General features: G+C 70.0%; 47 protein-coding genes (2 of these 47 running past the window's edge). 20 read left to right on the top strand and 27 right to left on the bottom strand.

Features of this window, described 5'->3' with window-relative positions; genetic code table 11:
* From ACTIF1_RS04495 to ACTIF1_RS04475, 5 genes are all read right to left on the bottom strand, one after another.
* A protein-coding gene (locus ACTIF1_RS04495) for a calcium-binding protein (RefSeq protein ID WP_439595180.1) crosses the window boundary here: on the bottom strand, positions 1-400 show its 5' end (the start). It extends 2,192 nt beyond the left edge of the window; only the first 400 of its 2,592 coding nucleotides appear in the window; its start codon is at positions 398-400; its stop codon lies beyond the left edge, outside the window.
* A 64-nt stretch (positions 401-464) separates the two neighbouring features.
* The gene (gene serA / locus ACTIF1_RS04490; RefSeq protein WP_439595179.1) at positions 465-1,712 is read right to left on the bottom strand and encodes a phosphoglycerate dehydrogenase; all 1,248 of its coding nucleotides are present in this window, start codon (positions 1,710-1,712) and stop codon (positions 465-467) included.
* A gap of 97 nt (positions 1,713-1,809) precedes the next feature.
* The gene (locus ACTIF1_RS04485) at positions 1,810-3,273 is read right to left on the bottom strand and encodes a sensor histidine kinase (RefSeq protein WP_439595178.1); all 1,464 of its coding nucleotides are present in this window, start codon (positions 3,271-3,273) and stop codon (positions 1,810-1,812) included.
* 205 nt (positions 3,274-3,478) lie between these two features.
* A complete protein-coding gene (locus ACTIF1_RS04480) occupies positions 3,479-4,705 on the bottom strand; it encodes a Zn-dependent hydrolase (protein ID WP_439595177.1) in 1,227 nt (408 codons plus the stop codon).
* Positions 4,706-4,719: 14 nt separating this feature from the next.
* On the bottom strand, positions 4,720-5,298 hold the full coding sequence (locus tag ACTIF1_RS04475) for a GNAT family N-acetyltransferase (RefSeq protein WP_439595176.1): 579 nt from the start codon (positions 5,296-5,298) through the stop codon (positions 4,720-4,722).
* Positions 5,299-5,451: 153 nt separating this feature from the next.
* Between ACTIF1_RS04475 and ACTIF1_RS04470 the strand changes: the two genes are divergently transcribed.
* A complete protein-coding gene (locus tag ACTIF1_RS04470) occupies positions 5,452-6,423 on the top strand; it encodes a Bug family tripartite tricarboxylate transporter substrate binding protein (protein ID WP_439595175.1) in 972 nt (323 codons plus the stop codon).
* Between the two features lie 18 nt (positions 6,424-6,441).
* Here ACTIF1_RS04470 and ACTIF1_RS04465 read toward each other — a convergent pair whose 3' ends face one another.
* From ACTIF1_RS04465 to ACTIF1_RS04450, 4 genes are all read right to left on the bottom strand, one after another.
* Positions 6,442-8,154 carry a hypothetical protein gene (locus ACTIF1_RS04465; RefSeq protein WP_439595174.1) on the bottom strand — a complete coding sequence of 571 codons (1,713 nt, stop codon included), beginning with the start codon at positions 8,152-8,154 and terminating at the stop codon, positions 6,442-6,444.
* Positions 8,155-8,242: 88 nt separating this feature from the next.
* Complete coding sequence (locus ACTIF1_RS04460) at positions 8,243-9,430, bottom strand: FAD-dependent oxidoreductase (RefSeq protein WP_439595173.1); 1,188 nt, start codon at positions 9,428-9,430, stop codon at positions 8,243-8,245.
* Positions 9,431-9,434: 4 nt separating this feature from the next.
* On the bottom strand, positions 9,435-10,178 hold the full coding sequence (locus ACTIF1_RS04455) for a maleate cis-trans isomerase family protein (protein ID WP_439595172.1): 744 nt from the start codon (positions 10,176-10,178) through the stop codon (positions 9,435-9,437).
* A 61-nt stretch (positions 10,179-10,239) separates the two neighbouring features.
* Positions 10,240-11,529 carry an HlyC/CorC family transporter gene (locus tag ACTIF1_RS04450; RefSeq protein ID WP_439595171.1) on the bottom strand — a complete coding sequence of 430 codons (1,290 nt, stop codon included), beginning with the start codon at positions 11,527-11,529 and terminating at the stop codon, positions 10,240-10,242.
* A 228-nt stretch (positions 11,530-11,757) separates the two neighbouring features.
* Between ACTIF1_RS04450 and ACTIF1_RS04445 the strand changes: the two genes are divergently transcribed.
* The 7 genes from ACTIF1_RS04445 to ACTIF1_RS04415 all read left to right on the top strand — a co-directional run bounded on the left by ACTIF1_RS04445 (position 11,758) and on the right by ACTIF1_RS04415 (position 17,158).
* Positions 11,758-12,939: a urate hydroxylase PuuD gene (locus ACTIF1_RS04445; RefSeq protein ID WP_439595170.1), complete on the top strand. Its 1,182-nt coding sequence runs from the start codon at positions 11,758-11,760 to the stop codon at positions 12,937-12,939.
* Positions 12,936-13,274 (top strand): hydroxyisourate hydrolase, encoded by a 339-nt coding sequence (uraH, locus tag ACTIF1_RS04440; protein WP_439595169.1) that lies wholly within the window; start codon positions 12,936-12,938, stop codon positions 13,272-13,274. The genes ACTIF1_RS04445 and uraH overlap by 4 nt, the downstream gene beginning before the upstream one ends.
* 66 nt (positions 13,275-13,340) lie before the next feature.
* Positions 13,341-14,303, top strand: coding sequence for a 3-hydroxyacyl-CoA dehydrogenase family protein (locus ACTIF1_RS04435; protein WP_439595168.1), 963 nt, complete (start codon positions 13,341-13,343; stop codon positions 14,301-14,303).
* Positions 14,300-15,064 carry an SDR family NAD(P)-dependent oxidoreductase gene (locus ACTIF1_RS04430; RefSeq protein ID WP_439595167.1) on the top strand — a complete coding sequence of 255 codons (765 nt, stop codon included), beginning with the start codon at positions 14,300-14,302 and terminating at the stop codon, positions 15,062-15,064. Before ACTIF1_RS04435 ends, ACTIF1_RS04430 begins: the two co-directional genes overlap by 4 nt.
* 78 nt (positions 15,065-15,142) lie before the next feature.
* Entirely contained in the window at positions 15,143-15,574 is a 432-nt protein-coding gene (locus tag ACTIF1_RS04425; RefSeq protein ID WP_439595166.1) for a VOC family protein, read from the top strand.
* Positions 15,571-16,041 (top strand): VOC family protein, encoded by a 471-nt coding sequence (locus ACTIF1_RS04420; RefSeq protein ID WP_439595165.1) that lies wholly within the window; start codon positions 15,571-15,573, stop codon positions 16,039-16,041. Before ACTIF1_RS04425 ends, ACTIF1_RS04420 begins: the two co-directional genes overlap by 4 nt.
* Before the next feature lie 124 nt (positions 16,042-16,165).
* Positions 16,166-17,158: an ABC transporter substrate-binding protein gene (locus ACTIF1_RS04415; RefSeq protein WP_439595164.1), complete on the top strand. Its 993-nt coding sequence runs from the start codon at positions 16,166-16,168 to the stop codon at positions 17,156-17,158.
* A 13-nt stretch (positions 17,159-17,171) separates the two neighbouring features.
* Here the strand turns inward: ACTIF1_RS04415 and ACTIF1_RS04410 are convergent, their stop codons facing one another.
* Positions 17,172-18,239 (bottom strand): LLM class flavin-dependent oxidoreductase, encoded by a 1,068-nt coding sequence (locus ACTIF1_RS04410; protein ID WP_439595163.1) that lies wholly within the window; start codon positions 18,237-18,239, stop codon positions 17,172-17,174.
* A gap of 123 nt (positions 18,240-18,362) precedes the next feature.
* On the opposite strand from ACTIF1_RS04410, the gene ACTIF1_RS04405 reads away from it, so the two are divergent.
* Complete coding sequence (locus ACTIF1_RS04405) at positions 18,363-19,316, top strand: tripartite tricarboxylate transporter substrate binding protein (RefSeq protein ID WP_439595162.1); 954 nt, start codon at positions 18,363-18,365, stop codon at positions 19,314-19,316.
* Here ACTIF1_RS04405 and ACTIF1_RS04400 read toward each other — a convergent pair.
* Positions 19,313-19,699: a RidA family protein gene (locus tag ACTIF1_RS04400; RefSeq protein WP_439595161.1), complete on the bottom strand. Its 387-nt coding sequence runs from the start codon at positions 19,697-19,699 to the stop codon at positions 19,313-19,315. The genes ACTIF1_RS04405 and ACTIF1_RS04400 overlap by 4 nt on opposite strands.
* A gap of 73 nt (positions 19,700-19,772) precedes the next feature.
* Between ACTIF1_RS04400 and ACTIF1_RS04395 the strand changes: the two genes are divergently transcribed.
* Positions 19,773-20,984, top strand: a complete 1,212-nt coding sequence (locus ACTIF1_RS04395; protein ID WP_439595160.1) for a Zn-dependent hydrolase — start codon at positions 19,773-19,775, stop codon at positions 20,982-20,984.
* Positions 20,985-21,065: 81 nt separating this feature from the next.
* Here ACTIF1_RS04395 and ACTIF1_RS04390 read toward each other — a convergent pair whose 3' ends face one another.
* From ACTIF1_RS04390 to ACTIF1_RS04360, 7 genes are all read right to left on the bottom strand, one after another.
* Entirely contained in the window at positions 21,066-21,896 is an 831-nt protein-coding gene (locus tag ACTIF1_RS04390; protein ID WP_439595159.1) for an alpha/beta hydrolase, read from the bottom strand.
* The gene (locus tag ACTIF1_RS04385) at positions 21,893-22,870 is read right to left on the bottom strand and encodes a D-2-hydroxyacid dehydrogenase family protein (RefSeq protein WP_439595158.1); all 978 of its coding nucleotides are present in this window, start codon (positions 22,868-22,870) and stop codon (positions 21,893-21,895) included. Before ACTIF1_RS04385 ends, ACTIF1_RS04390 begins: the two co-directional genes overlap by 4 nt.
* Before the next feature lie 81 nt (positions 22,871-22,951).
* On the bottom strand, positions 22,952-23,782 hold the full coding sequence (locus ACTIF1_RS04380; RefSeq protein ID WP_439595157.1) for a hypothetical protein: 831 nt from the start codon (positions 23,780-23,782) through the stop codon (positions 22,952-22,954).
* A 129-nt stretch (positions 23,783-23,911) separates the two neighbouring features.
* On the bottom strand, positions 23,912-24,226 hold the full coding sequence (locus tag ACTIF1_RS04375; protein WP_439595156.1) for an acyl-CoA thioesterase: 315 nt from the start codon (positions 24,224-24,226) through the stop codon (positions 23,912-23,914).
* Between the two features lie 24 nt (positions 24,227-24,250).
* Positions 24,251-24,685 carry an acyl-CoA thioesterase gene (locus ACTIF1_RS04370; protein WP_439595155.1) on the bottom strand — a complete coding sequence of 145 codons (435 nt, stop codon included), beginning with the start codon at positions 24,683-24,685 and terminating at the stop codon, positions 24,251-24,253.
* A 20-nt stretch (positions 24,686-24,705) separates the two neighbouring features.
* Positions 24,706-25,380 (bottom strand): hypothetical protein, encoded by a 675-nt coding sequence (locus ACTIF1_RS04365; RefSeq protein ID WP_439595154.1) that lies wholly within the window; start codon positions 25,378-25,380, stop codon positions 24,706-24,708.
* Between the two features lie 268 nt (positions 25,381-25,648).
* A complete protein-coding gene (locus tag ACTIF1_RS04360) occupies positions 25,649-26,536 on the bottom strand; it encodes an ABC transporter substrate-binding protein (protein ID WP_439595153.1) in 888 nt (295 codons plus the stop codon).
* A gap of 77 nt (positions 26,537-26,613) precedes the next feature.
* Here ACTIF1_RS04360 and ACTIF1_RS04355 point away from each other — a divergent pair, with 77 nt between their 5' ends.
* The 7 genes from ACTIF1_RS04355 to ACTIF1_RS04325 all read left to right on the top strand — a co-directional run bounded on the left by ACTIF1_RS04355 (position 26,614) and on the right by ACTIF1_RS04325 (position 43,958).
* A complete protein-coding gene (locus ACTIF1_RS04355) occupies positions 26,614-27,642 on the top strand; it encodes a tripartite tricarboxylate transporter substrate-binding protein (RefSeq protein ID WP_439595152.1) in 1,029 nt (342 codons plus the stop codon).
* A gap of 107 nt (positions 27,643-27,749) precedes the next feature.
* Complete coding sequence (minC, locus tag ACTIF1_RS04350; protein WP_439595151.1) at positions 27,750-28,508, top strand: septum site-determining protein MinC; 759 nt, start codon at positions 27,750-27,752, stop codon at positions 28,506-28,508.
* Between the two features lie 99 nt (positions 28,509-28,607).
* Positions 28,608-29,426: a septum site-determining protein MinD gene (gene minD / locus ACTIF1_RS04345; protein WP_439595150.1), complete on the top strand. Its 819-nt coding sequence runs from the start codon at positions 28,608-28,610 to the stop codon at positions 29,424-29,426.
* On the top strand, positions 29,423-29,716 hold the full coding sequence (gene minE, locus ACTIF1_RS04340; RefSeq protein WP_439595149.1) for a cell division topological specificity factor MinE: 294 nt from the start codon (positions 29,423-29,425) through the stop codon (positions 29,714-29,716). The genes minD and minE overlap by 4 nt, the downstream gene beginning before the upstream one ends.
* A gap of 91 nt (positions 29,717-29,807) precedes the next feature.
* Positions 29,808-30,806: an LLM class flavin-dependent oxidoreductase gene (locus ACTIF1_RS04335; RefSeq protein WP_439595148.1), complete on the top strand. Its 999-nt coding sequence runs from the start codon at positions 29,808-29,810 to the stop codon at positions 30,804-30,806.
* A 490-nt stretch (positions 30,807-31,296) separates the two neighbouring features.
* On the top strand, positions 31,297-38,577 hold the full coding sequence (locus tag ACTIF1_RS04330) for a hypothetical protein (protein ID WP_439595147.1): 7,281 nt from the start codon (positions 31,297-31,299) through the stop codon (positions 38,575-38,577).
* A 170-nt stretch (positions 38,578-38,747) separates the two neighbouring features.
* Positions 38,748-43,958, top strand: coding sequence for a LamG-like jellyroll fold domain-containing protein (locus ACTIF1_RS04325; RefSeq protein ID WP_439595146.1), 5,211 nt, complete (start codon positions 38,748-38,750; stop codon positions 43,956-43,958).
* Between the two features lie 21 nt (positions 43,959-43,979).
* On the opposite strand, the gene ACTIF1_RS04320 is transcribed toward ACTIF1_RS04325, so the two are convergent.
* Together ACTIF1_RS04320 and ACTIF1_RS04315 are read right to left on the bottom strand one after the other, a co-directional pair.
* Positions 43,980-45,596, bottom strand: a complete 1,617-nt coding sequence (locus tag ACTIF1_RS04320; protein ID WP_439595145.1) for a GMC family oxidoreductase — start codon at positions 45,594-45,596, stop codon at positions 43,980-43,982.
* The gene (locus ACTIF1_RS04315) at positions 45,593-46,051 is read right to left on the bottom strand and encodes a RidA family protein (protein ID WP_439595144.1); all 459 of its coding nucleotides are present in this window, start codon (positions 46,049-46,051) and stop codon (positions 45,593-45,595) included. Before ACTIF1_RS04315 ends, ACTIF1_RS04320 begins: the two co-directional genes overlap by 4 nt.
* A gap of 173 nt (positions 46,052-46,224) precedes the next feature.
* Between ACTIF1_RS04315 and ACTIF1_RS04310 the strand changes: the two genes are divergently transcribed.
* Positions 46,225-48,501, top strand: a complete 2,277-nt coding sequence (locus ACTIF1_RS04310) for an HWE histidine kinase domain-containing protein (protein WP_439595143.1) — start codon at positions 46,225-46,227, stop codon at positions 48,499-48,501.
* A 6-nt stretch (positions 48,502-48,507) separates the two neighbouring features.
* Here ACTIF1_RS04310 and ACTIF1_RS04305 read toward each other — a convergent pair whose 3' ends face one another.
* The 3 genes from ACTIF1_RS04305 to ACTIF1_RS04295 form a co-directional block, all read right to left on the bottom strand.
* Positions 48,508-49,344 carry an inositol monophosphatase family protein gene (locus tag ACTIF1_RS04305; RefSeq protein WP_439595142.1) on the bottom strand — a complete coding sequence of 279 codons (837 nt, stop codon included), beginning with the start codon at positions 49,342-49,344 and terminating at the stop codon, positions 48,508-48,510.
* A gap of 1 nt (position 49,345) precedes the next feature.
* The gene (locus ACTIF1_RS04300) at positions 49,346-50,245 is read right to left on the bottom strand and encodes a diacylglycerol/lipid kinase family protein (protein WP_439595141.1); all 900 of its coding nucleotides are present in this window, start codon (positions 50,243-50,245) and stop codon (positions 49,346-49,348) included.
* Positions 50,246-50,374: 129 nt separating this feature from the next.
* A complete protein-coding gene (locus ACTIF1_RS04295; protein ID WP_439595140.1) occupies positions 50,375-51,412 on the bottom strand; it encodes an Atu2307/SP_0267 family LLM class monooxygenase in 1,038 nt (345 codons plus the stop codon).
* Between the two features lie 286 nt (positions 51,413-51,698).
* Between ACTIF1_RS04295 and ACTIF1_RS04290 the strand changes: the two genes are divergently transcribed.
* Positions 51,699-52,667: a magnesium and cobalt transport protein CorA gene (locus tag ACTIF1_RS04290; RefSeq protein ID WP_439595139.1), complete on the top strand. Its 969-nt coding sequence runs from the start codon at positions 51,699-51,701 to the stop codon at positions 52,665-52,667.
* 33 nt (positions 52,668-52,700) lie between these two features.
* Here the strand turns inward: ACTIF1_RS04290 and guaA are convergent, their stop codons facing one another.
* The 4 genes from guaA to ACTIF1_RS04270 form a co-directional block, all read right to left on the bottom strand.
* The gene (gene guaA / locus ACTIF1_RS04285; RefSeq protein WP_439595138.1) at positions 52,701-54,296 is read right to left on the bottom strand and encodes a glutamine-hydrolyzing GMP synthase; all 1,596 of its coding nucleotides are present in this window, start codon (positions 54,294-54,296) and stop codon (positions 52,701-52,703) included.
* A gap of 81 nt (positions 54,297-54,377) precedes the next feature.
* Positions 54,378-54,986 (bottom strand): calcium-binding protein, encoded by a 609-nt coding sequence (locus ACTIF1_RS04280; protein WP_439595137.1) that lies wholly within the window; start codon positions 54,984-54,986, stop codon positions 54,378-54,380.
* A 104-nt stretch (positions 54,987-55,090) separates the two neighbouring features.
* Positions 55,091-55,666 carry a GNAT family N-acetyltransferase gene (locus tag ACTIF1_RS04275; RefSeq protein WP_439595136.1) on the bottom strand — a complete coding sequence of 192 codons (576 nt, stop codon included), beginning with the start codon at positions 55,664-55,666 and terminating at the stop codon, positions 55,091-55,093.
* Positions 55,663-56,976: an RsmB/NOP family class I SAM-dependent RNA methyltransferase gene (locus tag ACTIF1_RS04270; RefSeq protein WP_439595135.1), complete on the bottom strand. Its 1,314-nt coding sequence runs from the start codon at positions 56,974-56,976 to the stop codon at positions 55,663-55,665. Before ACTIF1_RS04270 ends, ACTIF1_RS04275 begins: the two co-directional genes overlap by 4 nt.
* A gap of 347 nt (positions 56,977-57,323) precedes the next feature.
* On the opposite strand from ACTIF1_RS04270, the gene ACTIF1_RS04265 reads away from it, so the two are divergent.
* On the top strand, positions 57,324-57,406 hold the beginning of the coding sequence (locus ACTIF1_RS04265) for a hypothetical protein (protein WP_439595134.1). It continues 421 nt past the right edge of the window; the window shows 83 of its 504 coding nt (coding positions 1-83); it begins with the start codon at positions 57,324-57,326; the stop codon falls past the right edge of the window.

The raw sequence follows: 57,406 nt of genomic DNA, 5'->3' as shown, positions 1-57,406 counted from the left end.
CGGCATCGATTTCCAGACGCGTCGCAAGCTCGCTGCCTTGGGTGAAGGTGGTGACCCGGATCTCCAACCCCGCCCCGCTGAAGGGGGCCGAGCCGAGCAGGCGCCAGCCGCTGGCGAAGGTCAACAGCAGACGGTCGGCCGCCGAGAAATCGCCGATGGTATCCCCAGCCACCTCCGCCGGTCTCTGGAAGCGGAAGGTGTCCGCACCCTCGCCACCCGAGAGCCGGTCGGCACCGCCTCCACCCTCCAGCAAATCATTGCCGGCGCCGCCCGAGAGGATATCGGCGCCCAAACCGCCGATCAGCACATCCTCGCCGCCCATTCCGAAGAGAACATCGGCCTCGGAGCCCGAGAAGGCGTCCAGATAGTCCCCGCTCTCGCCGCCGATCAAGGTTGCCATGCCGCGCGTCTTCCCTTCGCCTTCGGGAACATTGTGTACCCGGGCGAAGCGAAAGGCGACCGCGTCAGCGCCTCTCGTAGATCAACCTTGCGCGCACCGTGCCCGGCAGGCCGCGCAGCTCGGCCAGGATCGCCTCTGCCTCGGCCCGCGCCTCGACGCTTTCCACCACCACGTAGCCGAGCTCGGAATCCGTCTGGTAGTACTGCGCCGCGATGTTCAGCCCGCGCCGGCCGAAGCAGGCATTCATCTGGGACAGGATGCCGGGCGCGTCGCGGTGCAGGTGGGTCCAGCGGGCGCCGGTGGGACGTGCGGGCAGCTGGACGTTGGGCAGGTTCACGCTGCCCATGGTGGCGCCGCTGTCCGAATAGTCCACCAGCTTGCGCGCCACCTCCGCGCCGATGCGGTCCTGCGCCTCCGCCGTGCTGCCGCCGATATGCGGGGTCAGGATGACGTTCGGCAGGCCCTGCAGGGGGGAGACGAAGGCATCGCCGTTGCGCTTCGGCTCCTCGGGAAACACGTCCAGCGCCGCGCCCAGGATGCGCTTCTCCCGCAGCGCCGCGGCCAGGGCCTCCACATCCACCACGGTGCCGCGGGCATTGTTGATGAAGATGGCCGAGGGTTTCATGGCGGCGAATTCGCGCGCGCCCATCATGCCGATGGTGTCCGGCGTCTCCGGCACATGGATGCTCACCACATCCGCCTGCGCCAGCAGGTCGTGCAGGCTGGCGGCGGGGGAGGCATTGCCATGCGGCAGCTTGCCCGTGTGGTCGTGGTAGATCACCCGCATGCCGAAGGCCTCGGCCAGGACCGAAAGCTGGCTGCCGATATTGCCGTAGCCGATGATGCCCAGCGTCTTGCCGCGCATCTCCCAGCTATTGGCGGCGGACTTGTCCCAGCCGCCGGCATGGGCGGCATTGGACTTGTCGACGATGCCGCGCATCAGCATCACGGATTCGGCCAGCGTCAGTTCCGCCACGCTGCGGGTATTGCTGAAGGGGGCATTGAACACCGCGATGCCGCGGCGGGCGGCGGCGCGCAGATCCACCTGGTTGGTGCCGATGCAGAAGCAGCCGATGGCGATCAGCCGGTCGGCCGCGGCCAGCACCTCCTCCGTCACCTCGGTGCGGGACCGGATGCCGAGGATATGCACCCCCTTCACCGCCTCGATCAGCGCCTGGCCTTCCAGTGCCTTCTTCTCGCGCTGGATATTGGCGTAGTCGGCCTGGCCGAAGAGGTCCACCGCGCTATCGGCGATGCCTTCCAGCAGCAGGATCTTGATCCGGTCCTTGGGGAGGGAGATGCGGTCGTTCATTGCGCCTGGCCGTGTGGGAGCGGCCGCCTTCTGCGCCCTGGCCGCCCTCCAGGCAAGGCCCGCCAGGGCATGGCAGGCCCCCTCAGCCTGGCCCCCCTCAGCCTGGTGTGGTCCAGGGCAGCCCGGCCTCCTCCGCCGCCTGGGCGGTCAGCGGCACCTCCAGCAGGCAGGCCAGGCCCGTGGGGCGCCAGTCCATCAGGATCCGCCCGCCGAGCTGTCGCCGCACCGTGCCATCCAGCACCCGCGTGCCAAAGCCGGGCTGCTGCGGCGTGCCGGGCACGGCCGGGCCGCCGGTTTCGGTCCAGGCCAGCCGCAGCCGGTCCGCTTCCACGGTCCAGCGCACCCGCAGCCGCCCGGTCTCCAGCGACAGCGCGCCGTGCTTGATGGCATTGGTCGCCAGCTCATGCACCAGCATGGCCAGCGGCTGGGCGGTGGCGGCGGGCAGCGCCACATCCGGCCCCTCCAGCGTCGCCCGGGCCTGCTGGGCGGGGCTTTCGCCGATGAAGGGCAGCAATTCGCCGGTCAGCATGCCGCGCAGATCCGCCGCCGCCCAGCTCTCGGCGGCCAGCAGGGTCTGCGCCCGGGCCAGCGCGGCCACGCGGCCCTGCAGGGTGCGGGAGAAGGTGGCGACATCCGGCGCGCGGGTCAGCCGGACCGCGGCCTGCACCACCGCCAGCAGGTTCTTGGCGCGATGGTCCACTTCCCGCGCCAGCAGGGTCTGGCGTTCCTCCGCCTCCCGCCGCTCGGTGATATCGAGCACGGAGCCGACATGGCCGAGGTAGGTGCCCGCGGCATCCAGACGCGGCTCCGCCGCGTCGATCGCGAAGCGCCAGCGGCCATCCGCATGGCGCAACCGGTATTCGATGCGCAGCGGCGCCCGGTTGCGCACCGCCTCCTCGAACATCCGGGCGGTCACCGGGCGGTCCTCGGCATGCACCGCCTCGAGCCAGCCCTTGCCCAGGCCGGTGGCCGGGGTCTGGCCGGTGAAGGCGTACCAGCTGCGGTTGAGGTGTGTGCAGTTGCCCTGCCGGTCGGTCACCCACATCATCGCCGGCGCGGCATCCAGCAGGGCGCGGAAGCGGCCCTCATTCTCCCGCAGCGCGCTTTCGGCCAGCACCTGGCCGGTGGTCTCGATGCAGGTGCAGAACAGGCCGGCGATGCGGCCCTGCTCGTCATGCGCCGGGCTGTAGGAGAAGGTGTACCAGGTATCCTCCGGATAGCCGTGCCGGGTCATCACCAGGTGCAGGTTCTCGTGCCAGGAGGAATGGCCCGCCAGGGCGCTTTCGACCAGCGGCAGGATGTCGCTCCAGATGTCGGCCCAGACCTCGCGGAAGGGGCGGCCCATCGCGCCCGGGTGGCGGGCGCCGAGGATGGGCGCATAGGCCTCGTTGTAGAGGAAGGTCAGATCCTCGCCCCAGGCGATGAACATCGGCTGGCGCGAGTGCATCATCAGCCGGTAGACGATCGAGAGCGCCGGCGGCCAGTCCTGCCGGGCGCCCAGCGGGGTCTGCGTCCAGTCGATCCTCGGCTCGGCCGGCCCTGCCGCCGTGCCCTCGCTCAAGCCTTCGGGCATCATCCGCCTCGCAGCATTCGGTGGCCGAAAGACGGCGCGCCGGCCGCCCCTGGGGGCGGCGCAGTGGGTGCCCGGGACCCGGGCCGCCCCGCCGCGCGGGCGCCGGGCGGGGCCGGGCGAGCCTCCTCCATAGCACGGGCAGCCCCGCGGCGCCGCGCCGCGGCCGCTGAACTTTCTGCCATCCGCGCCGGCCTCAGCGCCCCGCGAGGTTCACCAGCACCCGCGCCAGCACCGCCGCACCGCGCGCCACCTGGGCGGGGGAGGAGTATTCCGCCGGATGATGGCTGATGCCGCCGCGGGAGGGAATGAAGATCATCCCCGTCGGGCAGAGCGGCACCAGGAATTGCGCGTCATGGAAGGCGCCGGAGGGCATGCGCTTCGGCTTGAGCCCGAGATCCCGCGTCGCCGCCTCGATCGCCTCCTGCACCATCGGGTCGAAGCGCGCGGGCAGGGCATGGAAGGTCTCGGTCACCGTCGCGCGGCAGGTCGTCATGGCCGCCTGGACGGTCGCCGCCACCGCATCGCCGCGCGCCGTCAGCACCGCCGCATCCGGGTGGCGCAGGTCGATGCTGAAGCGCGCCAGGTCGGCGACCGTATTGGAGGAATTGGGAAAAACCTCCACCCGGCCCACGGTGAAGCGCAGCACGTCCTCCGGGTCCGCCGTCAGCGCATTCAGCGCGGCGATGGCGCGGACCATGTCCTGCACCGCGTCCTGGCGCAGCGAGAGCGGCGCGGTGCCGGCATGGTCGGTCTTGCCGGCGATCTCCACCAGGAACCAGCGGCTGCCCTGGATGCCGGTGACCACGCCGATATCCAGCCCCTCCGCCTCCAGCAGTGGCCCCTGCTCGATATGCGGCTCGACATAGGCGAAGGGGGGGAAGCCGAGCGGGCGGCGCGGGATGTCCGCCTCCGCCGCCAGCAGCCGGGCCAGTTCGTCCCCGAAGCGCAGCCCCTCCTGGTCCTTCACATCGTCCCAGGCATTGGGTGGGCGAAACCCGGAAAAGGCCATGCTGCCCATGCAGCCGGGGGCGAAGCGGCCGCCTTCCTCATTGGTCCAGGCGACGATCTCGATGGCGCGCCTCGTGGCGATGCCGGCCTCGCGGATCGCCTGCACCGCCTCCAGCGCCGCCAGCACGCCCCAGATGCCGTCGAAGCGGCCGCCCTTGGGCTGGCTGTCCATGTGGCTGCCGGTCAGCACCGCGGGCAGGGACGGGTCCGTCCCCTCATGCCGCAGGAACAGATTGCCCAGCGCATCGACGGAAGGCGCGAGGCCAAGTGGCGCCGCCCAGGACAGCAGCAGGCGCCTCGATTGCTGGTCGAGGTCGGTGAGTGCCGCGCGGTTCACGCCATCGCCCGGAATGGCGCCGAGTTGCGCCATCTGCATCAGGCGGTCCCAATGCCGCTGCTCGTCGATCCGCATCGCCCGCTCCTGCCTCACGAGGGCGGAGTATCAGCCGGCAGCGCGATGCGGAAGCGGAGCGCGTCGCCGCCGCCCTGCTCGGGCGGCTTGCGGAAACGCTCCACCAGCACACCGCCGCAGGCCAAAATGACGCGCTGGGAGGCGATATTGGCCGGGTCCGTGGTCAGCTCCACCCAGTCCAGGCCGCGGGCTGCGGCCAGCGGCAGCAGCCGGGCCAGGGCCTGGCGGGCCATGCCCTGGCCCTGCCGGGCGGGGACGATATTGTAGCCGACATGGCCCAGCACATGGGGTGGCAGCTCGGAGGTGCCCGGCTGCCAGCGCAGCCCGATATTCCCGCAAAAACCGTCCTGCCAGATCCAGAAGGTCATGCCGGGCAGCCGCGGCTTCAGCGAGCCATCCGGCATCCGCACCGGCGCGCCCCTCGCCTCCGGGTCGTGCAGGCTGGCCAGGAAGGCGTCCGGATCGGCCTCGATGGCCGCCAGATGTTCGGCCGCCAGCGCCGCGGCCCGCACCGTGGAGGGGGTCCAGCCGCCCTCCAGCGCCGCGACATACTCCATAAGCTCCCGCCGCGAGGGGATGCGCAGTTCCAGCATGGTGCCGCCTCCGATCGCGGCAGCCTGGCGGGGCGATTGACCAAGGCGCCAGCAGCGAAGGCGCATGGCTGGTCTGTCGACGGCGAAAAGGGGGCTGACGCGGCGGCGCGATGCCCTGACACTGCGGCCGACAAAATCCGGGATGCCGCTGCCATGCGACGCCGCCACCTGCTTGCCAGCCTGCCGCTGCTCGCCGCCCCCGCCACCCTGCGCGCCCAGGCCCCCTGGCCGGAGCGGCCGGTGCGCATCCTGGTGCCCTTCGCGCCGGGCGGGAATACGGATGGCCTGGCGCGGCTGACGGCGGAGATGCTGCAGGCCGAGATCCCCGGCGGCAGCTTCGTGGTGGAGAACCGCACCGGCGCCGGCGGGCTGATCGCGGCGGAGGCGATGGTCCGCGCCCCGGCCGATGGCCATACGCTGATGATGGTGGCGGTCGCCGTGCTGGCGGTGGCGCCGGCGGCGATGGCGCAGGCACCACGCTTCGACCCGGTGGCGGATGTGACGCCCATCGTGAACCTCGGCACGAATCCCTTCGTGCTGATGGCGCATCGCAGCGTCGGCGCGGCGGACCTGCCCGCGCTGATCGACTGGATGCGGGCGCGGTCGGGCAGCTTCCCCTATGCCTCCGGCGGCGTCGGCAGTTTCCAGCACCTTTCGATGGCGCTGCTGCTGCAACGCCTCGGCATCCAGGCGGAACACGTGCCCTATCGCGGCGGGGCGCCGGCGCTGGCCGATCTCATCGCCGGCAATGCGCCGGTGATGTTCGCCAATCTGTCGGAGGCGGTGCCGCATGCGCAGAGCACGGCGGTGAAGCTCTATGGCATCTCCAGCCTGACCCGCGCCGCGGCGCTGCCCGATGTGCCGGCGATTGCCGAGGTGGTGCCGGAATTCGAGACCATCACCTGGAACGGGCTCATGGGGCCGAAGGGCATGCCGCCGGCGCTGGTGGCGCGCCTGCACGGCATCGTCGCCGCCGCCCTGCAGCGCCCGGCGGTGCAGGCGCGGATGGCGCAGATCGGCGCCGATCCGCTGGGCGAGGGGCCGGAGCCTTTCGCCCAGCGGCTGCGCGCCGATGTGGCGCGCTGGGGCGATGTGGTGCGCAGCGCCGGGATCCGCCTGCAGTAGCGCGGCCGCGCAGCGCGCTTATCGCGCGACCGCACCCAGCCCCAGCCGCCGCGCGATCTCCGCCGGCCCGGCGCCGGACAGGCCCGACATCTCCTCCAGGCTGATCGGCTGCGGCGGGCGCAGGGTGAATTCCAGTTCCCGCGGCTGCCGGATGAAGCTGGCCACCGCCTGGCGGACCGGCAGGAAGGGATCGGCCTGCGGCGCCGGGGCGGCGGCGTTCGGCGGCGCGCCCTTGCGGGCCGGGGCCGGCGGTGCGCCGGGGCGACCGGCGGGCGCCTCGCCTGGCACCGGCATGGCCAGCGCCATCTGCGCCAGCTGTTCCCGCAGCCGGTCCTCCGGCATGCGCTGGTTGCGCGCCTGCTGGGCGATCAGCCGGCCGACCAGGCCATGGTCGCGCAGCGTCAGGGTCAGGGCATGCAGCCGCGCCTGCATGAACTGCGTCATATAGGCCTCCGGCTCCGCCGGCTCGCCGGGCCGGGGCAGGGGCACGCTGCTGAGATCGGCGCGCAGGCCGAGCGTCGTGGCCTGGTCCCAGGTCAGGGTGAAGGGGTCCACCTCCATCACCCCGCCCTCGCGCCGCGCGGTGGCGCGCAAGGCGGACCCGCCGGTGATCTCGCGATAGCCTAGGCCCTCCAGCCAGCCGGCGCTGCCGCTGGGCGGCACGATGCGCAGGCCCTGCAATTCCATGCTGGTCGCAGCCAGGCCCGCCGCATCCATCGTCGCCTCCAGCGCGGTGCGGCCGAGGGTGAAGACCGGCTGGCCGCCGGCCTGCGCCTCCAGCCCCTCCAGCACGATGCGCTGCGGCGTGCCGGGCACCGGGTCCGGCACCTGGATATCGTCCAGCGCCGCGGCCACGCTGGTGGCCATGTCGATGCCCTGCAGGGCGATGCGGCCGATCCGCACATCGCCCTGGCCCAGGGCCCCGAAGGGGGCGCCGATCTGCACGCCTTCCAGCGCGGCATCGGTCAGCCGCCCCGGCACCCAATCCCGCAGCGCGAAGCGGCCGATGGCGAGATCCACCTGCTTGCCCGGGTCGCGCAGGGTCGCGCCTTCCAGCGTCAGCACCTGGACCGAGAACTGCCGGAAATCCGGCATGCTGCCATCCAGCGGCGGCAGCACCATGGATTGCACGGCGGCGCGGCCGATGCGCAGCGCATTGGGCGCCTTGCCGCCGCCCTGGAAATCCAGCCCATCCACCGTGGCGGCGCCCAGCACGCCAGGGCCATAGCCCTGCGCGGTGGCGCGGCCGAGGGTGAGGGTGCCCTCGCTGCTGGTGCCGCGCAGCGCCTCCAGCTCCAGCGTGCCGAGCTCGAAGGTGGCGGGATCGAGCCGCGCCCCCTCCGCCGGCAGGGTCATGCCGCCGAGCACCAGCCGCGCCGCCTCGAAGCGGTCCTCGGAGGTGCCGATATTCGTCACCAGCAGCACCGTCCGCGCCTCCGCCCGGCCGAGGCGGCTGGCCGTCACATCCTGCAGCAGCAGTTCGGTGACCGAGATGCGTTCGCGCGGCGCGGTGATGGTGAGGTCGCCCAGGCGGGCACGGCCGGTGACCGGATCCACCTGCCGGCTGCCGATCGCAAGCCGCGCCTCCGGCCCGAAGGCGGCGCGCAGGCGTTCCAGCGCCGCATCCAGCTGGCGCTCCGCCTCCGCCTGGGCCAGCGCGCCGGCACCGGCGAGCGCCAGGGCCCCGGTGAAGACGCCGGTCAGGACAATGAGGGCAGGGCGACGACGCATGGCTGGCTCCCGAGTTGTTGGAGCCCAGCCTATGCAGGAAGCGGCCGCCGGGTCCAATGCCGCGTGATGCTCAGGATTGCGTGTTGTTTCAGGGGATGGCCGCCGCCGCCCGGACCCCCTCGATCATGCTGGTCTTCAGCAGATGCGCCCGCGCCTTGGCCGGGTCGGCCGCGATGGCGCGCAATTCCGCCAGCCGTGCGCTGCGGGCGACGGGGTCCTTCTCCTCCAGCGTCTTCTTGTTGGCGATGGTCATGGCCTGGAGGAAGGCCTCCGCCACATGGCGGCGCTGGCGGTCGTAGCGGTCCAGCAGGTCCTCCGACCCGCCGGCCAGCACGGCGGCGATCCGTTCCGCGGCCAGGATCGCGTCGTGCACCCCGAAATTCATGCCCATGCCGCCGAGCGGATTGTTCACATGGGCGGCATCGCCGGCCAGCAGCACGCGCCCCTGCCGGAAGCGGGCGGCGACGCGCTGGTGCACGGCGTAGAGATTGGTGTGCACCACCTCATAGCCCGCCGCGTCCGGAATCAGCCCCTGAAGGCGTTCGGCCGCCGCCTTGCGATCCAGAAGTTCCGCCTCCGGCGCTGCCGGGTCGGTCGGGAAGACGATGCGCCAGAGGCCGGGCGGCGCCTTGCCCGGCACCTTGAACAGCGCGCACCAGGTCACGGGGTCCGAGACATAGCTGGAGATGGCATAGCCCTTCGCCGCCATGTCGCGCGGCGTGGTCACCACCAGGAAGCGCTCGGGATAGGTGAAGCCCTCGAAGCCGATGCCCTGGCTTTTGCGCACCACGCTGCGGCCGCCATCGGCGCCGAGCACATAGTCCGCGCGATGGGTGGTGCCGTCCTCCGTGGTCACGATGACGCCGGTGGCATCCTGCGCCACGGCGGTGACGGTGACGCCCCAACACACCTCGGCATGGCTGTGGCGGGAGAGGTGGTTGAGCAGGATGCGGCACAGCTTGTGCTGTTCGCATTGCAGCCGGAAGGGGAAGGGCGTGATATCCGCCAGCAGGCCGAGATCGAATTCGGCGACCACCCCTTCCTCCCGCCCGCGGAACTGCCACACGGGCGCGCGGATGCCCTGCGCGAGCAGGTCCGCCGTGACGCCAGACTCGAAAAGCATTTCCATGGTCGGCGGGTGGATGGTGGCGGCGCGCGGATCCTCGAAAGGCTCCGTATGCCGTTCCAGCACGCGCACCGGCACGCCGGCCCGCGCCAGCATCAGCGCGGCACTCAGCCCGGCCGGGCCGGCGCCCGCGATGATGACCTGCGCCATGCGATCAATGCTCCGCCAGGATGCGGCCATGGCCCTGGATGCGGTCGGCGATGCCGCTGCGGCGCATCGCATCCCAGGCCAGCACCGCATTGATCGCCAGCACCGGCTTGCCGAGCCAGCGCTCGCCCTCGGCGGCGATATCGACGCCCACCAGGTTGGTGCCCACCTGCACCAGCGCCTCCACATCCGGGCCGTCCAGCTCGTTCAGGCTGGCGCGGATGTCCGAGGGCTGCACCTGGGCGATCTCGCGCGGGGAGGGGCATTTCAGGCCCTTGAGCCGCACCACCTCGAACCCCGCCTCGGCGAACCAGGCCTGCACCATGGCGTCGCCGCGTGGCTGGTGCGGCGTCAGCACGGCGATCCGCTTCGCACCGAAGGCGCGCAGCGCGGCGGCCGTCGCGAAGCTGCCCATGGTGACGCCGACGCCGGCCTTGGCCTCCAGCTCCGCATTCAGCTTTTGCGAGGCTTCGAGCCCGCCCCAGAAGGCTTCCAGCGCCACGCCCATCACCAGGTGTTCCGGCCCGCAGGTCATCACCTGTTCGATCGCCGCCCCCAGCCCGTCGCGCATCGCCTGGACGTGTTCGAGAAAGGCCTGCTCGCTGGTCAGCGGGCGTTCCTTGATGGAGACGCGGGCCAGGTGGAAGGTCACGCCGGGCGGCCGCAGCGCGTCCACTTCCGGCTGCACGATGGTGTTGGTGGAGGGCACCACGAAGCCGATCCGCTTCCGCCAGCCCAATGCATCCGCCATGCCCGAAACTCCCAATTGTCCGGACAGGTTAGGCAGGGTTTTGGCAATTCGGAAGCCGGGGTCAGGCCGGCACTTCGACGGGCAAGGGACGGATCACCAGGCGATCGATCCGCTGGCCGCGGCGTTCCAGGATGCGCAGTGCGTAGCCCTCGATGGCGACCTCCGCCCCCACCTCCGGGATGCCGCGCTGGCGCGCCACCAGCAGGCCGCCGATGGTCGCCGCCTCATCCTCCGGCAGCCCCCAGCCGAGCTCCCGGTTGATGTCGCGCACGCGCAGGTCGCCGCGCACCTCCACCTCCCCATTCTCCGCCAGGTCGCCGAGGATGGCCTCCCCACGCTGCACGATCTGGCCGACCACGACCTCCACGATATCCTCCAGCGTGACGATACCCTTGAGCGATCCGTATTCGTCCAGCACCATCGCCATCTTGATCGGTGCCTTGCGGAAATCCTGCAGCTGCTCGCGCAGGGGCCGCGTCTCGATCACCAGTGACGCCGGATGCGCCACGGCGGCGAGATCCATCCGCGACGCATCGCCGCCGGCCGCCTGCAGCGCGCGCAGCACGTCGCGCGCATGCACCACGCCCAGGATCTCCTCGCCATCCCGGCCGAACAGGGGGAAGCGCGCATGCGGGGAGGCCAGGACCTTCGCCAGCAGCTTCTCCGGCGCCTCGGCCATGTTGAGCGCGACGATGCGGGAGCGATGCGTCATCACGTCGCGCACGGCCATGTCGTCCAGCGCCAGCACGCCGCGCAGCATGCCACGCTCCTGCCGCGCCGCGAGATCCGCCGGGCCCGCATGGCCCATGCCATGCAGGTCGATGGCCCCCAGAAGCTCGTCCTCCGTGATGCCGGGCCGCTCGGCCTCCGGCGCCCGAAAGCCCAGCAGGCGCAGCGTGCCGCGCACCACGATATTCACGAGGTCCGCCACCGGGCCGAGCACCCGCATGGTGCCGGACAGCACGGGCACCACGCGCATCGCCGCCGCATCCGGCGCGCGCAGCGCCAGCGTCTTCGGCAGGACCTCGGAGAAGATGACCAGCAGGGCGGTCATGACGAGGGAGGCATAGGCGACGCCCCCCTCGCCGAACCAGGAGATCAGCAGGGCGGAGGCGAGCGCCGTGGCGGTGGTATTGACCAGGTTGTTGCCCACCAGGATGGCGGCAACCACGCGGTCCTTGCGCTCACTGAGGCGGCCGAGCGTGGCGGCGCGGCGGTCGCCTTCCTTGGCGCGGCGGGTGACGAAGGCGCGGCTGGCGGCGGTGAAGGCGGTCTCGGTGCCGGAAAACATGGCGGAGGCACAGAGCAAGGCCAGGATGATCCCGAGCATTGCCAGACTGGACGCGTCCATCGAGAAGCAGCACCTCATCGCCACGGCGCGCGCCAGGCCGCCGATGGCGGCCGGATCGTCGCCGGAGGCTGCCGCTTACCATGATTCGGTGCCCCGCGGCGGCCGGCGCGGCACACAAGGCCGCAAGCGGGGCATTTCAATCGGCTGGACGGCGGGCGGCGGCGGGGCGATTGTTGCAGCGCAAGATGGCGCTCCGGGCCTCCCCGGCGCCGAAGGATCCTTGGGACGATGGACCTGGCCTACCTCGCCGAATGGGCGAATCTGCTGATCCGCTGGCTGCACCTGATCACCGGCATCGCCTGGATCGGCACCAGCTTCTATTTCATCGGCCTGGACAACCAGCTGGACGCCCCGCGCGACGGCAACCCCCTGGTGAAGGGGGAGCAGTGGTCGATCCATGGCGGCGGCTTCTACCACAAGCAGAAGTACCTGAATGCGCCGGCCAGCCTTCCGGAGAAGCTGCACTGGTTCAAATGGGAGGCCTACTGGACCTGGATCAGCGGGTTCTCGCTGTTCATGCTGATCTATTGGGGCCAGGCCAGCACCTATCTCGTGGACCCGGCGGTGATGGACCTGTCGCCCGGCGTGGCGGTGGCGATCTCGGCCGTGATGCTGGTGGCGGGGTGGGTGGTCTATGACCTCGCCTGCCGGTCGAAATGGGGGGAGAACGAGGCGCTGCTCTCGGCCTTCGGGGTGGGGCTGCTGGTGGTGGCGGCCTTCGTCGCCTGCCATGTGTTTTCGGGCCGCGGTGCCTTCCTGCAGATCGGCGCGATGACCGGCACCATCATGGTGGCCAACGTCGCCATGGTGATCATCCCGGGCCAGCGGAAGATGGTCGCCGCCATGCAGGCGGGGCAGGTGCCGGATGCGAAGTATGGCCGCTGGGGCAAGCAGCGCAGCGTCCACAATACCTACCTGACCCTGCCCGTGCTGTTCCTGATGATCAGCCCGCACTACCCCATGACCTGGGGCGCGCAATGGAACTGGGTGGTGCTGCTGGCCATCACGCTCGCCGGCGCGCTGGTGCGGCAGTTCTTCGTGCAGCGGCAGTTCGGCCGCAACCCGGTGGCCCTGCCCATCGCGGCGGTGGCCGTGATCGGCCTGATGGCCTTCGCCCTGATGCCCGCGCGCCAGCCCCCGGGCGCGGAGGCGCCGGCCTTCGCCGAGGTGCAGTCCATCACCGCCGCCCGCTGCGCCAGCTGCCACGCCGCCCGCCCGACCCAGGAGGGATTCGCGGAGGCGCCGAAGGGCGTGCGGCTGGATGAGCCGGGGCAGATCCGTCGCTGGGCGCAGGCCATGCGCCAGCAGGTGGCGACCGAGGCCATGCCGCCCGGCAACCTGACCGAGATCACGGCCGAGGAACGCGCGAAGCTGATCGCCTGGGTCGCCGCCGGAGCGCCCCGCGAATGAAGGCCTCCGCGCTGACCACGCATATCCTGAACACTGGCAACGGCAAGCCCATGGCCGGCGTGCTGGTGGAGCTGTTTCGCCATCAGGCCGGCGGCCCCGCAAAGGTGACCGAGGCGGTGACGAATGCCGATGGCCGCACGGATGCGCCCCTGCTGACGCCGGACACCTTTGTGGCGGGCACCTATGAGCTGCGCTTCCACGTCGGCGCGCAGTTCGGCGGGGAGGGGTTTCTGGACGTCGTGCCCATCCTCGTCCGGCTCGCGGCAGGGCAGGGGCACTATCACGTGCCGCTGCTCTGCTCGCCCTGGTCCTACGCCACCTATCGCGGCAGCTGAGGCGCCGCTTGCCCGCGGCGCCGGGCCGGGCCAGTTTCGCCGCCTGATCTTCGGGGGTGGAACGCAATGGGCATCAAGGTCGCGGTCATCGGCGCGGGCACCATGGGGCATGCGCTGGCGCTGGTCTTCGCCCTGGGCGGGCATGAGGTGCGGCTGACCGACAGCAGCATGGCCACCCTCGACAAGGCCGGCGGGCTGATGGAGACGGCGCTGGAGACGCTGGTGGTGGCCGGCGAGGCGCCGCGCGAGGCCGATACCGAATGGCTGCACCACGCCGTCACCCGCCTGCCCGTGCTGGCCGAGGCGCTGGAAGACGCCGACCTGGTGCTGGAGGCGATCATCGAGCAGCCGGAGGCCAAGCGCGCCCTGTTTGCCGAGATCGACCGCCTGGCGCCGGCCGCCGCCATCATCGCCAGCAACACCAGCTACCTCAATCCCTTCCCCTTGATTCCCGCGGCGCGCCAGGACCGCGCGCTGATCATGCACTGGTACACGCCGCCCTATCTGGTGGATCTGGTCGATATCGTCGGCGGCCCCTCCTGCGACCCGGCGGTGGTGACCTTCGCCGTGGAATTCTGCCGCGCCATGGGCAAGCGCCCGGTGGTGATGCGCAAGTTCGTGCCCGGCTACATCGCCAACCGCGTGCAATCCGCCATCGCGCTGGAGGTCCAGAAGCTGCTGGATGAGGGCGTGGCCACGGCCTCCGAGATCGACACCGCGATCATCGAGGGCATCGCGCTGCGCCTGCCGATCCTCGGCGTGCTGGCCAAGGCGGATTTCACCGGCCTCGCCTTCACCCAGACCAGCCTCGCCAACCGCATGTACGAGCCGCCGCCGGTGCGCGGGCAATGCGATGCGGTGGATGCGCTGGTGGCGGCGGGCCGCACCGGGGTGATGGCCGGCGCCGGCTTCTACGACTGGCCGGGCGAGACGGCGGATGTGCTGGAGGATCGGGACCGGCGGCTGCTCGCGCTGAAACGCGCGCTGCGGCAGATCGGCACCCTGGCGGGGGAGGGGCGGGAGGCATGATCACCTACGATCTTCGCGGCAAGGCGGCGCTGGTGACGGGCGGCGCGTCGGGCATCGGGCTGGCCACCGCGACGCTGCTGGCGCGCAGCGGCTGCGATGTCGCGATCAATTTTTTGGCCGGCGATGCACGGGGGGCCGAGTCCGTCGCGCGGCTGCAAAGCGAGACCAATGCGCGCATCCTGGCCGCGCCCGGCACTGTGGCCGATGCGGCGGATGCGGCGCGGATGGTGCAGCAGGCCGTCACGGATCTCGGCCGCCTCGACTACCTGGTGAACAATGCCGGCACGCCCGGCACGGCCACGGCCATCGCGCCCCACGAATTCGACCGGCTGACGGAGGAGCTCTGGGATGCGGTGCTGGAGGTGAACCTGCGCGGCGTCTTCCGCTGCGCCAAGGCGGCGGGGCCGGCGCTGCGCGCGGCGCAGGGCGCCATGGTCAACATTGCCTCCATCGCCGGCATCAATTCCGCTGGCTCCTCCATGGCCTATGGCGCGACCAAGGCCGGCGTGATCTCGCTGACGAAGAACCTGGCGCGCGGGCTGGCCCCCGAAGTGCGGGTGAATGCGGTCGCACCTGGCGCCGTCGACAGCACCTGGATGATCGAATGGACCGAGGAACAGCGCCGCTCCTCGATCGAGGGCGCGCTGCTGAAGCGTCGCTGCAAGCCGGAGGACCTGGCGGAGGTCATCGTCTTCCTGCTGGCCGGCGCCGCCATGGTGACGGGTCAGACCGTGGTGGTGGATGGCGGGCTGACCACCTGACGCGGCTGTGAGCGCCGGCCTGTTGCAATACTTAACCGTATTGTTTAGTTACGGCCGGCGCTGAACAGGAGCCTCGCCATGTCACGGCTGATCTTCATCAACCTGCCCGTCACGGACCTGCCGCGCGCGGTGGCCTTCTACGAGGCGATCGGGGCGCGCCGGAACCCGCAATTCAGCGACGACACCGCGGCCTGCATGGTCCTCATCGAGACCATCCATGTGATGCTGCTGACCCATGCCAAGTTCGCGCAATTCACCAGCAAGACCATCGTCGATGCGCACAAGGCCTGCGAGGTGATGATCTGCCTCTCCGCCGAGAGCCGCGACGAGGTGGATGACCTGGTGCGGCGCGCGACGAAGGCGGGCGGCGGGGCGGACCCGACCCCGGTGCAGGATCACGGCTTCATGTTCGGGCGCAGTTTCGCCGATCCGGACGGCCATATCTGGGAGGTGATGTGGATGGACATGGTCGCGGCGACCGAGGCCATGACGCAGGGCGCGCCGGCATGAGCGGCCTGACCCTCTGCCTGTGGTTCGACGGGCAGGCGGAGCAGGCGGCGCGGTTCTACGTCGCCGCCTTCCGCGACGGCGGCAAGCCCGCCGAGCTCGGCCCGACCATGCGCCAGCCGGCGGATGCGCCGGTGCTGACGGCGGAATTCACCCTGGCTGGCCAGCGCTTCCTCGGCCTGAATGGCGGCCCGGCCTTCAAGCCGAGCATGGCGCAGTCGCTCTGTGTCGAATGCGACGACCAGGCGCAGATCGACCATTTCTGGGACCGGATGTCGGATGGCGGCCAGCAGCTCGACTGCGGCTGGGTGACCGATCGCTTCGGCTTCGCCTGGCAGATCATGCCGAGGGCGATCCTGTCGATGATGCGCGACCCGGATCCGGCGCGCAGCGCCCGCGCCTTCGCGGCGATGCAGACGATGAAGAAGCTCGATATCGCCGCGCTGCGCGCCGCGCAGGACGCGGCCTGAGGGGGGCGGCGCCCGACGGCCTTGAACGAAAACCGGCGCATCGCCGGGGACGGCCGTAGGTATTGGCGTGCACCCCCGCGCGGAAACTCGTTAGGCTGGCGTCAAGAAGACCGGAGGACACGCCATGCCCATCGCCCGCCGCGCCCTGCTGGGTGCAGCCCTCGCCGCGCCTTCGCTCGCCCGCGCCCAGACCCTGCGGCCGGTCTCCCTCATCACCTTCCCCGGCGGCTTCAACTGGCCGATCTGGGCCGCCATGGAAAAGGGATTCTTCGCGCGCCACGGCGTGGCGGTGACCCTGACTCCCACGCCCAATTCCACCTTCCAGCTCACCAACCTGATCGGCGGTCGCTTCGACATGGCGGTGACCGCCATCGACAATGTCATCGCCTATAGCGAGGGCCAGGGCGAGGCGGCGGTCTCCGGCACGCCGGACCTGGCCGTGGTGATGGGCGGCGACAACGGCTTCCTGAAGCTGGTGACGGTGCCGGAGGTGCGCAGCTTCTACGACCTGCGCGGCAAGGAGCTTTCGGTCGATGCCCTGACCACCGGCTATGCCTTCGTGCTGCGCAAGCTGGTGGAAGTGGGCGGGCTGAAGCAGGAGGATGTCAGCTATGTCCGCGCCGGCGGCGTGATGCAGCGCTTCCAGGCGCTGCTGGAGAAGAAGCATGCCGGCACCCTGCTGATCTCGCCCTTCGAGGTCCAGGCCGAGGCGCAGGGTTTCCGCACGCTGGCGGATGCCGCGACCATGCTGGGCTGCTACCAGGGCCTGGTCGGCGCCACGCGGCGGGACTGGGCGGCGGCGCATCGGGCGGAGGTGGTGGGCTATATCCGCGGCACCATCGATGCGCTGGCCTGGCTCTACGACCCCGCGAACCGCGCCGAGGCCCTGGCCCTGCTGCGCCGGAACGTGCCCGGCATGGCGGAGGCGACGGCCGAGGCCTCCTACCGCGTCCTGCTGCATCCGAGTTCCGGCTTCGAACCTCGCGCGGCGGTGGATGTGGAGGGCATCCGCACCGTGCTCGCGCTGCGCAGCCAGTTCGGCCCGCCCGGCCCGGCGCTGACGGACCCGCAGAAATACCTTGATATGCGCTATTACCGGGAGGCGCTGCCGGGCTGAGCGGGCGGCGTGGCTATTCCGCCGCCAGGGCCGTGGCATTGACGCGGAAGCGCGGCGCCACCTGCTCCATGAACAGACGCAGCGACTGCGCAGCCAGCGCCGCCGGCATGGGGCCGAGCCGGAAGCTGCCGATGACGCCGCCGATGCCCGTCGCCTCCAGCTCCGCCATCCGCGCCGCGACGGTGGCGGGCGAGCCCGCGATCAGCGCCTTCTCGGGATCCACGCGCGCGGGCGGCACCGTCTCCTTCTTCATGATGATGCCCTGCTCGGCATAGATGCGCTCCCGCAGCGCCTTCCGCTGTTCCTGCATGGCGAGGAAATTCGGCACGGCGATGCGCTGCGCCTCGGCATCCGTCTCCGCCACGAAGATGTTGCGCCAGCACCAGCTCTCGGCGAGGCAGGCTTCCACCTGCTCCGCCCCGAAGCCCGCCTCCAGCATGGTGGCGCGGTATTGCAGCAGCCGGTCGCGCGTGGTCTCGAAGGACTGCACATTCATCAGGAAGGGCAGGCCGCGCCGCGCCAGGTGCAGCGCCCCCGCCTCCGATGATGCCGCGCGGATCACATAGGGATGCGGTTTCGTGAAGGGTGTGGGGCGCAGCCGCGGGATGCTCAGCGTCCAGTGCTTGCCCTCATGGCGCATGCCCTCGGGGCTGGTCCAGGCCTTGAGCATGATGCCCTCGGCCTCCTCGTAGCGTTCCAGCGCTTCCTCCGCGGGAATGCCATAGCCCTGGTATTCGTAGACGTTGTAGGCGGTGCCGCGCCCCAGCCCGACGATGACGCGGCCGCGCGAGAGATTGTCCAGCAGCGACATCTGCTCCGCCAGCCGCGTCGGATGGTGCAGCGAGACCTGCGCTACGGCGAAGCCCACCTTGATGCGCCTGGTGGCCGAGAGGATCGCGGCGGCGAAGGTCACCGGATCGACATAGGCGCAATTGCCGTCGAAGTGATGCTCGGCCAGCCAGATCACCTCGAAGCCCAGCTGCTCGCAGAGCAGCGCCTCCTCCATCGCCTCGCGGATCGCATCGGCGTCCCGATCGGGGTCGCGACTCTCGGGGAAGAGGAAGTTGCTGAAGCGCAGCATGCGGGCCGCTCCCAAACGTTAGGACAAAGCCTAACACCGTCTCCCACGGCCGCAACCTTATCCTTGCATCGCGGTGAGAGGCGAATGTTAGGATGAATCCTGCCCCTTGCGGAGGTTCCAGCCTTGCCCAAGCGCCGCAGTCTCCTCGCCGCCAGCCTCGCCCTGCCTGCCATCGTCTCCCGCGCCCAGGCGCAGGAACGCCCCGTGCAGTTGCTGGTGGGCTTCACGCCCGGCGGCAATATCGACCTTGCCGCGCGCATGGCCGCGCCCTTCTTCGAGAAGTACCTGGGCCAGCAGGTCATCGTGGTGAACCGCCCTGGCGCCGGCGGCATGATTATGCTGAACGAGGTGGCGGCCGCCGTGCCGGATGGCCGCACCGCCGCGCTGGTCTCCTTCCCCGCGCTGGTCACCGCGCTGTACGACAATCGCCCGCGCTACACGGTGGACAGCTTCGCCTATGTCGGCCTGCTGACCGATGAGCCCTATACGATCTTCGTCGGCCCCAACTCGCCCTATCGCAGCCTGGCCGATCTGGTGGCCGCCGCGCGGACGCAGCCGGAGACGATCACCATGGCGGGTGCGGGCGTCGGCAGCGCGCCGCATCTCGCGCTGATGCAGCTGGAACGCGCCGCCGGCGTGCGCTTCACCTGGGTGCCGACGCCGGGCGCCGGCCAGGCCATGCAGCTGGTCCAGGGCGGCCATGTGGCGGGGTCCATCTCCACCGTCAGCCTCACCGTGCGCGCGCATATCCAGGGTACGCTGCGCGTGCTGGCGCTGATGTCCGAAAGCCGCTGGGACCGCGCGCCGGAGCTGCCGACGACGGGGGAGGCGGGCTGGCCGCTGGAAGCGGGCTCCGCCCGCGGCTTCGCCCTGCCGGCCGCCACGCCCGCGCCGGTCGTCCAGCGTTGGGAGGAAGCGGTGCGGCGCACCGCACAGGACCCGGAATTCAAGGCCATGACGGATCGCGACTACCTGATCCTGCGCTACATGGACCGCGCCGCCATGACCGCCTTCGTGCAGCGCGAGAATGCGGCCTATGGCGCGATCTGGCGCAGCACGCCCTGGAAGGCGTCCTAGTAGACGGCGGCGATGCACTCGATCTCGAGCAGGAAGTCCGGCACCGGCAGGGCCGCCACGACGCAGGTGGTGCGCGCGGGCAGCGCATCCGCCGGGAAGGCAGCGCCGTAGAGGCGGTTCATCTCCGCCACGTCGCCGGCGCGCGTCAGCAGCACATTCGCCTTCAGGATGCTGCGCATATTGCTGCCGCCTTCCTCCAGCGCGCGCTTCAGATGGCCGATGACGATCGCGAATTGCGCGGCAAAATCGTCCTTCGGCACGCCGTCCGGCCCCATCGGCCCGATGCCGGAGACATAGAGCGTGGCGCCATGCCGGACGGAGATGGCGAAGGGCGGCCAGGCGCGGCCGGTCTCGGGGGGCATGAAGCGGGCGATCTCGGGCATCATTCTCTCCTGGCTTTACGGCGCCACCAAGCGCGTTCCACCATGGTGGCGCAACCCACCGCCCGGAGAGATCATGCCGCAGGTCGATACCGCCCGCTTCCTGAAGGATCTGCACGAGCTCCGAAAGATCGGCGCCTACAAGACCGGCGTGCATCGCCCGACCTTCTCGCCCGAGGATATGGAAAGCCGGCGCTGGCTGATGGAGCGCATGGCCGAATGCGGGCTGGAGCCCGCCATCGATGGCATCGGCAATGTCATCGGCCGCCATCCCGGCCCTGGGCCGAAGCTGCTGGTGGGCAGCCATATCGAGAGCCAGAACCAGGCGGGCTGGCTGGATGGCGCGCTAGGCGTGGTGGCGGGCGTGGCGCTGGCGCGCGCCGGCCTGCCGGTGGATGTCATCGCCTTCGCCGATGAGGAAGGCCACTACGGCAGCTTCATCGGCAGCCGCAGCTTCATCGGAGAGCTTTCCGATGACGAGATCGACCGCCTGGCGAACCGCTATCACGGCAAGCCGCTGCGCCAGGCGCTGCGCGAGGCGGGGCTGGAAGGCCTGCCCCGCATCCAGCGCGAGCCCGGCCGGCACAAGGGCTTTTTCGAGTTGCACATCGAGCAGGGGACCCAGCTGGAAGCGGCCGGGCAGCAGGTGGGCGTGGTCACCGGCATCGTCGCCATCTGGCAGTGGCGCATCACCATCGAGGGCATGCAGGACCATGCCGGCGGCACCACCATGGCGGAGCGCCGCGATGCCGGCCTCACCGCCGTGCGCCTGCTCGCCATGCTGGATGAGCGCATGCCCATGGCCTGCGGCCCGCGCAGCACCTGGACCTGCGGCCGCATCAGCCTCGACCCCGGCGCGGCCTCGATCATTCCCGGCCGGGCCGAGGTGCTGTTCCAGTTCCGCGACGTGGAGGAGCCGGTGCTCGCCCGCATGGAGGCCTGCCTGCGCGCCTGCGTGCAGGAGGCCAATCGGCGGGAGCGTTGCACGGTGGCCCTGGAAGCGGTGAGCCTGTCCAAGCCTGCGCTGTGCGATCCGGCCATGCAGGCGGCACTGGCCGCGGCGGCGGAGCAGCTGGCGCCCGGCGCCTGGCGGCACATGCCGAGCGGGGCGGGGCATGACGCGCAATACATGGCCAAGGTGATGCCGGCCGCGATGCTCTTCTCCCCCTCCATCGGCGGCATCAGCCATCACTGGGCGGAGGATACGAAGGACGAGGATCTGGCGAAGTGCGTCGCGGTGCTGGCGGAGGGGGCCGCGCGGTATCTGGGGAACAACGCGCCGGTCTGAGGGAGCGCCTTTGCTCCCACCCAACCCTCCCCCGTACTGACGGGGGAGGGTCGGGGTGGGGGCAAACGCCGCCGCCCTGCCTCAGCTCAACAAGGTCTCCGCCAGCCGCAGCAACGTCCCGCCCGGCTGCCGCAGCGCCTCCAGCACCCGGAAATGGTCAGCGCCAGGAATCGGCACCAGCGGACCCGGCGCATGCGCCGCGCTGCGAACTGCGTGAAAATCGCGGCTCTGGCGCACCAGCTCCGGCAGTTCCGCGCTGCCATAGGCGATGGCCAGCGGCTTGTGCGGCACGGGCCGGCGCATCGGCGAAAGCTCCGCGATCTCCGCCTCGGTCAGGCGCAGCGCCGCGTTCAGATAGGTGTCGCGGATCGGCGCCAGTTCGAAGATGCCGGAGATGGCGAGCCCCGCCGTCACCGCCGGATGTTCCAGGGCCAGGGCCGCGAGGTGCCCGCCGGCGGACCAGCCGGAGGCCACCAGCGGCCCGGCGATCCCATGCTGCGGCCCATGCGCCGAAAGCCAGTCCAGCGAGCGATGGATCTGCCAGGCGATGGTGGTCAGCGTCGCATCGGGGGCCAGGGTGTAGCCGTTGAAGGCCGCGGACCAACCCATGGCCAGCGCACCCTCCGCAAGATGCGCAAAATTCTCGCGCCGGTTCCGCTGCCAATAGCCGCCATGGATGAAGACCAGGCAGGGCGCGGCCGGGTCGCTGCCGGGAAACAGGTCCCAGGCCTCCCGCTCGCCCTCGCCATAGAGCAGGTCGAGATGCCCCGGATGCGCGGCGCGAAACGCCTCCGCCAGCGCGTCGCGTTCCGCGATCAGCGCGGGGCTGTCGGCGACGGCCTCGGCATTGTTGTAGGCGGCGTCGCGCTCGGCCTGGCTGGCGCCGGCCCAGAAGTCCGGAAGCGCGCTCATGGCTTCAGCAGCCGGATCGGCTTGTCGGCCAGATAGGCCTCGATCGTCTCCACAGCGCCGTGGAAATAGGCGGAGAAGTTCTGCCGCGAGACATAGCCCAGATGCGGCGTCAGCATCGTGTTGGGCGTCGACATCAGCGGGTGGTCCAGCGGCATCGGCTCCCGGTCGAAGACGTCGAGGCCGGCGCCGGCGATGCGGCCCTCCTTCAGCGCGGCGATCAGCGCGGCCTGGTCGATCAGCGGGCCGCGGCTGGTATTCACGATATAGGCGCTGGGCTTCATCGCCGCGAGCTCCGCCGCGCCGACGATGCCGCGGGACCGGTCGGAGAGGATCATGTGCAGCGTCACCACGTCCGACTGCGCGAAAAGCTCCGCCTTCTCCACCCGCGTTGCGCCGGCCGCGGCGGCGGCCTCGGCGGTCAGGTTCTGGCTCCAGGCGATCACCTTCATCCCCAGCGCCTGGCCCACCTTGGCCACGCGGGTGCCGAGCTTGCCGAGGCCGAGGATGCCGAGCGTCAGCCCCTCGGAGGCGGTGCCCACGCTGTTCGACGCGCCGCTGGCCTGCCAGGTGCCGGCGCGCAGGCTGGCCATCTGCGCCGGCAGGTCGCGCAGCAGGCCGAGGATCAGGCCCCAGGTGATGTCGACGGTGGGCGCGCCGGCGGAAGGTGTGCCGCAGACGGTGATGCCCTGGGCATTGGCGGCGGCGACATCGAAGGCGCGGTTCCGCTCGCCTGTCGTCATCAGCAGCTTGAGATTGGGCAGGCGCTGCAGCAGCGCGGCCGGGAAGGGCGTGCGTTCGCGGATGCCGAGGATGGCGTCGAAGGGCAGCAGGCGCTCGACCAGCGCATCCTGGTCGGCCAAGTTGTCGCGGAAGACCTGAACGGAAAGGCTCGGCGGCAGCCGGTTCCACGGCCCCATCTCCAGGGCCAGGCCCTGGAAGTCATCGAGGATCGCCAGCCTGTTCAGCGTCGCCATTGCCGTCTGCTTCCTTCCGCATCCTGGGTCCCGGTCCTTGGCTACCGGGTCACCCGCAATGCGTGCAGCTTCGGCTCGGCGTCAATGGGGAGTCACGAGATCCCAGCGGATGGTGCGCCCGGGGCGGATCGGCAGCAGCCCGGCGGAGGTCTCGGCCGGCTGGCCCTCCGCATCGCAGGGCTGCACGGGGCAGGGGACGAAAAGCTCCTCCTGCCGCGCCGGCGTCAGCCGATCCAGCCCCTCCGGCAGAGCGCCGAGGAAATCGGCGGCCAGCGCCGCGGCGAGAGTGGGGCGAGGCAGGCTGACCTGCAGCGCGCGCGCCACGGGGCGTGGCGGCGGGGCATCCAGCCGCGTCGCCTCGCCCGCCAGCAGCAGGGCGAAGCTGCCTTCGGCATCGGTCCAGGTGACGATTCGGAGGCGGCCTTCGGGCAGCATCGTCTCGCATTCCAGCCGGCCGAGCGGGATGCCGCGGCCCGCGCGGTCGCGCAGCCGGCCGATCACCGCCGTCATCCCGGCCGGCACGGCGCGGCAGGGGGAGGGGCGGAGGCGCAGGCTGAGGCGCAGCGGCGGCGCGGCCTCCGGCGCCGCGCCCAGGGTCGGCCTCGCCGGGAAGCGGGAGGGCACGTCGACGGACAGCGCGGCCGGCATGTAGCGGCGTTCCGGATCCGTCAGCAGCAGGCGGCGGGGCCCCGGTGGCAGTTCCTGCAGGAAGGTCAGGCCGGTCAGCGGATCGAAGCTGCAGCTGGCGCCGGGCACGCCCTGGGCCTGCAGCCGCAGGCCGGCGATCGCCGGCAGCGCGCCCGGCCGGCCTTCCCCCTCATAGCGCAGGGCACGGATACCGAGGATGGGCTCCACCGCCAGGCGCGACGGCGGGGCGAGGCGCCAAGCTGGCAGCAGCCCGGTGGCGCTCATCGCGTCAGACCTGGCGAGGGGCCTGCGGCATGACCTGCGGCGTCTGGCACCTGCGAACCCTTTCCTCAGCCTATGGTGGAATCTAACCGTTCCAGGCCCGGAGTTGCAACCCCCGGTTGTCGTGCTGAATCATGGCATGAGAAGGCCGGCGGCCGCCAGTCGTAACGTATCGGGCAGGGCGGTCGGGTGCCGCTGCGTGGCCCTATCCACATAGACATGCACGAAATGGCCCTCGGCGCTCACCGTCCGGTCGTCGCCGCGGAACAGGCCGATGCCGTAGCGAATCGAGGTATTGCCCACGCGCTCCGCACGCAGCCCGGCGGTGACCAGGTCCGGGAAGGCGATCGGCGCGTGGAATCGGCACAGCGTCTCGACCACCACGCCGATCACCGGGCTGTCCACCAGGTTGATGGCGCCGCTGCCGAGCAGGAAGCGCGCCAGCACCGCGTGAAGTGGATGGATTTCAGTCTACCTCAACTCGTCCAGCGACTTGCGCAGATCAAATGGCACTGGGACCGGTCGTCCAGTGTCGCGTGCGACGTAGACATGTGTGAAGTGTCCTTCCGCTGCCGCTGCGTCCTCTCCCGCGCCAAAAATGGCCACGTCGTAGCGCACGGAGGTGTTGCCGAGCCTAGCAAGGCGCAATCCTACGACCACGTCCTGAGGGTAGGCGAGCGGCTTACGGTAGCGGCATCCAGTCTCAACTACGAGGCCGATTGCATCGCTACCGGCTATATCAAGCGCCCCCACCGAGATGAGCCAGCGGTTAATCGCCGTGTCCATGAAGCCGTAGAACACAACGTTGTTGATGTGTCCGTAGGCGTCATTGTCCGACCATCGAGTCGTGATCTGACAGTGATGCGGGAACTGCGACAGATGGGCAGCGGTCTGGTGATTTGTCACGGAATCCACACCGTTCTGGGCTACCTACGTGACTGCTGTTGGTCGCGTGTTGAATTGTTATCGAAAAGCTGATTGACCCTTGTCGCGTGCTCTCCCCAACTCAGCTGACGTCGCACCAACTGCGCCGACAAAGCATCGCCTTCGCTTGTGTTGCTGCGGAGTAGTTGCATTTGGGCAGGCGGCAATTGGGACGCAATGGTCGACATGTAGGATTCTACGCAAGGACGGGCCTCGCTTAGATAGTGCGTCATTAGGGCCGCATCCTGCGGGGTAGGAATGTCGGCGTTAGCCATTTGTCTGAAACTGAAACGACCCGTCTGAATGTCGCTGAAGCGGTCCGCTATAGGCGCATATTGAGGATTAGCACGAACGCTGGAGATACACACACGGCGTTGCTGTATGGCTTCCTGAACTGAACTGCGTGCGCTCGCTACGCTCGCTTGGGCAGCTTCACGTTCCTGAAGGCGCCAGCCGCGCGAAGTCATACAGCGGTTGAAGAACGCTTGGGCCTCCATCGCTCCCACAAGTCCGGAACCGAAGCCGCCACTCTGCCGAGCGTCGCGCTCACAAGCGTATCGTTCTGCATCAAATTCTTGCGTGCTTGCGCCGGGGCGGATCCACACATTTTGTGCGCACGCCGAAAGGCTAAAAGCCGCCGTTACGACGGCCAGCAGCCGCGCATGAATAAGCTTCATCGAGCCTACCTTGGTAATTGCGATGTCGGAAGTTTCAACCGGTGATCTCAGTTGTCAAGCGGCGCAGGGACAGGCTTTAGCAGCTGGTCGAGGAAAAAGGCGTTGGTACGCCGGAGCAGCTAGCCAGGTCGCTCCTCAGGAGCGCTTCGTAGATTGTTTGGCGAGCGCGTTTAGGTTGGACCTCTACAGCCGTAGATGTCGTTGTCCATCCAGCGCGTCGGGATTTCGAGGAAGTAGCGATAGTCCGCGCGGGTCGGCAGCGTCTTGCTCATGCCAGCGCCTCCGCCACCAGCTCCGTATCGACGCAGGCGGCGAAGCCTGGGCGGCGGGGGATGGCGCCGACGCCGAACATGGCGCCTTCCAGGGCATTGAAGGCCGCTTCCGGGAAGACCGGGTCGCCGGCCCAGACGCCGAGGTCGCGGTAGCGGGCGATGCCCGATTCCAGCGTGGCGCGGTCCAGCCCTTCGAACCAGGGCGCGACGGTGGCCGCCACCTCCGCCACCGGCGCCGCATGCAGCCAGCGCTGCATCGCTGCCAGGCCGCGCACCAGCCCGATCAGCGCCGGCCGCTTCGCCGCCAGCGCGGCGCGCGTGGCATAGAAGGCGGTATAGGAGGTGGGGCCGCGATCCGCCTGGGCATGCCAGACCGCGCCCCCGGCGGTCACCGCCTGGCTGGCGAAGGGCTCGAAGAGCTGCGCCACCTCGATCTCGCCGGCCAGGACGGCCGCCGCATTCTCCGCCATGGACCGCCCCGTGGTGACGTCCAGCTGCCCCGGGTCGAGGCCGATCTGAAGAAGGTCCTGCTGCAGGCACCACCAGGGGGTGGGCACCTCGCTGACCACGCCGAGGCGCATTGCCGCGAGATTATGCAGGTTGAATCCGGGATTGGCGCCGCGCCCCACCAGCAGGAAGGGGTCGCGCATCACCACGCCGGCGAAACTGACCAGCGGGCTTTCGGGATTGGCGGCATGGTCACGGATCACCCGCATCGGCCCGGACCAGGCAAGGTCCGCGGCGCCGGAGAGAAGGTTGGCCACCGCGCGATCCGGCTCCCCCACCGTGATCAGCCGCACCTCCACCCCCTGCGCGGCAAAATCGCCGCGCGCCAGGGCGGCGTAGAAGGGGCTGTAGAACAGCGCCCGGAATGGCTCTTGCAAGACGATGGTGTGCACGCGTCTCTCCCGCTTCGCCGGGCATGAGACATCACCCAAGCCGCCGAGAGAAGGGACCCCCCATGCCGCTTTCCCGCCGCCTGCTGCTGGCCGGCCTTGCCGCACCGGCCCTGCTTCCTGCCGCCGCCCGCGCCCAGGGGCGGCCGCTGCGCGTGGTGGTGCCCTTCGGCGCCGGCGGGCTGACCGATGTGGTGGCGCGCATCCTGGCGGAGCCGATGGCGCAGACCCTCGGCCGGCCGCTGGTGATCGAGAATATCGGCGGCGCCGGCAGCACCATCGGCGCGGCGAACCTCGCCCGCTCCGCCCCGGACGGCAACAGCATCATGGTCGGCAGCGTCGGCCATGCGGCGATGAAGGCGCTCTATGCCAGCTTTCCCTTCGATCCGGTGACGAGCTTCGCGCCGGTCTCGCTGGTCACCCGCCAGCCATTCGTCGCCGCGGTGCATCCGGCGATCCCGGTGACGGATCTCGCCGGCTTCCTCGCCTGGCTGAAATCCCGCAACGGGGAGGCGAATTTCGGCACTGCCGGCATCGGCGCCTCCTCCCACCTCGCGGCGGAGCTGCTGCGCAAGATGGCGGGCGTCGCCTTCACCGTGGTGCCCTATCGCGGCACGCCGGCCGCGGTGGCGGATCTGATGGCCGGGCGGATCGACTTCATGATCGACAGCCAGACCCTGCTGGCACCGCTGATGTCGGATGGAAGGGTGCGGGGCCTCGCGGTGACCAGCGCGGAACGCTCCACCCTGCTGCCGGCGCTTCCGACCATCGCGGAGGCCGGGGTGCCGGGCTACGACGCCGCCGCCTGGCAGGCGATCTATGCGCCGGCCGGCACCCCCGCCGGACCGGTCCGCGCCATCGCCGATGCGGCCGCTGCCGCGCTGCGCGATCCGGCCACGCTGCGGCGGCTGCAGGAGGCAGGCGTCGATGCCTATGCCGACAATTCGCCGGAGGCGGCGGCTCGGCATCTGGCGGCGGAGGTGGCCGGCTGGTGCAGGAACTCGGCCTCAGCGGCTGAGCGGGGCTCGATTCGGGCTTCGCGCGGCATGCGAATTGCGGGCGCCAAGCGTCTGCAAAGCGTCATGCCTGCGTGAGAAGGCTTCGCGCTCCGCCGGGGCGTGGGTATAGAGCAGGATCACGCCGCCCATCACACGCCCTTCATCCTTGCCCCACCCCTCTGGACGGAAAACCCACCCTCGCGATGTCCGCCGCCCCCTCCGCGCCGCGCCTTGAACCCTTCCGCCTGCGCGGGGCGAATTTCAATCTGCTGGTGATGCGGCTGCTGGACCATCGTGTGGAGGCGCTGGTGCCCGCCTTGGGCGACCAGTTCCGCCGCGCCCCCGGCTTCCTGCGCTTCGCCCCCGTGGTGATCGGGCTGGACGATATCCCTGCGCGGCCGGAGGAGGTGGACTTCGCCGGCCTGGTGCAGGGGCTGCGCGCCATCGAGATCGTGCCGATCGGCACCACCGGCGGCACGCCCGAGATGCGCATCGCCGCCCAGGGCGCCGGCCTGCCGCCGCTGCGCCAGGCCGGCGGGGCGCGGGAGGAGGATTTTTCGTCCATGCCCCCGATGCCCGCGGCCCCGATGCCCGCCGCGGCGCCGGTGCAGCCCGCCGAGGCGCCCGCGCTGCGCGCCGCCATGGTGGTGGACCAGCCGGTGCGGGCCGGCCAGCGGATCTGGGCCCAGGGCACCGACCTGATCGTGGTCGGCACCGTCAATCGCGGCGCCGAGGTGATCGCGGACGGCAATATCCACGTCTATGGCCGCCTGCTGGGCCGCGCCATCGCCGGCGGACAGGACAATGCGGAAGCGCGCGTCTTCGCGCTGAACTTCGACCCCGAGCTCGTCTCCATCGCCGGCTACTACGCCGTGCGCGAGGGGCTGGGGGAGGCGCCGATCGGCAAGACCGTGCAGGCACGGCTGGTCGGCGAGCATATGCGCTTCGACCCCGTTGGCTGACGCCAACGGGTCTCCGACCCCTGGCGGCTGAGGCCACCGGGCTCGGTTCTTGGAATGGTTGCGGCGCCCCCGGCGGGGGGCGCGGTTCAGGGGGTCAGCATGGCGGAAATCATCGTGGTCACGTCGGGCAAGGGGGGGGTCGGCAAGACGACCTCCTCGGCGGCCATCGCCACCGGCCTGGCGCAGCGCGGCAAGCGCACCGTGGTCATCGACTTCGACGTGGGCCTGCGCAACCTCGACCTCATCATGGGTGTCGAGCGGCGCGTGGTCTTCGACATCGTCAATGTCATCAGCGGCGAGGCGCGGCTGAACCAGGCGCTGATCCGCGACAAGCGGGTCGACACGCTCTCGATCCTCCCGGCCTCCCAGACCCGGGACAAGGATGCGCTGACCAAGGAAGGCGTCGGCCAGATCATCGAGGAACTGTCGAAGGACCACGACTACATCGTCTGCGACAGCCCCGCCGGCATCGAGAAGGGCGCGCTGCTGGCGCTGTATTTCGCCGACCAGGCGATCATCGTGACCAACCCCGAGGTCTCCTCCGTCCGCGACAGCGACCGCATCCTGGGCGTGCTGCAATCCAAGTCGAAGCGCGCCGAGGACAAGCGGGACCCGGTGAAGGAGCACCTGCTGGTCACCCGCTACGACCCCGTCCGCGTCGAGAAGGGGGAGATGCTGAAGCTGGAGGATATCCGGGAGATCCTGGCGATTCCGCTGCTCGGCGTGATCCCGGAGAGCGAGAGCGTGCTGAAGGCCTCCAACACCGGCAATCCGGTCATCATGGACCAGGAAAGCGCCGCCGGTCAGGCCTACAAGGACGCGGTGGGCCGCTTCCTCGGCGACAAGATCGAGCACCGCTTCCTGGAGCCGACCAAGAAGGGCCTGTTTTCACGTCTGTTCGGGGGGAGGGCGGCATGAGCTGGCTCGCTGATCTCTTCAAGGGCCGCAAGCCCGAGCCGCCGACCGCGGCCAATGCCAAGGAACGCCTGCAGATCGTCCTGGCGCATGAGCGCATCGGGCGGACGCGGGAGGATTTCCTGCCGAAGCTGCAGATGGAGATCGTGGCCGTGGTGGCGCGCTACGTCGCGATCGATCCGGGCCGGGTGAATGTCTCGCTGGACCGTGGCGGGGACATGTCGACCCTGGCGATCGAGATCGACCTGCCCGGCCCGCCGGCCGCCGCCAACCGGCGCGCCGCCGCCGGCTGATCCTCCGGGTGCCGGCATCCCCTGCCGGCACGCCGGCCTGCCATGCGGCGGCGGGCTACCGGCCGCCGCCCGCGCTGCCCATATGCGGGCGATGACACAGCTCTCCGTCCTCGACCTCTCGCCCATTCCCGAAGGCAGCGACGCCGGCCAGGCGCTGCGCAACTCCGCCGACCTCGCGCGGCATGCCGAGAGCCTCGGCTACAACCGCTTCTGGATGGCGGAACACCACAATATGCCCGGCATCGCCAGCGCCGCCACCGCGGTGGCGCTGGCGCATGTGGCGACCGGCACCAGCCGCATCCGGATCGGCGCCGGCGGGGTGATGCTGCCGAACCATGCGCCGCTGATGGTGGCGGAGCAGTTCGGCACCCTGGCCGCGCTGCATCCCGGCCGCATCGACCTCGGCCTGGGCCGCGCGCCCGGCACGGACCAGCTGGCCGCCCAGGCGATGCGCCGCAGCCTGGTGCAGGAGGACGATTTTCCACGAGATGTGATGGAGCTGCTGGCCTATTTCGAGCCGGAGCAGCCGGGCCAGCAGCTGCGGGTGGTGCCCGGGGCCGGGCTGGCGGTGGAGGCCTGGATCCTGGGTTCCTCCACCTATGGCGCACAGCTCGCCGCCATGCTGGGTCTTCCCTATGCCTTTGCCTCCCACTTCGCGCCGGCGCAGATGCGGGCGGCGGTGGAGATCTACCGGGCGCGGTTCCGGCCCTCCGCGCGGCTCGCCGCGCCGCATGTGATGCTGGGGGTGAATGTGGTGGCGGCGCCCACGGATGCGGAGGCGCGGTTCCTCTTCACCTCCCTGCAGCAGGCCTTCGTGAACCTGCGCACCGGCCGCGCCGGCAAGCTGCCCGCACCGAGCGAGGGTTTTGCGGAGCGGCTGGACCCGCGGGCCCAGGCGATGCTGGACAATGCCCTGTCCTGCTCCATCGTCGGCGGGCCGGGGACAGTGCGCGCCGGGCTGCGGGACTTCCTGGCCGAGACCGGGGCGGATGAACTGATGGTCACCGCCCAGGTGCATGACCACGGGGCGCGGCTGCGGTCCTTCGCCATCCTGGCGGAGGCCGAGGCGGCGGTCGCCCTGGCCGCCTGAGGGCGCCTGCCCCGGGGCTGCCGGCGTGGTCCGGCTGCCCCCGGCCCTCCACCCCATCCGCCTGGCCCCAGCCCGCCTCACTGGCGGGCCATGGCGTGCTGCGCGCCCGCCTGCCGACGATTCGCGGGTCACTCGCGCATGGGTTGCATGTCGCGACACGCTGGGCGCCAGTATGTAACCGTTTGGTATTCAGTACGAAGAATCGCTCGGCCACGCAACTCCGGGAATGATGCTGCGACGCACCCAAAACGATTCATGCGAGGGCAATTCAGAAAAGACACGCAGGAGTTGTAATCAAGTAAGCAGATCGCTTTGATTTCGGAATACAATGAGTTCTTGATGCCCTCATCTGCCACGCGACGCTCGCTTCACGAAACCGTGATGATGATTCCTTAACCATAACGAATTTGCGTTTGACCTTGCCGCCAAGCTGTCGCTGTCTGGAGGGGCTGAACCGACCTCGAAACGGCGGGCTGGGAGTGAGCTTGAGATGACGACCTCTCCTTTTACGGAAAATGACGATTTTCGATCGCTCTCGGCGGGCGCGGATGTCGCGGAAGCAGGCGCGGGCAATGACTTCGTCCGCGGGCTGGGCGGCCATGATTCCATCAATGGCGAGGCGGGCGACGACATCCTGCTGGGCGGCGCCGGGAACGACACGCTGATCGGCGAGGAGGGGGCGGATATCCTCACCGGCGGGCAGGGCAATGACCTGCTCTCGGGCGGCACCGGCATCGACACCGCCACCTACGACACCACCGAGCTGATGCAGCAGGACCTGGTGGCGCAGGGCAGCCACTGGACCGCGGCCGCGGGCGGCGAAGGCACGGATACGCTGCAGGGCGTCGAGATCATCGCCGATGCCAGCGGCGACCGCATCCTGCTGGTCGGATCCGGCGGCTTCGCCACGATCCAGGCGGCGGTGGATGCCGCGGTGGATGGCGACATCATCCGCATCGCCGCCGGCACCTATGCCGGCGATATCAGCATCGTCGGCAAGGCGCTGACCCTGATCGGCGACGGCAGCGAGGGGGCCGGCGCCACCATCATCGCCGGCCAGGTCGGCGTGACGGGCACCATGACGGGCAAGACCCTCAGCCTGGCCAATCTGCAGATCGATGCCACCGGCGAAGCCTATGGCGTGAAGATCGAGAGCATCGGCGGCAGCGTCGTGATCGACGGCGCGCGCATCGCCAATGCGGCGAACAACGGCGTCTTCTATGCCCATCCGGCCAATGACAGCCAGACCACGCAGACCGAGGGGCTGCTGGAGGCGCTGACCATCACGGACAGCGTGCTGGAGGATAACGGCCACTACAACGGCACCGTCGGCGGCCCGGGCGGCCGCGGCCATGTGAACCTCTTCGGCTTCAACGGGGAGCTGACGCTCACCGGCAACAGCTTCGTCTCGAACGGCCCCGCCTTCGTCGGCCCGACGCAGCCGAGCGGCGCCATCTACAAGGCGGTCACCATCGCCGGCTCCGGCCGCCCGGTGGGCGGCACCAACCAGGCGCTGCTGGGCACCGATGCCTCCGCCGGCGTGCAGGACCAGATCTCGCCGCTGGCTTCCGCCGTGGTGACGGACAATGTCTTCCAGGGCAACTACACCCAGGACCTGGTGTCCTTCTATTACTTCACCAGCATTGCGCTGACCGCCGAGGGCAATACCACCGAGGATGTCCTGGCCCCCTGGGGCCTGCTGAACCTCGACTATGTCGGCGGCACGGTGGATGTCTCCGGCTTCTTCGAAGGCGCCAGCAACCCGGCGGGCTTCATCAGCACGCTGCAGGGCCTCGCCACCGATGGCAGCCAGACCGGCACCGAGGGCGCCGACCTGATCGATGGCCGCGCCGGCGTGGACCAGATCGAGGCGGGCGGCGGCAATGACATGATCCGCATCTCGCAGGGCAGCGCGCATGGCGCGACTGAGACGATCGATGGCGGGGAGGGGACCGATACCATCGTCTTCAACCCGGCGGCGGCGGATACCCTGACCCTCAGCGCCCATGTCACCGGCATCGAGGTCGTCTCGATCACCGGGCCGCATCCGACCTATGTGACGAATGGCACGGTCGCGGCCAATATCGATGCCTCGGCAGCCCTTGGCATCCAGGCGATCAACGGCAATGACGGCGCCAATGCCCTGACCGGCGGCGCCGGCAGCCAGACCCTTTCGGGCAATGGCGGCGATGACACGCTGGATGGCGGCGCCGGCAATGACAGCCTCTCGGGCGGCGCGGGCAATGACAGGCTGATCGCCAGCGAGGGCGAGGATAGGCTCGATGGCGGCGCGGGCCTGGCCGACCTGGTGGTGCTGGACGGCGCCTTCGCGGAATACAGCTTCACCCTGACCGGGGGTGGCCTGCTGGTGACGCGGGCCGGCGTGACGCAGACCCTGCTGGGCGTGGAGCGCCTGTCCTTCGACGATGCCTCCGTCGTCCTCGTCGATGGCACCGGGGTGGGCAGCGGGCTGACCACCATCCAGGCCGGCGTGAACGCGGCCAGCAGCGGCCAGATCGTGCTGGTGGCCGATGGCACTTATGCCGAGAACGTCGTCATCGGCACCGATGGCATCAGCCTGCTGTCGATGAATGGTGCGGAGGCCACCATCATCGCCGGCAACCCGGCCGGCGCGGAGCTGGGCGCGGTGCAGTTCAGCCCGGGCCGCAGCGATGTGCAGCTCGGCGCGCTGGGCCATGGCTTCACCATCCAGGGCCTGAACGGCAATGGCGCGATCGAGAAGGCGGCGGTCTATCTGCAGGGCGCGCAGTCCGGCCATGTCATCCAGGGCAATGAGATCGTGGCCCAGGGCGATCTCGGCCTGCTCTCCGAATTCGGCTACGCCGTCACCGATCTGACGATCGACAGCAACATCTTCTCCGGCCAGACTTTCGCGGGCGGCCAGCCGCAGCAGCTCGGCGGCTTCGGCAACCAGTTCGATGTCGGCAACAACCTGCCGCGCCAGCTGGTGGTGCTGGGCAATGGCGGCGGGTCGACGCCTTCCGCCTCCAACGGCGTCGTCTTCACCAACAACCAGGTCACCGGCACGGCGGGCGGCATCGCCTCCGACACCGGCAATGCCTTCGGCAATTCGCTGGTGACCATCGATGTCAGCGATGCCGTCATCAGCGGCAACCTCTTCACCGGCGTCACCGCCGGCAGCGGCGCGGCGCTGCGGGCGCGGCGTGACGGCACGACGATCACGGACAATACCATCAGCGGGGCGGAGGGTGCCGAGACCGCCGGCATGCTGGTGCAGAACCAGACCGGCAGCGCCTTCTCCGGCAATGTCTTCATTGGCGACGGCGACAACGACCGCATCACCGGCATGACGCCGGGCGCGGACAGCCTCTCCGGCGGCGATGGCGGCGATACGCTGTCGAGCAGCGGCGGCAACGACGAGATCCTGGGCGAGGCCGGCGACGACTGGCTGGCCGGCGAGACCGGCAACGATACGCTGCAGGGTGGCGCCGGCGCCGACAGCCTCTTCGGCGGCGATGGCAACGACCTGCTGCAGGGCGGGGCGGGCAATGACCTCGCAGGCGACCGTCTGGAAGGCGGGCTGGGCAACGACACGCTCGAAGCCGGCGCCGGTCCCGCGACGCTGCTGGGCGGCGAGGGGGTGGACAGCCTGGTCGGCGGCGGCGCCGACGACTCACTCGATGGCGGTGCGGGCCAGGACCTGCTCGCGGGCGGCGGCGGCAACGACCTGCTGGCGGGCGGCGAGGGGATCGACACGGCCACCTATGCGGATGTGCTCTCCGCGGCCGATTTCAGCGCCGGTGCGGTCTGGCAGGTCGCGACCCTCTCCGAGGGCACCGACAGCCTGGATGGCGTGGAGATCGTCACCGATGGTGGCGGTGCGCGCTTCCTGCTGGTTGGCGCGGGCGGCTTCGCCAGCATCGGCGCGGCGCTGGCGGCGGCGGAGGAGGGTGACACCATCCTCCTGGCGGCCGGCACCTATGCGGAATCGCTGACGATCGACAAGGCGGTGACCATCCTCGGCCCGAACAGCGGCATAGCCGGCAATGGCGCGCGGGGCGGGGAGGCGGTGATCACCGGCGTCAGCCAGGTGACGGCGGCCTCCGGCGAGGTGGTGATCTCCGGCGTCGAATTCCGCTACACGGGGGCGGCCAATACGCTCATCGGCTCGGTGAATGGCGGCGGCATGCTGCGCATCACCGGCAATGCCGATGTGACGGTGGAGGACAGCCGCTTCTACGCGGAGACGACGCAGGGCAATGCGGGCGGCGGCGGCGGTGGCCGCGCCATCTATGTGCCGACGAATTTCGGCGGCGCCCTGACCATCGATGCCAACTTCTTCGGCGGCGCCGTGGTGAACAATGCCTATAGCGGCGCGAACTGGTATCGCGGCGTCTGGTCCGATGGCACCGCCAGCAGCCTGGTCATCACCGGCAATAGCTTCGAATGGGTGCGCAGCGCGCTCAACCTCGATGGCTATGACGATGCACCGGTGACCAATGTCTCGGACAATGCCTTCACCAATGTGGGCTCCGGCATCTCGCTCGGCGTCGGCGGCGACAGCACGCCGCTCGGCATCGGCGGCAATGTCTTCACCAATGTCGGCACCGACTTCAACCTGCAGAACCTGGCCACGCCGATCGTCTTCGCGGTGGGCGGGAACAGTGCGGTGGCGGGCGGCGATCCGGTGGATGCGGCGATCCTGGTGCTGGGCGGCAGCGCGGGCGACGAGATCACCGGCGGCGACGGCATCGACTATCTCTCCGGCAATGGCGGCGACGATACGCTGGTGGGCGGCGACGGGGCCGATACGCTCTCGGGCGGCAGCGGCAATGACCATCTCAGCGATGGCGGCGACGATGGCGCGGTGAACGTCTTCCTGGGCGGGGGGGGCCAGGACACGGTGGTGGCCGGCGATGGCCAGGCCATGGCCTATGGCGAGGCCGATGCGGATGCACTGACCGGTGGCGCCAGCGCCGATACGCTGGATGGCGGCGCGGGCGATGACGTGCTGACGGGCGGCGGCGGCAACGACGTGCTGAGCGGCGGCGCGGATCTCGACACCGCCAGCTATGCGGCGACGCTGACGGCGGCCGATTTCCAGGCCGGCGACACCTCCTGGACCCTGGTCGCGGAGGCGGAAGGGACGGACAAGCTCGATGGCGTGGAGATCGTCACCGATGGTGGCGGCGCGCGCTTCCTGCTGGTGGGCGCGGGCGGCTTCGCCAGCATCGGCGCGGCGCTGGCGGCGGCGGAGGAGGGTGACACCATCCTCCTGGCGGCCGGCACCTATGCGGAATCGCTGACCATCGACAAGGCGGTGACCATCCTCGGCCCGAACAGCGGCATAGCCGGCAATGGCGCGCGGGGCGGGGAGGCGGTGATCACCGGCCTCAGCCAGGTGACGGCGGCCGCGGGCGAGGTGGTGATCTCCGGCGTCGAGTTCCGCTACACGGGCGCGGCCAATACGCTGCTCGGCTCGATGAACGGCGGCGCGCTGCTGCAGCTCACGGGTGGCGCCACGGTGACCGTGGAGGACAGCCGCTTCTACACCGACACCGCCCAGGGCAATGCCGATGGCGGCGGCGGCGGGCGCGCCGTGCTGCTGCCCACCAGCTTCAGCGGCAGCGCGACCTTCGCCGACAACTTCTTCGGCGGCGAGGTCGACGACAATGCCTATGGCGGCGCCAATTGGCAGCGCGGCATCTGGTCCGATGGCAGCGCCAGCTCGCTTGAGATCATCGGTAACAGCTTCGACTGGGTGCGCACGGCGCTGAACCTGGATGGCTATGTCGACGCGGCGACCACCGTCTTCGGCAACAGCTTCAGCAACAGCGGCAGCGGCATCTCCATCGGCGTCGGCGGGCAGAGCGCGCCGATCGGCATCAACGGCAACCAGTTCACCAATGTCGGCACCGAGTTCAACTTCCAGAACCTGACAACGCCCATCGTCTTCGCGGTGGCCGGCAATACGCTGGTGCCGGGCGGCGATCCGCTGGACAGCGCGATCCGCGTACTGGGCGGCTCGGATGACGACTGGCTGACCGGCGGCATGGCGAGCGACTACATCTCCGGCCGGGATGGTGACGACCTGCTGGTCGGCGGCGCCGGGGCGGATACGCTCGATGGCGGCAATGGCATCGACGCGGTGGACTACAGCGACTCTGCGGAGGGCCTGTTCATCGACCTCTCCACCGGCAAGCAGGCGGTGCTCAGCGCGCCGGATGTGGCGGTGGACAGCCTCGTCGGGATCGAGGTGGTGAACGGCAGCGAACAGGGCGACTTCATCTACGGCGACGGGCAGAAGAACACTTTGCTCGGCGGCGATGGCGACGATGTGCTGGATGGCGAGGCGGGCGACGACCTGATCCTCGGCGGTCTCGGCGCCGACGAGATCTCGGGCGGCGAGGGCTTCGACCTCGCCGGTTACGGCCAGGATACGGTGGGTGTCACCGTCTCCCTCGCCAGTGGGGTCGGGCTCGGCGGTGCGGCGGAAGGCGACCAGCTCTTCGACTTCGAGGGTCTGCTCGGCGGCTCCGGCACCGACTCGCTCACGGGCGATGAGGCCGCGAACCTGCTCTCGGGCGATGAGGGAGCGGATACGCTGACCGGTGCCGGCGGGGCGGACAGCCTGGTCGGCGGCTGCGGCAACGACCTGCTGCTGGGCGGTGCCGGCGGGGATTCGCTGGTGGGCGGGGATGGCTTCGACACGGTCTCCTATGCCGGCTCGGCCAGCGTCACCGTCAGCCTTGCCAGCGGCCTCGGCATCGGCGGGCATTCGGCCGGCGATACGCTGAGCGGCGTGGAGGCGGTGATCGGCGGCAATGGCTCCGACCTGCTGACCGGCGATGCGCTGGACAATGCGCTGAGCGGCGAGGGCGGCAACGACGTGCTGACCGGCGGCGACGGCAACGACACGCTGACCGGCGGCCTCGGCAATGACCAGCTCAATGGCGGCGCGGGCGCGGATCGCCTGACCGGCGGGGCCGGCAAGGATACGCTGACCGGCGGCAGCGGCGCGGACAGCTTCGTCTGGACCGCGGCCTCCGACAGCCTGGCGACCGCGGCGGGCCGCGACGTCGTCGTGGATTGGGGCCAGGAGGATGTCGTCGACCTCTCGGGCTTCGATGCCAATATCGTGCTGGCCGATGCGCAGAGCTTCATCTATCGCGGCGTCACGGCCAATGCGAACGACGCCAAGGCGGGTGAGCTCTGGTCCTACCAGTTCGGCGGCAATACCTTCCTGGTCGGTGGCGTGGATGGTGACGCGGCGCGCGACTTCCAGATCCAGCTGAACGGGCTGCACAGCTTCCAGGGCACCAATTTCGACGGTGTGCGGCTCAGCCTGACGGGCACCTCGGGCAGCGACACGCTGCTCGGCGGGGAGCTGAACGACACGCTGGCCGGCGGCGGCGGGGAGGACCTGATCGTCGGCGGCCTGGGCCGTGACAGCCTGGCGGGCGGTGGCGGCAATGACGTCTTCGTCTGGAATTCCGTGGAGGAAAGCCAGCCGACCGGCGGGGGTCGCGACGTGATCACTGACTTCAACCTCGGCGATCTGATCGACCTCTCGGGCATCGATGCGGATGCCATCCTCGATGGCGAACAGAGCTTCGTTTTCGGCGGCCTGGCTGCCGATATGAACAATGTCGCGGTGGGCGAGGTCTACTACTACCAGTTCAGCGGGCGGACCTTCGTGATCGCCGGCGTGGACGCGGATGCGGAGCGCGACTTCCAGATCGAGCTCAGCGGATCGAGGACGCTGACCGCGGCCGACTTCGTCCTCTGATCGGCGCTTTCATCAAGCGGCAGGCGGCGACGCCTGCCGGACCGGCGGCGGCGCGACCTTGGTCGCGCCACCTCCATACAGGCGCCACGGGAGCTTCACGGAAGCGATACATGCGGTGACACGGAGCGCGTGCAGCCTGGGGCCCTCTCCCAAAACAGGGTCTCTTCTGCATGTCCGACTTCGTGCAATTCGGTACGGCTTCCGGCCTCGGCCTGCCGCTCCTCGCCGGTGGCGATTCCGGTGTCCTGACCTTCTCCGCCTTCACGTTGGACCAGGCGCTGCTGCTGCTGCCCAATACCGGCGATGCCGATGGCACGCTGACCGAATGGACCCTGGCGCTCGATATCTTCGTGGCCGCGCCGACCAGCGGCTTCATGGCCCTGCTGCAGACCGACACCAGCAATGCCAGCGATGGCGAGTTCTTCATCCGCGCCGATAGCGCGGAGAGCGGCGGCCTCGGAATCTCCGGCAGTTACCAGGGCAGCTTCAGCTACGGCGAGTGGCACCGCGTGGTGGTCACGGCGGAGGCGACGCCGGATGGCATCGTGCTCGACAAGTATATCGACGGCGTCTCGGTCGGCAGCCAGACCCTGTCCGGCACGCGCTGGAACATCAGCGATGCCGGTGGCACGCTGCTGCTGGCCGATGAGGATGGCGAGACCAATGCCGGCGCGCTGTCCTCCGTCATGGTGGCGGAGCGTGCGCTGACGGCGGAGGAAGTGGCCTCGCTGGGCGGCGCCGATGCGGATGGCATCGCCGCCACGCCGGTCTCCGCCGGCGCCACGCAGTTCGATTTCGACGATGGTTTTGCGGCGAGCTATGGCGCGGGCACGCTGGCGGCGCCGGGCGATACGGACCCGCCGCCGGCGCCCCTGCTGCAGGTGGTGAACCGCATCAGCGACGTGATGAAGACGCCGGGCTCCACCGTCACCATCGACCTCTCCGAGGTCTTCAACCGCGACGACATCACCTTCACCATCGGCAATGACGACGCGACGGTGGTGACCGGCGCGGTGCTGGATGGCGAGGTGCTGACGCTCGACCTCGGCGCGCTCGGCCATGCGGACCTGCGCATCACCGCGACGGATTCGGAAGGCCATGTCGCGCAGGACAATTTCCGCGTCCGCGTCGCCGGCCCCAATGCCTATACCCTCGCCGTGCTGCCGGATACGCAGGACTACTCCGACGCCAATCTGAACAACGGCGCACCGCAGACCTTCATGAACATGACCAGCTGGCTGGTCGACAACAAGGACAGCCACGGCATCAAGTTCGTGGCGCATGTCGGCGACATCACGCAGAACAACCTGGTCAGCGAATGGCAGGTGGTGGATGCGGCGCTGTCGCAGCTCGACGGCATCATCCCCTATTCGGTGCTGCCGGGGAATCACGACCAGGGCCCGGGCGGCAGCGCCAGCGACCATACCAGCCTGCTCGACACCTATTTCTCGCCCGATCGCCAGGCGGCATCCAACCCCGGCACCTTCGGCGGCGTCTATGACCGCGAGCCGGATCGCGCGGTGAACAACTACAACACCTTTGCCGGCACCGACGGCACGAAGTGGCTGGTGCTGTCGATGGAATTCGGGCCGCGCGACGACGTGATCCGCTGGGCGAAGGAAGTGCTGGACGCGCATCTCGACCACCGCGTGATCATCGTCTCCCACGCGCTGACGGACTATGCCGGCCGCCACGACCCGGCCGGCGGGCCGCTCTACGACGAAGGCGCCGGCTACGACTACGGAATCGGCCGCGACCCCGAAGGCGCCAATGACGGCGAGACGGTCTATCGCGAGCTGCTGGCGAAGTATCCGAACATCACCTTCACCTTCTCCGGCCATATTTTCGGCGACGGCGCGGAGACCAATGTCAGCTACAGCCAGCACGGCAACGCCGTCATCGAAAGCCTGGTGAACTACCAGAACGGCATTGCCCGCGAGATCACCGGCAATGGCGACGAATCGCTGGGCGGCAAGGGCGGCAATGGCGCCATCCGCCTGGTGGTCATCGACCCCGACAACGACCGCATCTCCACCGAGACCTATTTCACGGAGTTCGACGACTACCTCGACGGCTACCGCACCAAGGAGGAGCTGGACCGCGACGGCCTGACCGGCCCGTATCGCGGCCATGAGGAGGTGTTCACGGACATCGATGTCGGCACGCCGGAACTGCGCGCCCAGGCCAAGGCGGGCGACGACCTTTTTGTTAGCGCGCCGAATGCACGCGGCGTGGCGAATGTCACGCTTGATGCCCGCGGCACGCTGGACCCGGCCAACAACGTCGTCTCCCATATCTGGTACGACGCCGAGGGCAACGCGATCGCGCGCGGCGAGCTGGCCGAGATTCAGCTCGGCGCCGGCCGCCACCATCTGACGCTGGCCGTGACCGACTCGGAAGGCCGTGTCACCACCGATGAGAAACTCATTCTTGTCGCCGGCCCGGGCAATCTGCTGACCGAGAATTTCAACGATGGCAGCCTCGCGGGCTGGGACCGCCCCGGCGCCTCCGCCACGCTGATCGAGACGGGCGCGCCGGAAAACTTCGGCATCGCGGCGCTGGCCGGTGGCGCCGAGAGCGTCGGCTTCATCCCGAAGCTGGCGCCGAACCAGGGCCTGCTGCTGCAGCCGAATCTGGGGCAGCCGGTCGGCACGCTGGTGCCCACCTGGTCGCTGATCATGGACATCCTGGTGCCCTCCGGCCAGGGCAACTGGACCGCGCTGGCCCAGCTCAACCCGAACAATGTGGATGACGGCGACCTGTTCATCCGCGTCGGCGGCAATGGCACCGGCGGCATCGGCATCGGCGGCAACTACCAGGGCAGCTTCGCCTACGACACCTGGCAGCGCGTCGGCTTCACCTTCACGCCGAATGGCGCGGATACGCTGCTGCTGACGAAGTACATCGACGGCGTGAAGGTGGGCGAGCAGACGGTTGCCGCCGCGCGCTTCAGCCTGGATGTCGGCGCCGGCCTCAGCCTGTTCACGGATGAGGATGGCGAGACCTCCAACCTCTACGTCTCCTCCGTGCTCGTCACCGAAAAGGTCTATACCGAGGCCGAGATGGCGACGCTCGGCGGCGCCAAGGCCGGCGGCATCGAGGCGACCGCGCCGACCGCGCTCTCGGCACAGTTTGACTTCAACGAGCCGACGCTGGCGCCGACCTATGGCCCCGCCACGCTGAGCTTCGGCCAGGCGGGCGAGACCGCCAGCAACTTCCTGGTGAAGGGCACCGTCTTCGCGCCCGGCACCGCGCAGGCTGGCGAAGCGGCGGCGGAAGGCCGCGTCTACGAAATGTCCGACAGCGAAGGCAATGTGCTGCTGTGGAAGGATGAGGCCGCGCTCGACTGGCACGACTACACCCTGGCCGCGACCATCCGCTCCACCGACAATGACGGCATCGGCCTGGTCTTCTACTGGCAGGACGCGGACAACCACTACCGCCTGGTGCTCGACGGCGAGACCAATACGCGCAGCCTGGTCCGCGTGGCCGAGGGCGTGGAGACGGCGCTGGCCACGGAGACCGGCGGCACGCGCTTCAACGTGGACCAGGAGCTTTCTGTCGCCATCAGCGATGGCCGCATCACGGCGATGCTGGATGGCAGGCTGCTGTTCGGCGGCGAGGTGGTGGATGCCACGCCGCTCACCGGCGGCACCATCGGCCTCTACTCCGACAACCAGCGCTCCGCGCAATTCGACAATGTCACGGTCGATGCCTATGCGCCGCCGCAGCCGGAGGCGCCGGTGGCGCCGCCGGAAGGCCCCGTGCTGGTCAGCGAGAACTTCTCCGGCGCCGCGATCCCCAGTGGCTGGGTGATCGTGGACGAGGGCGAGATGGGCGGCCTCGGCCCGGATGGAAAACAGTCCAACTGGGCGGTCGTCGACGGCAAGCTGGTGCAGCGCTCCGACCTGCAGTCGCGCCAGCTGGAATGGGACGGCGCCTCCAACCCCGACAAGTGGCTGAACGGCTGGTCGCCGCTGGGCGATGGCGTGAACGTGCTGCGCCTCGGCACCTATGCGCTGTACCAGGGCGCGGGTGCCTCAGAATGGACCGACTACGCCATCGAGGCCGATATCGTCACGCCGGACAATGACGGGCTCGGCTTCCTGATCCACTACAAGGACGCCCACAACTACTACAAGCTGGAGCTGGATGCGGACGGCACCTATGACCGCAACCCCAGCAACGGCGCCGGCCCGCTGGTCAACCTGATCCGCATGCGCGACGGCATCGAGGAGATCCTGGCCCAGGTGCCGCAGCGCTACACGCCGGGCGAGAGCTTCCATCTGCGCTTCGAGATCGTCGACCAGAAGATGCGCGCCTTCGTCAATGGCGAGGAGATCTTTGCCTATGCCGTCGAGGATCGCTCGCTGACGAAGGGCACGGTGGCGCTCTATTCCTGGGGCAATGCGGGGCTCGCCTTCGACGATGTGACGGTGACCTCGCTGGTCGATGCGCCGGAGGCGTTTGCCACGCCGGAATTCACCCTCGCCACGGGCAGCGCCACCACCACGCAGACGGCGGCGGCGCATGACGGGCGGCGCGACATGCTGGTCTATGAGGCGGCGGGCACCAACCAGGACGACATCCTGGTTGCCACCGGTGCCAATGACGTGGTGATCGGCCGCGGCGGCGATGACGTGCTGGATGGCGCGGGTGGCCATGACGCGCTGCTCGGCGGCGCCGACGCGGATACGCTGCGCGGCGGCGAGGGCAATGACACGCTGAACGGCAATGCCGGTGCCGACGAGATGGCGGGCGGCTTCGGCGACGACGTCTATCTTGTCGACAGCCTCGGCGACGCGGTGATGGAGGCGGCCGGGCAGGGGCGGGACCGCGTCAACGCCTCGGTCAGCGTCACGCTCTCCGACAATGTCGAGGATCTGCTGCTGACCGCCGCCGGCCTGACGGGCACCGGCAACGAGATGTCCAACCGCCTGATCGGCTCCGCCGGTGACGACGTGCTGCTCGGCCTGGCCGGCAACGACGTGCTGCAGGGCCTGGGAGGCAACGACACGTTGGAGGGTGGCGCCGGCCGCGATCGCCTGCAGGGCGGCGCGGGCGCCGATCTCTTCCGCTTCAGCCTCGCCGCCGAGGCCGCCGACCGGATCGAGGATTTCACCGCCGCCGACACGGTGCAGATCTCGGCCAGCGGCTTCGGCGGCGGGCTCGTCGCCGGCATGGATCTGGTTGCGGAGGGCCGCTACCTCGAGAACACGACCGGCCGGGCCGATGCCGCCTTCGGCCAGTTCGTCTTCGAGACCGATGCCAACCGCCTCTGGTGGGATGCCGACGGCACCGGCGCCGGCGCCCGTCAGATCGTGGCCGATTTCACCACCGCCACCGGCTGGGCCGGCAGCGAGATCGCCATCATCGCCTGAGGTGGCGCGGGGTGGTGGCCGTCAGGCCACCGCCCCCTTCACGAAATCCGCCGCCTTCTCCGCGATCATCAGCGTGGTCGCATAGGTATTGGCGGAAGGCATGGAGGGCATGATGGAGGCATCCACCACCCGCAGCCCGGCCAGCCCATGCACCAGCAGCCGGTCGCTGACCACGGCGTAGGGATCCGTCTCCGGCCCCATCCGCGCCGTGCCGATCAGGTGGTAGGTCGTGCTGCCGTTCTTCTTGGCGAAGTCCAGCAGCTCGTCATCCGATTGCGCGGCAGGGCCCGGCAGCGTCTCCCGTTCCAGGAAGCGGGAGAGCTGCGGCGTGTTCAGCATGCGCCGCACCAGCCGCATGCCCGCAAGGTGCACGCGGATATCCATGGGGTCCGAGAGGTAGTTCGGATTGATCTCCGGATCCTCGAAGACATTGGTGCTGCGCGCGCGCACCCAGCCGGTGCTTTCCGGCCGGTGCTGCCAGGACCCGGCGGTGACGCCCGGATAGTCGTCCAGGATATAGACCTTGCCCTCGGCATAGCTGCCGGGGGTGAAGACGCATTGCAGGTCCGGCTGGTCCAGCCCCTCGAAACTCTTCCAGAAGACATGGACGTGGGAGGGGGCGGTGGCGAGGATATTGGGCCTGCCCATCGCCCAGCGCGCAAGCTGCGCGCCGAGCTTCAGGCCGCGCCCCAGCTGGTTCAGCGTCTCCACCCCCGGCTTCGCCCGCATGACGAGGCGGGAGGCATAGTGGTCGCGGAAATTGGACCCGACGCCGCGCAGCTCATGCACCACCGGCACCCCGAGCCGGCCGAGCAGATCGGCCGGGCCGACGCCCGAGATCTGCAGCAGCCGCGCCGTATTGCAGGTGCCGGCGGAGAGGATGACCTCCTTCCGCGCCAGTACCCGCTTCGGGGTTTCGCCGGGGCCGTGCAGGTATTCGATGCCCGTGGCGCGCTTGCCCTCGAAGAGGATGCGGCTGGCCCGCGCATTGGTGCGCACCTCCAGGTTCTTCCGCGCCATGGCCGGGTGCAGGAAGGCGCGGGCGGCGGAGACGCGGCGGCCGTTGCGGATGGTGCGCTGGTAATAGCCGACGCCGGCCTGGTCGCCGGAGTTGTAGTCCTTCGCGCGGGGAATGCCGAGGCCGAGGCAGCCTTCGATGAAGGCCTCGGAGACCGGGTGGATCCAGTCCATGTCGGTGACGGGGATGCCGCCTTCGGTCTTGCCACGCGTCTCATCGGCGACGCCGATGCGATTCTCGCTGCGGCGGTAATAGGGCAGGCAATCGGCATAGCCCCAGCCGCGATTGCCGCGCTGCGCCCAGCTGTCGAGATCGGCCGGCTGGCCGCGATTGTAGATCATGCCGTTGACGGAGGAGCCGCCGCCCAGGGTGCGCCCCTGCGTCGTGCTGATCCGCCGGCCGCCCGTCATCGGGATGCCCTCGGTCTTGAACTGCCAGGTCACCCCGGGATCGGCCAGGGTCTTCACGAAGCCGGCGGGCAGGTGGATGAAGGGATTGCGGTCGGGTGGCCCGGCTTCCAGCACGCAGACGGTCACGCCGGGGTCGGCGGTCAGCCGGTTGGCCAGCACCGATCCCGCGGCGCCCGAGCCGACGATGACATAATCGAACGTGTCGGTCACTTGAGCAGCACCACCGCCTCGATCTCCACAGCAATGCCGCGCGGCAGGCTGGCCAGGCCGACCGCGGAACGGGCTGGGCGCCCGGCCTCGCCAAAGACCTCCACGAAAAGATCGGTGCAGCCATTGATGACCTCCGGCTGGTGGCCGAAGTCCGGCACGGCGCGGACCATGCCGAGCACCTTCAGGATGGTATCCACCCGGTCCAGCGAGCCCAGCGCATTGCGCATATTGGCCAGCAGGTTCACGCCGCAGAGCCGCGCCGCCGCATAGCCCTGCTGCACGTCAAGATCGGCGCCGACCAGCCCGGTGATGGAACTGCCATCCGCCCGCCGCGGCCCGACGCCCGAGAGGAACAGCAGCCCGCCGCCGATCCGCCAGGGCACGTAGTTACCCATGGGCTTGGGCGAGGGCGGCAGGTCCAGCCCCAGTTCGATGAGGCGCTGTTCGGCGGACATGGACGGCTCCGTGGCAGGGCGATGGCCCCATCCTGCCGGGCAGGGCGGCGCTGATCCATCCCCCCGCACGGATCCGGCGGCCCTGGCCTCACGGCTGTTTGAACTTCCTGAATGCACACGGCGCGGAGCGGTGCGTCATCTTCCGTCAGGGCTGGAGCGCGATCGTTCATGACATGCTGACGCGTCGAGATCGGGCGAACGGCCTTGCGGCGTCGCCCAGCCTGGCGACGCGACTGATGTGGCTGGCCGCCATCGGCTGGCCGCTGCTGGCCTTCGGCGCCTATGCCGGCGCGAGCTGGCGCGCCGCCTGGCAGGATTCGGAGGCGGAGCTGGCGCGCAGTGCGGAAGCCTCCTCGGAATTCGCGCAGCGCCTGCTGGATGGCCTGCTGCTCCACGCCGACCTGGCCCAGCTTCTGGTGGCCCATCTGCCGGATGCCGAGATCCGCGCGCAGGCGCCCGCCCTGGGCGCGGCGCTGCGGGAGGTGGTGACGCGCCGGCAGCCGCCGGGCCTTCTCCACTTGGCGGTGCAGGACGGTGCGGGGGCGCTGCTGGTGAGCGACGAGGCGCCGGTCCCGGCTGACGGGCCCTGGGGCCCGCCCGCTGCCGATCCGGCGGCGCCGGGGTCGCAATGGCTCGGCCGGGTCGGGCCGCCCGGGCCGGAAGGGCGGATCCTGGTCGCCCGGCGGCGGGTGCCGCAGGGCCTGGTGATTGCGGCCCTGGGGGGGCAGGCCGTCCAGGCGGGGCTGGACCGGCTGGCGCATGGCGGGATGGGTGAGGTGATCACCCTCTGGCACCAGGACGGCCAGGTGCTGGCGCGCTCCGGCAGCCGCACGGTGCCGGGCCACGCCCCCGGGGACCTCTCTGCCCGGCAGGCGGTGCCGGGCTGGCCCGCCTTCGTCACGGTGGAGCGGTCCCGGGCGGCGATCCTGGTGCAGTGGCGCGATGCGGCGCTGACCCATCTGGCCTATGGCAGCCCGGCGCTGCTGGCGCTGCTGCTGCTGTCGCTCGCCGCCCGGCGCCGGGGCCGGGCCCTGGCCCGCGCCAACCAGGCGCTGGCGCAGGGGATCGCGGCGGACAAGGCCTCCCATCTCCGCGCCGGCCGCCAGCAGGCGGAGCTGCTGGCCAGCATGCGGGAGGTGATCTACGCGCTGGATTCGGATTTCCGCTTCGCCTTCGTCAGCCGGCGCGCCCTGGAGGTCTGGCAGCGGCCCGAGGCGCAATTGCTCGGCCGCCCCTTCCTCGAGGTCTTCCCCCAGGCCACCCACAGCCTCGCCTTCCAGGTGCAGGCCGAAGCGATGGCGGAGCGGCGGGAGACGCATCTCTGCATCGTCTCCCCCGTCATCGGCCATTGGATCGAGGTGGATATCTACCCGCGCGAGGGCGGGGGCGTGATCGTGGCCTTCCGCGATATCGAGCAGCTTCGCGCGGCGCAGCGCCAGAAGGGGGCGGCGGAGCGGCGGCTGCGGCTGGCGACCGCCGCCGGCCGGCTCGGCACCTTCGTGCTGGACCTGCCGCGCGGCACCGTCACCCGCTCCGGCCGCGCCGTGCCGGAGGGGCCGGGGCTGCCGATCCGCGACCTGCCGCTGGAGGCCTGGATCCAGCGCGTGCATCCCGAGGACCGCGCGGCCGTGCAGCTTGCGGTGGCGGAAGTGGCGTCGGGGCAGCGGCAGGACTACCAGATCGAGTACCGGATCCGGCGCAGTGACGAACTGCCCTGGCAGGTCATCGAATCCCATGCCGTGGTCACCGACCGGGACCCGGTGAGCGGCCGCGCGCTGCTGCTGGTCGGCGTCTCCCGCGACGTGACGGAGGATCGCGCCGCCGAGGCCCGCCAGCGGCTGATGGCGCGGGAGGTGGACCATCGCGCCAAGAACGCGCTCGCCGTGGTGCAATCCGTGCTGCGGCTGACGCCGCGGCAGGATGCGGCCGCCTTCGCCCAGGCGGTGGAAGGGCGCGTGGCGGCCCTGGCGCGGGCGCATACGGCGCTGGCCGAGGCGCGCTGGCAGAGCGCCGCGTTGCGCGCGGTGGCGGAGGCGGAGCTTTCGGCCTTCCAGCCGTCGGGCGGCGCCGCCCGCGTCATCCTGGCGGGGCCGGAGCTGGCGCTGGCGCCGGAGGCGGTGCAGGCCCTGTCCATGACCCTGCACGAGCTGGCGACGAATGCCGCCAAGCACGGCGCCCTGTCCACGCCGGAGGGCAGGCTTCGCCTGTCCTGGTCGCTGGAGCCGGATCCCGAGAGGCTCGTGCTGGAATGGCGGGAGGAGGGAGGGCCCCGCCTGGCCGGTCCGCCGGCGCGGCGCGGCTTCGGCTCCCGCCTCGTGCGGACGACGGTGGAACACCAGCTCGGCGGCAGGGTGGAGCATGTCTGGGCGGAAGACGGGCTGGTCTGCCGGATCACGGTGCCGCTGGCGCGCATCCGGCCCCGCCGCGGGGTGACCTTGCCGCCGGACTGAAGGGGCCTACCAGCCGGCGCGGCGCATCGCCGCGATGGCGCCGGCCTGGCCCAGCAGCACGGGCTGCTTCCAGCGGCGCAGGTCGCGCCCGGCTGCGCCGGGGTCGAGAAAACCGGTAAAATCCCGCCAATCCGGCGCCCCGCCCACCAGCACCTGGCCACCCGCCGCAAGCACCAGCGGAATGCCGCCCGCCACGTCCCAGACATTCGGCGTCTGGAAGCGGGAGACGCCGAGCAGCCCGGCGGCGAGGAAGGCGCATTCCACGGCGGCGGAGCCGGTGCGGCGCAGGTCATAGGGCAGGCGGGCGGGATCCTCCGGCGCCCCGGTGCCGGCCAGCCGGCGGCGCACCTGCGGATTGGGCGTAAGCGCGAGCGGCACGGAATCGAACTGCAGCGGCCCACCCTGCCGCGCATGGTAGACGCCGGGGCGCAGCGCATGGCTGGTGGAGCACCAGACCGCGCCCACCACCGGCTGGCCACGCCAGAGCACGCCGATGGAAGCGGCGAACAGGGGAAAGCCGTTGACGAAGTTGGTGGTGCCGTCGATGGGGTCGATCGCCCAGACGATGTCATGACCGCGGCCGGGGCGTTCCTCGCTCTCCTCGCCCAGGATGTCGTGGCCGGCGAAGCGTTCGCCGACCAGGGCGCGGATCAGCTTCTCCACATCCTGGTCGACCTCGGAGACCGGGTCGCGATAGGTCTCAGCCTTCGCGCCGGGCTTGTAGCGCACCTGCAGAACCTGGCCGAGGGCGGCCGTGATTCGGGCGCCGGCGAGATCGGCCAGCGTCACCGCGCTGCGCTCCATCTCCGCGAGCAGGGTGGCGTCGGGGAAGGGCCTGGGCATCTCAGCCTCCCTGCGCGGCGGTCGGCAGCAGGATATGGACCGGCGGCCGGGTGAGGGTGAGGGTCATCTCCTGCGGCTCGGCTCCCAGGGTCTCGAAGTCATCATCCAGGCGCAGCACGGTGTCGCGCAGCCGCAGCGTCACCTCCCGCCCGCGGACATGCTCCAGGGGCAGGGGGCGCGGGATGCCGCCCTCCTCCTCGCTGCGGGCCATGGCGCGCAGCAGCGCCGCCCGCCCCTCGGGCCGCAGGAAGGCCACGTCCAGCAGCCCGTCACCGGGCTGCGCCAGGGCGGCGGGTTGCAGATTGGGGCCGATCAGCGGGCCGTTCATCACCTCCACCAGCAGCAGGTCACGCGGCAGCGCCACCCCGTCCACGCGCACCTCCCAGTCGCCCGGCTCCGCGCGGGCGATGAAGTCCGGGATCAGGCGCAGGCAGCGATGGTGGTTGGTCTCGCCCGGCAGGTCGTCGCGATCCGCGGCCTGGATGGCCGCCGCGATGGCGCCGGCGCCGAGACCCTCGACGATATCCGCCTCGCCCTCAGCCCGCCGCAGCCTGGCGATGTCCACCGGCTGGTCGCGCCCTTCCCGCAGCCCGGCCGCGATCGCCTCCGGGCTGCAGCCGGTGAGGCCGAGCGAGGTGGCGATATTGTTGGCGGTGCCGAGCGGCACGATGGCGAAGCGCGGCACCTCGCCGCGATAATCGCGCAGCGCGCCGGCCACCGTGCCATCGCCGCCGGCCACGACCAGCACATCCGCGGCGCGCAGATCGGCGGCCGCCAGCCTGGCCTGGCCCTGAGCGCGGTAGGTGACCGCGAAGCCGGCCTCGCGGAAGGCGGCCTGAAGGCGGGTGGCGGAGACATCGCCCGCACCGGCGGAGTCGTTGTGGAGCAGGAGGAGCTTCATGCGGCGGGGTCGGGTCCTGGAAGATGACCCGGCCGTAACGTCGCCCCGGCGCCTCCGGTTCGTCAGGGCCTTTTCCAGTCTTGGGGCGTCGCAAGGTGACTTGGAACCTGCCTTCGAACAATCAGCCCGTCACAGACCCAGCGTTGCGCGGACCCTTGGCCGCACCTCCCGCCCCAGCAGGTCGATGGAGCGCAGCATGCCCGGCTTGTCGCGTGCGGCGGAGCTCATCTGGAAGGTCAGGCGGTCGATGCCGCCGAGATCCTGGGACGAGGCCAGGACCTTGGCCGCGACCTCCGCCGGATCGCCCACCAGGAAGGCGCCGCGGGGGCTGACCAGCGCGTCGAACTGCGCCCGGGTCGCCGGCGGCCAGCCGCGCTCCCGGCCGATCTTGGTGAACATGGCCTGCCAGCCCGGGAAGAAGCGGTCGCGCGCCTCCTGTCCCGTCTCCGCCACGAAGCCGAAGGCATGCACGCCGACGCGCAGGCTCTCGGGCGCATGGCCAGCCTGCGCCCCGGCGCGACGATACAGATCGACCAGAGGCCGAAAACGGCCGATCTCGCCGCCGATGATGGCGATCATCAGCGGCAGGCCGAGCAGCCCGGCGCGGGCGAAGGATTCCGGCGTGCCGCCGACGCCGATCCAGATCGGCAGCCTCTCCTGCTGCGGCCGGGGAAACACGCCCTGGCCATCCAGCGGCGGGCGGAACTGGCCGGACCAGCGGATATGGCTCGCCTCCCGCAGCCCGAGCAGCAGCTCCAGCTTCTCCACGAAGAGCGCGTCGTAATCCTTCAGGTCGAGGCCGAAGAGGGGATAGGCCTCCACCGAGGAGCCGCGCCCCACCACCATCTCCGCCCGGCCGCGGGAGATCAGGTCCAGCGTGGCGAATTCCTGGAAGACACGGACGGGGTCGGCGGCGCTGAGCACCGTCACGGCGCTGGTCAGCCGGATGGAGTTCGTCCGGGCCGCGGCGGCGGCCAGGATCACGGCCGGGGCGCTGTCGAGGTAGTCCTCGCGGTGATGCTCGCCGATGCCGAAGACATCGAGCCCGGCGCGATCCGCCGTCTCCACCTCCTCCAGCAGGAAGGCCATGCGATCGGCATCGCTGCCCTCGACCTGGCCATTGGTGCCGGTGAGTTTCGCGGCGAAGCTGTCGATGCCGATGTCCAAGGGGAGATCTCCTAGATTTGGGCCCGGTGGTAGCACCGCCATCAGGAAGGGAAAAATGCCATCGGGGCCGCGCCATAGGCGAGCAGCACGGCTGCGCTGCGGTCCGAGGGGCGCTGGAACAGGCCGGCGCCAGGCCGCCCGCTGCGCCGATGCGCCAGAGGGAACCGGAGGCGCCCCGGGATGATTCACCTAAACTGGCTGCCGTCGTCCTGGCCGGGATCGTTCATGCCTGTCCAAGGTGATACGCGGCCTTCCCACCATCTCCCCTCCGACTTCGAGGTGCTCCATGACGGTCGTCGCCGCCTGTCTCTATCGCCACGGCAAGCGCGTCCGCGAGGTTTCGATCGACGAGAAGGTCGATTGCCCCGCCGACAAATCCGAATTCGTCTGGATCGGCATCTGCGACCCGACCGCCGATGAGATGCGAACCCTCAAGGAGCAGTATGATCTGCATCCGCTTGCGGTCGAGGATGCGGTCAAGGCCAACCAGCTGCCCAAGGTCGACGTCTATGGCGAGCAGCTGTTCGTCGTGGCGCGCACGGCGCAACTCGAGGGCGACAGGCTGGACTATGGCGAGACGGCCATCTTCGTCGGCCACAGCCATATCATCAGCGTGCGCCACGGATCGGCACGATCGCACAAGGCGCTGCGCGCGCAGCTTGAAGCTGCCCCCACGCTGCTGATCCAGGGCGTCGACTACGTCCTGCACGCCATCCTCGACTATATCGTCGATGGCTATCTGCCGATCGTCGAGCAGATCGAGGACACCGTCCTGACGATGGAGCGGCGGATCATCGATGCCTTTCTCGGCCGGGACGAGATCACCCGCATCTTCACGCTGCGCCGTCACCTCACGAAATTCCAACGGGTGCTGGGGCCGATGGCAGAGGTCGCCGGCAAGCTCGTCAGGCTCGACCTGCCCTGCATCGATGCGAATACGAAGCCCTATTTCAGCGATGTGCTCGATCACGTGCGGCGCGTGCAGGCGATGGTCGATGGCCTGCTCCAGGTCCTGACCTCGGTCTTCGAGTTCAGCAACCTGCTGGAGCAGCAACGCACCGGCGCCATCACCCGCCAGCTGGCGGCCTGGGCCGCCATCCTCGCCGTGCCCACCGCGATCGCCGGCATCTACGGCATGAACTTCGAGCACATGCCGGAGCTGAAGACCGAGTACGGCTACTTCGTCGTACTGGGGGTCATCGGGGTCGTCTGCACCGGGCTCTACCTGCGCTTCAAGCGGGTAGGATGGCTTTAGCGGGTCAGACCCGTTGGTTCTGACCCGTCATGTTCACTCCCACTCGATCGTCCCCGGCGGCTTGCTGGTGATGTCGTAGGTCACGCGGTTGATGCCGCGCACCTCGTTCACGATGCGGCCGGCGACGCGGGTGAGGAATTCCATCGTGAAGGGATAGACATCCGCCGTCATGCCATCCGTGCTGGTCACGGCGCGCAGCGCGCAGGCGCTGTCATAGGTGCGGCCATCGCCCATCACGCCCACCGTCCGCACCGGCAGCAGCACCGCGAAGGCCTGCCAGATGGCGTCATACAGGCCGGCCTTGCGGATCTCCTCCAGGTAGATGCTGTCGGCATGGCGCAGGATATCCGCCTTCTCCTTCGTCACCTCGCCGGGGATGCGGATGGCGAGGCCGGGACCGGGGAAGGGGTGACGGCCGACGATCGCCTCGGGGATGCCAAGTTCGCGGCCCAGCACCCGGACCTCGTCCTTGAACAGGTCGCGCAGCGGCTCCACCAGCTGCATGCGCATCCCCTCCGGCAGGCCGCCCACATTGTGGTGCGACTTGATGGTGACGCTCGGGCCGCCGGTGGCGGAGACGCTTTCGATGACGTCGGGGTAGAGCGTGCCCTGGGCCAGGAAATCGGCGCCGCCGATCTTCTGCTGCTCCTCCTCGAAGACCTCGATGAACAGCCGGCCGATGGTCTTGCGCTTGATCTCGGGGTCCGTGACGCCGGAGAGCTGGCCCAGGAACAGGTCGCTGGCATCGCGATGCACCAGCTTGATGTTGAAGCGGTCGCGGAAGGTGGCGACCACCTGTTCCGACTCATTGGCCCGCATCAGCCCGTGGTCGACATAGATGCAGGTCAGCTGGTCGCCGATCGCCTCATGCAGCAGCACCGCGGCGACGGAGGAATCGACCCCGCCCGAAAGCCCGCAGACCACGCGCCCCTTGCCGACCTGCGCGCGGATCTTCTCGATCATCTCCGCCCGGAAGGCGCCCATGGTCCAGTCGCCGGTGCAGCCACAGACGATGTGGGAGAAATTCTTCAGCAGGGCGGCGCCATGCGGCGTATGCACCACCTCCGGGTGGAACATCGTGCCGTAATACCGGCGTTCGTCATTGGCGATGACGGCGAAGGGCGCACCCTCGCTGGCCGCCACGACCCGGAACCCCTCGGGCAGGCGGGTGATGCGATCGCCGTGGCTCATCCAGACCTGCTCGCGCGCGCCCGGCGCCCAGACGCCCTGGGTGATGGCGCAATCGCCGGTCACGTCGATATGGGCGCGGCCGAATTCGCGCAGATGCCCGCCCTCCACCAGCCCGCCGAGCTGATGCGCCATGACCTGCTGGCCGTAGCAGATGCCGAGGATCGGCAGCCCCATCTCGAAGACCGCCTGCGGGGCGCGGGGGCTGCCCTCCTCCATCACGCTGGCCGGGCCGCCCGAGAGGATGATGCCCTTGGGCGCGAAGGCCGTGATGCGCGCCTCGGGCGCCGCATTGAAGGGCCAGACCTCGCAGTACACCCCGGATTCGCGCAGGCGGCGCGCGATGAGCTGCGTCACCTGGCTGCCGAAATCGAGGATCAGGATCCGGTCGTGATGCTGCGCGAGCGGGGCGGAAGCGGCATCGGGGGCGGCGTGTGTCATGGCGCCTAACAGCACAAGGGCGCCCGGCCGACAAGCCGTTTCGACGGGGGGCAGATACCTGCCCCCCGCAGTGCTGGGGCCTCAGCCGGGCAGGGTGATCTGCTCCATGCCGAAGAACTTCACCACCTCGCCATTGATGGTGATCTGGCCGTTGGCCGGGCCATTGAAGACGATGGCATTGCCGCTGATGGTGTAGCTGGCGCCGTCATACATCTGCAGCCCGGCCTGCAGCTGCTCCATGGTCACGCCCTGCAGCATGACGTTGTCGGCGCCGTTGCCGCCATGCAGCTCGTCATTTCCGTCGCCGGGCTGCCACCAGAAGGTGTCGCTGCCCTCGCCGCCGAACATCTTGTCGCCGTCGCCGGCGCCGCCGCGCAGATGGTCGTGGCCGTCGCCGCCATGCAGCTCATCCGTGCCGGCGCCGCCCACCAGCACATCGTTGCCGGCCTCGCCGAAGGCCTTGTCGTCGCCCGCCCCGGCATCGACGATGTCGTCGCCCGCCCCCGCATGCACCTCGTCCTGGCCGCCGCCGGAGACGATGGTGTCCTGCCCACCGCCGCCGAACACCTTGTCCATGCCGTCACCGGTGGTGATGGCATCGGCGCCCTCGGTGCCGAAGCGATCGGTGAAGCTGCCGCCGGCCACGCGGGCCAGCTCGGTCTCGGGGATCTTCTGGGTGGTGCCGGCCATCGGTGCCTCCTGCGGCGTGGTTTCGATGGCCTGACGTTACGAAAGCGGAGGGCGGCGCACCATGCGGGCGGTGCCTCTGGCCGGCATAGGCCGCGGCGATGGGCTCAGCCGTCCTCGCGCATCCGCCCCTCGGGCACCGGGGCGGTCGCCGCCAGCAGGGTGTCGATCGGGTCCCAGAACAGGGCGATCTGCTCCACCGCCTGGCCGGCCACCCGGATCGTCTCCCGCATCGCCATGCGGCCGCCGAGGTGGCGGTAAAAGAAGCGGCTGGGATTGGCCTCCAGCACCCAGGCCATGGCGGAATTGCAGCCGATGGCGCGCAGATGCGCCGCCATGGCCCGCATCAGGCGCCGGCCGCAGCCGCGCTCGCGGAAATCGTCCAGCACATAGAGGGTCTCCACCTCGCCCTCCGCCAGGCCCCGGCGCCGGGCGCGGCCGCCGGAGGCGAAGCCCACCACCTGCGGCGCCCCGGCCTCCGGCGGCGCTGTCGCGACGAAGACCGCATGGCCTTCCCGCCGGTCCAGGATGGCGCGCTGGTAGAAGCTGGCGAGCCGGATCTCGGAGAGCTCCGCCAGGTAGCCATCCCGCAGGATGCCGGCATAGGCGCTGCGCCAGGCCGCCACATGCACCGCCGCGATCCCCGCGGCATCGCCCGGCCGGGCGCGGCGGATGGAGATCATGAATTCTGTCTCTGCAGCACCGCGGCGAAGAAGCCATCGGTCCCATGGCTGCCGGGCGACAGCGCCATGTAGGGCTCGCTCCCCGGCGCCGGGGTGCCGGGCAGAAGGCCTTCCCACAGCGTGGCGAAGGGCATGGGCGCAAAATCCGCGTGGCGTTCCAGGAAGGCCGCCATCTGCATCTCGTCCTCCTCGGGCAGCAGCGAGCAGGTAGCGTAGACCAGCCTTCCGCCCGGACGCACCAATTCAGATGCATCGTCGAGGATGGAGGCCTGCTTCAGCACCAGCTCCGACAGGTCCCGCCCATTGGTGCGGATCCGCGCATCCGGGTTGCGCCGCCAGGTGCCGGTGCCGGTGCAGGGGGCATCCACCAGCACCCGGTCGAATTTGCGCGAATTTCGCTTGCGCCATTTGTCGCCGCTGGTGAGCAGGTGGCGCTCGGCATTGTTCACATCGGCGCGGCGCAGGCGGCGGCCGGCGCCTTCCAGACGGGCGGCGGAGGTATCGCAGGCGACGATATGGCCCTTGTTCGCCATGGTGGCGGCCAGCGCGAGGGTCTTGCCGGCGGCGCCGGCGCAGAAATCGGCCACGCGCATGCTGGGCCGCGCATCCGTCAGCAGGGCGACCAGCTGGCTGCCCTCGTCCTGCACCTCGATCAGCCCTTCCAGGAAGGCCTTGGTGGCGGAGACCGGGCGGCGATCGGCGATGCGCAGGCCCCAGGGGGAAAGGGGCGTGGGCGTGGCGGGGATGCCCTCCGCGGCGAGCGCCGCCAGGGCGGCCTCCCGCGAAACCTTCAGCAGATTGGCGCGCAGGTCGAGCGGCGCCGGCGCCTCCATCGCGGCCGCTTCCTCGGCCAGGCGGTCGCCGAAGCGGGTGGTCAGGCCCGGCATGGCCCAGTCCGGCAGGTTCAGCCGCGGCCCCTCCGGCATGCGCGGCAGCACCAGCGACCGGCCGGCAAGCTTGCCGAGCAGCGCGCGCTCCTCCTCCGCCAGCGGGGAGGCGGCGAAGCGCTCGCCGGAGAAATTCTGCTCCACCCCCTCCAGCGTCCAGCCCTCGGCCAGGATCAGATGCGCCGCCAGCAGCAGCCGCGCGGAGGGACTGGCGATGCCCAGTTCGGAAAAATGCCAGGCGAGCCGGAGCCGCTGGCGGATGGCGCCCCAGGCGCGTTCGGAGACATTGCGCCGGTCGGAGCCGCCGATGTAGCGGCGGGCGCGGAAGAAATCATTGGCGATGGCATCCGCCGGGCGGCGGGGGGAGGCTTCGACCGCGGCAAGCAGGTCGATGGCGGCGGACAGGCGGGCGGCGGGGGTCATGCGGGCATCCGGGCGGGTCGCGGCAGGGGCGGCCGAGGGGCGGGGGCGCGCCGAGAGCCGGCGGGCCAGGGGGCCGGGCGGCAAGCGGCCCCCGGCATCGGCGGCAGCATAGCGCCAATTCGCCCGGGCCGCAGCCCGGCACGAAGCTTCCGGAGTCTGAACGTCACCGGATGGTGATAGGTAAATTTTCGCTAAGATGGCGGAACCGCGGCGATGATGGCGGCGGTGAGGCATTGATCCGACATGATTTTTTCGTGCGCGGCGCAGCGGCGGGTGGGCCGGCGCGGTTACATGTCCTAGACTTGTCCGCAAGCCCGCATCCAGCGGGGAAGGGAGACCTGCCGACCATGCTCAAATCCGTTCTTGCCGCCGGGGCCGTTGCCATGCTCGTGGGTGGTGCCGCCCTGGCCCAGCAGAAGGGCGCGCCGCA

The organism is Falsiroseomonas sp. (assembly GCF_051860665.1).
In the GTDB taxonomy this organism is placed as follows: Bacteria; Pseudomonadota; Alphaproteobacteria; order Acetobacterales; family Acetobacteraceae; genus Falsiroseomonas.
This window is presented reverse-complemented; position numbering and strand designations above follow the sequence as displayed.

Coding starts and splice junctions, on each gene's coding strand:
- ACTIF1_RS04380 (WP_439595157.1), bottom strand. CDS start 23,782: ATGAGCGCCACCGGGCTGCTGCCAGCTTGGCGCCTCGCCCCGCCGTCG.
- ACTIF1_RS04430 (WP_439595167.1), top strand. CDS start 14,300: ATGATCACCTACGATCTTCGCGGCAAGGCGGCGCTGGTGACGGGCGGC.
- ACTIF1_RS04475 (WP_439595176.1), bottom strand. CDS start 5,298: ATGCTGGAACTGCGCATCCCCTCGCGGCGGGAGCTTATGGAGTATGTC.
- minD (WP_439595150.1), top strand. CDS start 28,608: ATGGCGGAAATCATCGTGGTCACGTCGGGCAAGGGGGGGGTCGGCAAG.
- ACTIF1_RS04445 (WP_439595170.1), top strand. CDS start 11,758: ATGGACCTGGCCTACCTCGCCGAATGGGCGAATCTGCTGATCCGCTGG.
- ACTIF1_RS04465 (WP_439595174.1), bottom strand. CDS start 8,154: ATGCGTCGTCGCCCTGCCCTCATTGTCCTGACCGGCGTCTTCACCGGG.
- ACTIF1_RS04335 (WP_439595148.1), top strand. CDS start 29,808: ATGACACAGCTCTCCGTCCTCGACCTCTCGCCCATTCCCGAAGGCAGC.
- minE (WP_439595149.1), top strand. CDS start 29,423: ATGAGCTGGCTCGCTGATCTCTTCAAGGGCCGCAAGCCCGAGCCGCCG.
- ACTIF1_RS04400 (WP_439595161.1), bottom strand. CDS start 19,699: ATGCCCGAGATCGCCCGCTTCATGCCCCCCGAGACCGGCCGCGCCTGG.
- guaA (WP_439595138.1), bottom strand. CDS start 54,296: ATGACACACGCCGCCCCCGATGCCGCTTCCGCCCCGCTCGCGCAGCAT.
- ACTIF1_RS04395 (WP_439595160.1), top strand. CDS start 19,773: ATGCCGCAGGTCGATACCGCCCGCTTCCTGAAGGATCTGCACGAGCTC.
- minC (WP_439595151.1), top strand. CDS start 27,750: ATGTCCGCCGCCCCCTCCGCGCCGCGCCTTGAACCCTTCCGCCTGCGC.
- ACTIF1_RS04450 (WP_439595171.1), bottom strand. CDS start 11,529: ATGGACGCGTCCAGTCTGGCAATGCTCGGGATCATCCTGGCCTTGCTC.
- ACTIF1_RS04470 (WP_439595175.1), top strand. CDS start 5,452: ATGCGACGCCGCCACCTGCTTGCCAGCCTGCCGCTGCTCGCCGCCCCC.
- ACTIF1_RS04280 (WP_439595137.1), bottom strand. CDS start 54,986: ATGGCCGGCACCACCCAGAAGATCCCCGAGACCGAGCTGGCCCGCGTG.
- ACTIF1_RS04415 (WP_439595164.1), top strand. CDS start 16,166: ATGCCCATCGCCCGCCGCGCCCTGCTGGGTGCAGCCCTCGCCGCGCCT.
- ACTIF1_RS04300 (WP_439595141.1), bottom strand. CDS start 50,245: ATGAAGCTCCTCCTGCTCCACAACGACTCCGCCGGTGCGGGCGATGTC.
- ACTIF1_RS04410 (WP_439595163.1), bottom strand. CDS start 18,239: ATGCTGCGCTTCAGCAACTTCCTCTTCCCCGAGAGTCGCGACCCCGAT.
- uraH (WP_439595169.1), top strand. CDS start 12,936: ATGAAGGCCTCCGCGCTGACCACGCATATCCTGAACACTGGCAACGGC.
- ACTIF1_RS04435 (WP_439595168.1), top strand. CDS start 13,341: ATGGGCATCAAGGTCGCGGTCATCGGCGCGGGCACCATGGGGCATGCG.
- ACTIF1_RS04355 (WP_439595152.1), top strand. CDS start 26,614: ATGCCGCTTTCCCGCCGCCTGCTGCTGGCCGGCCTTGCCGCACCGGCC.
- ACTIF1_RS04305 (WP_439595142.1), bottom strand. CDS start 49,344: ATGCCCAGGCCCTTCCCCGACGCCACCCTGCTCGCGGAGATGGAGCGC.
- ACTIF1_RS04460 (WP_439595173.1), bottom strand. CDS start 9,430: ATGGCGCAGGTCATCATCGCGGGCGCCGGCCCGGCCGGGCTGAGTGCC.
- ACTIF1_RS04275 (WP_439595136.1), bottom strand. CDS start 55,666: ATGATCTCCATCCGCCGCGCCCGGCCGGGCGATGCCGCGGGGATCGCG.
- ACTIF1_RS04315 (WP_439595144.1), bottom strand. CDS start 46,051: ATGTCCGCCGAACAGCGCCTCATCGAACTGGGGCTGGACCTGCCGCCC.
- ACTIF1_RS04365 (WP_439595154.1), bottom strand. CDS start 25,380: ATGAAGCTTATTCATGCGCGGCTGCTGGCCGTCGTAACGGCGGCTTTT.
- ACTIF1_RS04330 (WP_439595147.1), top strand. CDS start 31,297: ATGACGACCTCTCCTTTTACGGAAAATGACGATTTTCGATCGCTCTCG.
- ACTIF1_RS04270 (WP_439595135.1), bottom strand. CDS start 56,976: ATGACCCCCGCCGCCCGCCTGTCCGCCGCCATCGACCTGCTTGCCGCG.
- ACTIF1_RS04420 (WP_439595165.1), top strand. CDS start 15,571: ATGAGCGGCCTGACCCTCTGCCTGTGGTTCGACGGGCAGGCGGAGCAG.
- serA (WP_439595179.1), bottom strand. CDS start 1,712: ATGAACGACCGCATCTCCCTCCCCAAGGACCGGATCAAGATCCTGCTG.
- ACTIF1_RS04455 (WP_439595172.1), bottom strand. CDS start 10,178: ATGGCGGATGCATTGGGCTGGCGGAAGCGGATCGGCTTCGTGGTGCCC.
- ACTIF1_RS04480 (WP_439595177.1), bottom strand. CDS start 4,705: ATGCGGATCGACGAGCAGCGGCATTGGGACCGCCTGATGCAGATGGCG.
- ACTIF1_RS04425 (WP_439595166.1), top strand. CDS start 15,143: ATGTCACGGCTGATCTTCATCAACCTGCCCGTCACGGACCTGCCGCGC.
- ACTIF1_RS04385 (WP_439595158.1), bottom strand. CDS start 22,870: ATGGCGACGCTGAACAGGCTGGCGATCCTCGATGACTTCCAGGGCCTG.
- ACTIF1_RS04290 (WP_439595139.1), top strand. CDS start 51,699: ATGACGGTCGTCGCCGCCTGTCTCTATCGCCACGGCAAGCGCGTCCGC.
- ACTIF1_RS04325 (WP_439595146.1), top strand. CDS start 38,748: ATGTCCGACTTCGTGCAATTCGGTACGGCTTCCGGCCTCGGCCTGCCG.
- ACTIF1_RS04310 (WP_439595143.1), top strand. CDS start 46,225: ATGCTGACGCGTCGAGATCGGGCGAACGGCCTTGCGGCGTCGCCCAGC.
- ACTIF1_RS04390 (WP_439595159.1), bottom strand. CDS start 21,896: ATGAGCGCGCTTCCGGACTTCTGGGCCGGCGCCAGCCAGGCCGAGCGC.